Genomic DNA, 57,194 nt, shown 5'->3' with positions numbered 1-57,194 from the left:
CCGGCGCAGTTCCGCCACTTCAGCCTCCAGCTCGCGAACCCTTTCCTCGGCGAATACTTGCGCTGTGACATCGCGCTGGATGCCGATGTAGTAGGTCAGCTGGTCCGCCTCGTTGTGCACCGGTGTGATGGACAACTCGTTCCAGAACAGGCTGCCGTCTTTGCGGTAGTTGCGCAGCACCTGGCAGCAGGGGCGGCCTTCGCGGATCGCTTCGCGGATGGTTGCGATGCCCGGCTGGTCGTGATCCTCGCCCTGAAGAAAACGGCAGTCCTGATAGAGAATATCGTCGGCGCAATAGCCGGTCAGGCGCTCGAAGGCCGGGTTGACGTAGATAAGGATGCTCTCATTGCCTTCCTGCTCGGCGACGACGATGCCATCGTTGGAATGTTCGACCATCAGTTGCAGGAGTTTTGCGTTGATCATGGGGCTCACCTACAGGCATTTCGTATGCGATGTGCGCCAAAGGCTTCCGTGCAGAAGCTTTTGGCGCCGTTTGTTGCATGATGAACCAAGGAGGCTCGCCGCAGAAGGTGCATCTGGGTTTAGAATGTATCACCCTCTGGATGACACCTCGTTATGACCGACGCCACCCCACCCGAATTGCTACCCATGCGCGATGTGGTCAGCCTGACCGGCATCAATCCGGTGACCTTGCGTGCCTGGGAGCGGCGTCATGGGTTGATTCGCCCGCAGCGCACCGAGGGCGGCCATCGCTTGTACACGGCTCAGGATGTGCAGCGAATACGCGACATCTTGCGCTGGACCGCCAACGGCCTGCCCATCAGCAAGGTTGGCGACAGGCTCGCCGGCCAGCCTGAGGCGCCTGTGCAGCAGCCCTCGGCCTTTGACGACTGGCGCGCCGCCGTTGCGCGCGCTTCCAGGGCATTCGATGCGCAGGCGCTGGAAGCGATCCATGGACAGCTGTTCACACTTTTGCCAAAGGCCACGGTGCTGCGGGACGTGCTGATGCCGGTTTGGCATGACCTGGCTTCAGGCACTGCGCCAGGCCAGCGTAGCCAATGGCTGTTTCTCGATACGTTCTTGCGCGCCCGGCTGCTGCTGCGCTTGCAGATGAACCAGGTCGATGCGCCGCGGGTGCTGCTGGCGGGTACCGAGGGTCAAGCCGAATGCCAGGTGTTGTGCGCCGGGCTGCTGTTGAGCAGCGAGCGACAACGCATCGACGTGCTCGGCTGCGGACAGCCGCTGGAAGAGCTCCCGCTGCTGTGTGCAGCGGTGCAGCCTGCGGCACTGGTGATCGCGCTGCAGCCACCGGTTAGCCCTGCCTTGGCCAAGCGCCTGCGCTCGCTGCAGATGGAAATTGATTGTCCGCTGGCCTTGACGGGCGAGGGGCTGGCCGGTGTGCAAGCGGCCTTGCACGGGCTGCCGGTATGCCTGCTGGACGAGCAGGGTGCTGACGTCGCGCGCGTGCTTGACGCCTTGCTCAGGGGGGCGCTGGACCTTTGAGCTTGGTTCTGCGCAATACTCAAAGTGGTTGGGTGCTAAGCGGGTTGGTGATGGGGGTGCTGCTCGGCATGCGTTGGACCCATATCGGCCTCACCGTCTCCAATGTCCTGCTGGCGGTCTGTGGGCCGCTGATCATTGCGCTGACCGGCACCTGAGGCCTCATCGCTCACGCGGTGTTTTCAGGTTTGGACGGGGCCGCGTGCCACTGCTCCTTGGGCACCCATTTGGGTTGCTCGGGGTCGCTCAGGTAGTGAGGCGACATGATTTGCACCCCATACTCGTTGAACACGTCCTGGATATTGGCGTGCAACAGGCTCAGTAGTTGCGCGCGGGGCCTGGGCTCTGACGGAATGGCCTGGGCCACTAATCGGTACTCGGGGTAGAAGTCCGACAGCGCCGTCTGGAATACCTGGGGCGTGGGCGTTTGCAGCACGCCGTCGGTGCGCCGAGCCGCTTCCAGCAACATCGCCTCGACCTGACGCCACGGGGTGTCATAGCCGATGGTCACCACGGTATCGACCACATAGCCTGGCCCTTGCACGATACGTGAGTAGTTCTTGGTCACCGAGCCGGTAATCATCGAGTTGGGGAGTGTCAGCACTTCGCCAAGCCCGGTGCGAATGGTCGTGGTGAACATGCCCACCTCGGTCACCGTGCCCTCGTAATCACCCACACGTACAAATTCACCGGCGCGCAGCGTGCGCGTGTAGGTGAGGATCAGTCCGGCGGCGCCTTGGCCGATGACACTGGTCGCCCCCAGTGAAATCATCAGACCGAGCAACACTGACAACCCCTTGAAGGCATCGGTACCCGAGCCGGGTAGATAGGGGTAGGCCATCACCAGGGCGAATAGCCATATTGCCAGCGACGTCAGGCGCATGGTCGGTTGCAAGGTTTCGGCGGTCAGCCATTTCAACGTGCCCGGGCGTGCCATGCGCCTTAGCACACGCTTGGAGAAGGCGCTGATGCCACGGGCGATGAAGAAGATCGACAGTGCAACGGCCAGGCCGGGCATGGCACGCAAAATACCGCTGATCAGGTAGTTGAGCAGCTCCATCAGGTGGATATTGAGGCTTTCCCCCCAAGACCTCGTGTAGGGGAACTGAGACAGCACGAAGCCCAGCCACTGGTAGCAGAACAACAGCACGACCAACCAGTACAGCAGCCAGAGTGAGCGGTCGATCAGGTAGTACAGGTTTTGCAGGTCGAACAGTTGCGTGTGTCCGACCTTGAGGCGCTCGGAGTGTTTGCCCATCAGTTTGGGCAGCAGCCCCAGGAGCTTGCGTCGACAGTAGCCTGCGGCCTTTACCAGCATGAAAAAGACCACGGTTGCCGCAGCGCTGTAGCCTATCGCGGTGAGCAAAAACCGCAGGCTACGCGCCTGACGGGTTTCCTCGACGACAAGGCGCAGGTTCTCGGCGGCCTGCTCGGCGGCTTCGCCTGTTGTAATGTTGTCGGCCGCAGCATCCAGTGGCGTCACGATGAATGCACGGCGCCCGCCCAGCAGCACCAGGTAGCTGCGCAGGATAGGGTCGACGCGAACCTCCAGGTCGTTCGTTTCCTGGAGCGTTTCCTCGATGACCTTCTTGGCGCGCTGGGCGCGCACCTTGGGTGTTTCGCCCAGAAGCGTCGCACGAAAGACCAGCACCGTGCGGTTGATGACGGTCAGCGGGGCGGGTTCGGCAATCACACCCTCTATCTCTGGCCCGACCTGAGGGGTGTCTGCGTGGAGCAGGGGCGAGAACAGCACGTGGATCAGTAGCATCAGCCAAGCAGCCCGTCCCAACCTGCGCTTCATGCCCATTTAACAGCCCCTGTGCCGACGAGTGGATTGCTACCAGCATAGTCGGCTTCAGCAAGCATTCAGTGGCTTAGTTCGCGGGCACGAGGATCACGAAATTCTTCTTCATGTCTTCCACTACGGTCCATTTGCCCTTGGCGCCCGGTTCGATAATGAACGTGTCGCCAGCGGCCAGTGTGACCGGGGCGCAACCCTCAAGCTCGATGACGCAGCACCCACTCAGGACATGGCAGAACTCCCAGACTTTGTAGTCAATGCGCCACGCCCCGGTGCTGGCTTCCCATTCTCCGGAAATGCGACCTTGCTGTTCATCGTGATAGTACTTGGACGTCAGCGTGTGAGGGGTGCCTTCCAATACTTCTTCAAAGAAGGGCAGGTCGCGCAGCGGTTGGATATCCAGTTCGCGGAACACGGTCAGTTTCTGGTTCATGGCTGTTTCTCGAGCACGTTGTGAGTAGGGCGATACATTAAATAGGCTTCACCGGTGACGCCCAGCATCGGGTGCGGAACGATCTGGCAGGTTTTAACAATTTGAAAACCATGACGTTCGTAGAAGCGGCGTGCACCGTGGTTTTCTTCGTAATCGATCAGGCACAACCCATCAAGGCCCGCGTCGTCAGCGCGCTGCTGGGCGTGGCGAAGAAACTCGGCACCCAGCCCCTGGCTCCGCCAGGCCTCATCCAGTGCCAGGCTGGATATGTACAAGGTATCGGGTATTTCCATGTCGGAATAAGGCGCGAGGACGGGGTCGGTCTCGACTGGCCTGTCAGGCGTTGCGCGCAAGGCATAGCTATGCATCATGCCGATGACGCGCCCTTCAAAAGTGGCCATCAGGCAGTTCTTGTATGAAAAGTCGCCCTGTTCTCTGGCATAGCGAGACGCACCGACACTCAGCAAGGCTTCTCCAGGTGCGGCGAGCTTGCTCCATATGTAATCGGCCATGCCCTCCGATGTCAGTTGAAAGAAGCGCGCAATATCATGCGCGTCCGAGACTCGAGCGGGTCTGAAGTCGATAGGCATGTGCAGTGCTCCCATGGTGCCGGGGTTCAGTTTTCAAGGGATACGCCTTTGGCTGGGGGCAGGGTAGACGGTTATAGCGGTTCCCATGATGCTCTGCGCGAACACCATCAGCATGGCCTGCGACACTGCCCTCATGGCCAAATGGCCCGACGATTTCAGGAGCAGGGACACTCCGCCGGCGCCGCCTGCACCGGGGTCATGCGCCAGTGCCCGGACGGTTGGCAAGCAACTCGGCGACCAAGGCGCTGGTATCGACGATATCCAGTTGCGCCAGGCATCGCACGGGCAGGCGAAAGGGGGCGATGCTGTCGGCCACCAGTACCCGTTCGAACGCGCCACTGTCGAACAGCTCGCCACCGGTGGTGAACAGGCCGTGGGTGGCCGCAGCCAGTATGCGGCTGGCTCTGGCCTGCCGGCAGGCCTGGGCAGCGCGTAGTAGCGTCTGCCCCGTGCTGATCAGGTCGTCGAACACGATGACGGTGCTGCCTGCCACGTTACCGACCAGGTGTTCGCCGCTCAGGCCTGCCTGCTGGCGGTGTTTTTCCATCATGGCCACCGAGACCGGGCGCGCCAGCAGGTGCGCCAGGACCTGGCGAAACTGCTCCGCGCGTTTGACGCCACCGATATCCGGTGACATGACCGTGACCGCCTGCTCACCGAGTAGCGGGGCCAGGCGTTGGGCGAATAGCTGGGTGCATTGCAGGTTCCAGCTCGGGATTCGGTAGGCGTTGTCGAAGGCGCTGGGGTTGTGCACGTCCAGCGCCACAATGCGGTCCACGCCGCAGCTTTCCATCAGCCGAGCCACATGGCGGGTGATGATAGCGTCCTGAAACTCCACCTTGCGGTCCTTGCGACCATAACAGAGGTAAGGCGTGACTGCCGTCACCTGGCGGGCAGCAGCGTCCTTGAGCGCGCCACAGAAGAACAACAACCGGCATAGCTTGTCATGCGCGCTGTGGTGCGCGTCACCATACAGCGAGTGAAAGACGATGACCGATCGACCGTCCACCGATTCGCCAGGCCAGCACTTGTGCTCTCCGTCCTCGTAGTCGCGCTCTTCATGTGCAGACAGTTTCCTGCCCAAGCGTTGCGCCACGGCATTCCCATAGGCCTGGCTGCCTTGCAAGGCGAACAGCAACGGCGGTGTGTCATTCATGCCCTGCGCTCCAGAGGTCGTTCACAGCGACATGAGCTGCATGGCACTGTGCGGTTTGATGAGTATCCAGTCGAGCATAGCCAGCGGGCGATCGTTCAACCGTGAATCGCCAGAATACTGGAGTGAATCTTGTACAGGGTTTGCTCGGTAGTACTGCCGACGACCTTGCTCACCCCCTCGTGGTAGAGCGTGCCCATCACCACCACATCGAAGCCTTGCTGGTTCGCGTATTCGCTGACCACGTTACGGGCAGCACCCCGCACCAGGTGCAGGTGATCTGGCTTGATGCCATAACGGCCGCCGAACGTCGCCATGCGCTCGCGCGCACGACCGGACATTTCCTCGGCCAGTTTGTCTGTCCAGGCAACGGGTGCGGCGGCATAGGCAACGAAGCTGGCGCTGGGTTCGTAGGCCTGCAGCAGATGCAGTTGCGCCTTGCAGCGTTGTGCCAGTGCCTGTGCCGATTGCAGGATGTGGTCGTTGAGCTTGTCGATCACCGGGTCGTGCTCGACCAGATCAACGGCGACCAGTATGCGCGCTGGCAGCGTCGTTTCAGCCTGGGCTACCAGGTGCAGCGGGATCGGGCAGCGGCGTAGCAATTGCCAGTCCAATGGCGTGAGCAGGGCACGGCTCAAGGCGGTTTCGTGCTGGATGTCCTTGATCACCATCCCTATCCGGTGCAGTTGGGCCAGCCGGATCAAGTCCTTGAGCGGGTCTTGATCGTCCAGTGTCTCGGCGTAGGCGGTAATGCCCAGCTCGCCCAGCGCCTTCACCTGGTCAGCGAGCCAAGCCTTTCGATGCTCGGCGTCCTGCTTGCGGGCGTTTTTGCGTAGCACCTGGTCCAGGGTTGCCAGGCGCGAGGGCAATTGACTGAGCGCCACCAGGTGCAAGGTAGCACCTGTCGCACTGCTCAGCGCTTGAGCACGCGTCAGGGCAGGCGAAGGGTGCAGGTCTGGATGGCAGATCAGCAGCAGTCTTGAGTAAGTGTTCATGATGGCCTCCACCGCGGTGGCAGCCTCGATGAAGGCCCACCGGTTCAGGCCAAGCGTGACGCAGTGGGGCTCGATGACCTTGATATTTATCAAGATTGGCTGAATGCGGTGTACTCATGACCGGGTCGCAGAGCTCGGCATGTTTCTCGCTGCGCATCAACACTGTTCGCTGTTGTACAGCTGATCAGCAGTGATGTCGTCCTGCAGGCATTAAAGCTGCTTCGAGTAATCTCTATGTCATTGTAAATAAAGAAAATATTTATTGGCATGGAATGTGTTGATAGAGCATTGAGAGGCGCCGAAACAGGGTGCCGAGCCTATCGATCAGGAGCTCCCATGCCACGTGAAATTCGTTTGAACGCCTTCGAGATGAACTGTGTCGGCCATCAGTCGCCCGGACTCTGGAGGCACCCCAAGGATCGCGCCTGGCAATACAAGGATCTGGAGTACTGGACGGATCTGGCAAAGTTGCTTGAGCGCGGTAAGTTTGACGGCATCTTCATCGCCGACGTGATCGGCATCTACGACGTGCTGGGCGGCAATGGCGATGCGGCCATCCGCCAGGCGACCCAGGTTCCGGTCAATGATCCGCTGGCGCTGATCACCCCGATGGCGCTGGTTACCGAACACCTCGGTTTTGGCCTCACCGCCTCGCTGACGTTCGAGCACCCGTATCCTTTCGCCCGGCGCCTGTCGACCCTGGATCACCTGACCAAGGGGCGCATCGGCTGGAACATCGTTACCTCGTACCTCGACAGCGGCGCGCGCAACCTCGGGCAGAAGGCGCTGAGCGACCACGATGCGCGCTACGACTACGCCGACGAATATCTTGAAGTGCTCTACAAGCTGTTCGAGGGGAGCTGGGAAGAGGGCGCTGTGCTGCGTGATCGCGAGCGCGGTATTTTCAGCGATCCGAGCAAGGTTCATGCGATCCGCCATCAGGGCAAGCACTTCCAGGTGCCCGGCATCCACCTCTGCGAGCCTTCGCCGCAGCGCACGCCGGTGCTCTATCAGGCGGGGGCGTCGAGCCGTGGCAAGGACTTCGCAGCCGGACACGCCGAGTGCGTGTTCGTCGCCGCACCGTCCAAGGTGATCCTGAAGAAAACCGTGGCCGACATCCGCCGTCGCGCTGCCGAGGCCGGGCGTGATCCACGCAAGGTGCTGATCTTCAACCTGCAGACGGTGATCGTCGACGAGACCGACGCCAAGGCTCAGGCCAAGTGGCAGGAGCTCACGTCATATACCAGCTACGAAGGTGCGCTGGCGCTGATCTCGGGATGGACGGGGATCGACTTCGGCCAGTACCGGCCCGACCAGGTGCTCAAGCATATCCATACCAATGCCATTCAGTCGGCAGTGGAAACCTTTTCCACCGCCGACCCCAATAAGCAATGGACGGTGCAGGAACTGGCCGATTGGGTTGGTATTGGCGGCTTCGGCCCGCTGATCGTCGGCAGTGCGCAGACCGTCGCCGACGAGCTGCAGGCCTGGGTCGAGGAAACCGACGTGGACGGCTTCAACCTGGCTTACGTCCTGGCCCACGAAACCTTCCGCGATGTGGTCGAGCTGCTGGTGCCCGAGTTGCAGAAACGCGGTGTGTACAAGACCGAATATCGTTCCGGAACCCTGCGCGAGAAGCTGTTCGGCGATGGCCCGCGACTGCCCGCCAACCATCCTGGCGCCGGCTATCGCGACCTCAGCCAGCAGCGCGAAAACGTCGATGTCAACCTGGCCGAGCCGGCCTGAATCGGCAGAGGAGTCATCGCATGAGCATTCATGAACGCTATCCGCCGTTGCCCGACGTAGTGGCCGACAGCGCGCTGACGGCGCTGCAGCGTTGGGCCAGAGAACGGCCGACACAAATCGCCCTGCGTCATCGCCGTCTTGGTGCGTGGAAGGCCTGGCGCTGGATCGATGTGCAGCACGAGGTCGAGCGGGTTGCCAACGGCTTGCGCCAGCAGGGGTTCGGCCCCGGGCAGCGCCTGGCATTGAGTGGTGCCTTCGAGCCGAGCCTGCTGATTCTGGCGTTGGCTGCCCACCCGCTTGGCGGCCAGAGTCTGGTGATTGGCCGCGACAGCCGTGGCGATGAGCTGCAACGGCAACTGCGCCAGGGGCGTCCGACGTTCGCCTTCGTCCAACGCCGTGAAGACGTGTCGCACTGGTTGGGTAGCGGCCTTGCCGAGCTGTGGCCACTGCGTTTGTTTTCCGCCCAGGCCAATGTCGTGAGCAACGGCTTGTGGCAGGTGCAGCCGCTGTCGACGCTGTTTGTCGGCGAGGCGCCGGTGGCGCAGCGCCAGGGTTGGGCGCAGGTCGCCGAAGATGACGTGCTGTGGGTCGATGAGGGCACCGAATGGCATGAGGGATTGGGGCATTTGCTGAGCCGTTGGTTGCAACATGGCGAAAGTCTAGCCTTCCCGGAAACGAGCGAGTCTGCTGGTCGCGACCGTCGCGAAATCGCCCCGACCGGGTTGTTGTTGTCCGCTGCGGGGGTCGAGGCGCTGGCGGGCGAAATCGATGCCCGCCTGGCGCCACCAGGCAGTTGGCGACGGCGTTTGTGTGACTGGACGCTGGAGAATCCACACCAGGGCTTGCGTCGCTGGCTGAAGCAGCGGGTGCGGCGTCTGCTCGGCTTCCATCGCTTGCGCCGGATCGAGGTGCCAAGTGCGTCTGCCAGCGTGGCGCTACAAGGCCCGGCACGCTTGTCATGGCTGCACGAATATCTGGAGCGCGCGGCATGAGTGCTTTGCTGGAGGTGCGCAACGTGTCGCTGTCGTTCAAGGGCGTGAAGGCGATTTCCGACTTGTCCTTCAGCGTCAGGCGCGGCGAGATCTGCGCCCTGATCGGGCCGAATGGCGCCGGCAAGAGCTCGCTGCTGAACATCCTCAATGGCGTCTACCGGGCCGATGCCGGCCAGCTGTTCTTCGCCACCGAGCCGTTGCGCCGGCCGCACCCGCTGCAGGCGGCGCGGCTGGGGATCGGCCGTACCTTCCAGAACAATGCGCTGTTCAAGAAGATGAGTGTGCTGGACAACCTGCTTACCGGTCTGTCGCGTTTCCAGCGCAGTTTCTTTCTCGAACAGGCGCTGGGCCTGCCACGTGCCCGGCGCGAGGCCCGGGCTTTCGCCGAGCGCGCCGAGCAGGTGCTGGAGTTCCTCGAGCTGCAGCCCTGGCGCGACGTTGCCGTGGGCAGCCTGGCCTATGGCCTGCAGAAACGCGTGGAGCTGGGGCGTGCCCTGATCGCGCAGCCGACCCTGCTGCTACTCGACGAGCCGATGGCGGGGATGAACGCTGAAGAGAAACAGGACATGAGCCGCTTCATCGCCGATATCAACCGTGATCTCGGCACCACGGTGATTCTCATCGAACACGACATTCAGGTGGTCATGGGGCTGTCCAGCCACGTGGTGGTGCTGGACTACGGGCGCAAGGTCGGCGATGGCACACCGGCCGAAGTGCAGGCCAATCCCGATGTGATCGCCGCCTACCTGGGAGCGCCGCACGGATGAACTTCTTCCTGGAAACCTTGATCGGCGGCTTGCTCGCCGGCACCCTGTATTCGCTGGTGGCCATCGGCTTCGTGCTGATCTACAAGGCCAGCGGCGTGTTCAACTTCGCCCAGGGCGCGATGCTGCTGTTTGCTGCGCTGACCTTCGTTAGCCTGCACGAGCAGGGCCTGCCGTTCGCCCTGGCGTTGGCCCTGACCGTACTGGTGATGATCGTCGGCGCGCTGCTGATCGAGCGCCTGGTGCTGCGGCCCCTGGTCAATCGTTCGCAGATCACCCTGTTCATGGCCACCCTCGGCCTGTCGTTCATCATCGAGGGCCTGGCCCAGGGCTTGATGGGCGCCCAGGTGCGCGCGCTGGATCTGGGCATCGAGGACGTCCCGCTGTTCGTCGGCGAACTGATGATCAGCCAGTTCGACCTGGTCGCCTCCGGCGTTTCCGCCTTGTTGGTGGCGGTGCTGGCGCTGCTGTTCAACAAGACCCGCATCGGTGTGGCCTTGCGTGCGGTGGCCGACGATACCCGCGCGGCGCTGTCGCTGGGCATCAACCTCAACCGCATCTGGCAGATCGTCTGGGCCGTGGCCGGAATGGTCGGGCTGGTGGCCGGGCTGCTCTGGGGGGCGCGCCAGGGCGTGCAGTTCTCGCTCTCGCTGGTCGTGCTCAAGGCGCTGCCGGTGCTGATCATCGGCGGCTTCACCTCGATTGGCGGAGCCATCGTCGGCGGGCTGATCGTCGGTGCCGCCGAGAACCTCGCCGAAGCCTACATAGGCCCGCTGATCGGCGGCGGCATCACGCCCTGGTTCGCTTATTTCCTTGCCCTGATCTTCCTCTACATCCGTCCGGCCGGCCTGTTCGGCGACCGGGCCACCGAACGGGTATGACGCGATGACCGCTACCGTTTCACGCCTGGGCGCCGGCTTCGACGAGGCGCCGCTGACCCTGGTGCGCCGTCGCTGGCCAGTGGGCCTGCCGTTGTTGCTGCTGGTGGCCTTCGTCGGCTTGCCCTGGCTGGGCAACGACTACTGGCTCAACGCGATCCTGATTCCCTTCCTGGTGCTGTCGCTGGCCGGGCTGGGGCTGAACTTGCTGACCGGCTACACCGGGCAGACCTCGGTCGGTGCCGCCGGCTTTATGGCGGTGGGCGCCTTCGCCACCTACGGCCTGCTGCTGCGTGTGCCTGGGCTCCCGTTGCCGCTGGCGCTGATCGGCGGCGGGCTGATTGCCGGCCTGGTCGGCTTGCTGTTCGGCATACCCAGTTCGCGGATCAAGGGTTTCTACCTGATGGTCACCACGCTGGCTGCGCAGTTCTTCCTCGAATGGGTGTTCGCCAAGTTTCCCTGGTTCTACAACCATGCCTCGTCCGGCACCATCAGCGCACCGCGCCTGGAGTTGTTCGGCCACAGCCTGGCCTCGCCGGTAGGTCGCTACCTGCTGACCCTGAGCTGCGTGGTGCTGCTGACCTGGGTCGCGGTCAACCTGGTGCGCAGCCAGGTCGGGCGCAACTGGATGGCGATCCGCGACATGGACACCGCCGCCTCGGTGATCGGCATTCCGGTGGAGCGCTACAAACGCCTGGCCTTTGCCGTCAGCTCTTTCTACCTGGGCATCGCCGGGGCGCTCTGGGCCTTCGCCTACCTGGGCACGTCCAGTGCCGGCAGCTTCGATATCAACCGCTCGTTCCAGATCCTCTTCATCATCATCATCGGTGGCATGGGCAGCATCGCCGGCAATTTCATCGGCGCGGCTTTCATCAGCCTCACACCGATTCTGCTCAGCCATGCCGGGCAGTGGCTGTTCGGCGGCAACGTCGATGCCGGGCAATTGCAGAACCTGCAGAAGATCCTCTTCGGCAGCCTGATCATCTGGTTCCTGATCAAGGAGCCGGAAGGCCTGGTACGCCTGCTCGGCGACCTGCGCGAACGCATCAGGGTCTGGCCGCTGCGATTCTGAGCACGACCGCCTCTTTCCATGAACCTTGACCCGACCGCGGGAAAGGAGGTTTTCACCCCAGCACAAGAAGTTCACACCATGCGCAAACCCTTGCATCGTCACCTGCTCGTCAGCCTCTTTGTGCTCGGCGCCCAGGCCCTGTCTCCGGTCGTCACCCAGGCCGCCGACAACCAGCAGTTCATTCCCATGGCCACCTACCGGGTCGGCGCCTATGCCTCCAGCGGGATTCCCTGGTGGGCCGGAGAGATCGACTACTTCCGTTACATCAACGAGGTGGAAGGCGGCATCAACGGCGTCAAGCTGGTCTGGCAGGAGTGCGAGACCGAGTGGAACGTCGACCGTATCGTCGAGTGCTACGAGCGCTACAAAGATGGCAAGGATGGCGCGCCGACGGCGTTCTTCTTCACCCACAGCACTCCGGGCTCCTATGCGCTGATGGAGAAGGGCGCGGCCGACCGCATCCCGCTGATCGATGGTGCCGGCGGGCGCACCGAGTCTACCGACGGCAGCGTGTTCCCCTATGCCTTCCCACTGCTGCTGAACTACTACGGGCAGGCCTCGGTGGGCATCAACTACATCGCCGAGCGCGAGGGCGGCTTCGACAAGCTCAAGGGCAAAAAGATCGTCACCGTCTACCACGACTCGGCGTATGGCCGGGAAACCCAAGCGCCGATGAAGCTGCTGGCGGAAACATACGGCTTCGAGAACATCCAGATCCCGGTGGCCGATCCGGGCAATGAGCAGTCGGCGCAGTGGCGCCAGGTGCGGCAGATCAAGCCAGATTGGGTGTTCCTGCGTACCTGGGGCGTGTCCACTCCGGTTGGCATAAAGACGGCCGCACGCTTCGGCATCCCGGTGGAGCGCATCATCGGCGACGTCTGGGCCGGCTCCGAGGCCGACGTGATCCCAGCCGGCACGGCGGCCAAGGGCTACCAGGCCCTGGCGCCGTTCCCCGGTGGCGACGGTTTCGAGATTCACCAGCGCCTGCGCCAGCACATCCTCGATGTTGGCAAGAGCGACCTGAAGGATAAGCGCTACTTCGGCAAGGTGTACTACAACATCGGCCTGATCAATGCCGCGATTGCCGTCGAGGCGCTGCGCACCGCCCAGGGCAAGTTTGGCAACCGCCCGCTCAATGGTGAGGAAGCGCGCTGGGGCTTCGAGCACCTGAATATCGACGCCGCGCGCCTCAAGGCCAGTGGCTTCGAAGGGCTGCTGCCACCGCTGCAGCTGTCCTGCTCTGATCACGAGGGCGGTGGTGCGGCCCGCGTTCAGCAGTGGGACGGCGAGAAATGGGTGCTGGTGACCGACTGGATCCAGGCCGACCGCACCACCTTGCGTCCGCTGATCGAGGCCAAGTCCGCCGCCTATGCCCAGGAGAAGGGCATCACCCCGCGTAATTGCGCCAACGAGCAATAACCCCCCATGACCTGCGCCCGGCCACCGTCGCGTGGGCTGGGCGCCTGAGGAGAAAGACCATGTATGCAACGCTTAAACGCGGTGTCGCCGCCTTTGGCCTGGCGCTCGCGAGCTACGCCGCGATGCCGTCGGCGGCCCAGGCGGCCAATGAACAATTCTTCCCGCTAGCCACCTACCGAGTCGGTGCCTATGCCTCCAGCGGCATTCCGGTGTGGGCCGGGATGATCGACTACCTGCGCTACATCAACGACGTCGAAGGCGGCATCAATGGCGTCAAGCTGGTCTGGCAGGAGTGTGAGACCGAGTGGACGGCGGAGAAGGGCATCGAGTGCTACGAGCGCTTCAAGAACGGCCTCAATGGCGCTCCGGTAGCGGTCTACCAGCCCAATGGTGCGCCGGCTGCCTATGCCCTGGCGGACAAGGCCGAGGCCGACCGGATCCCGCTGATCACCCTCGGCTATGGTCGTACCGAGGCCACCGATGGCCGCGTCTTTCCCTACAACTTCCCGGTGATGCTGACCTTCTACAGCGAGGCTTCGGCATTCATCAACTACGTGGCCGAGCGCGAGGGTGGGCTGGACAAGCTCAAGGGCAAGAAGATTGCCACCGTCTACCACGACTCCGCCTATGGCCGGGAAACCCAGGGGCCGCTGAAGCTGCTGGCGGAGAAGTACGGCTTCGAGAACATCCAGATTCCCGTCGCCGACCCGGGTAACGAGCAGGCCTCGCAGTGGCGCCAGGTGCGCCAGCTCAAGCCGGACTGGGTATTCCTGCGCACCTGGGGCGTGTCCACCCCGGTGGCGATCAAGACCGCGGCGCGCTTCGGCTTTCCGGTCGATCGCATCATTGGCGACATCTGGGCCAGCTCCAATGAAGATGTGCTGCCGGCCGGCGAGGCGGGCAAGGGTTATCTGGCCCTGACGCCCTATCCGGGCGGTGCCGACTTCGACATCCACCAGCGCATCAAGGAACACATCCTCGACAAGGGCAAGAGCGACCTCAAGGATCCGAAGAGCTTCGGCAGCGTGTACTACAACTCCGGCCTGGTGAATGCCGCCATCGCCGTCGAGGCGATCCGCGCCGCGCAGAAGCACTTCGGACCGCGGCCGCTCAATGGCGAAGAAGGTCGCTGGGGCTTGGAACACCTCGATCTCGACGATGCGCGGCTCAAGGCGATCGGTTTCCTGGGGCTGATGCAGCCGCTGAAGCTGTCGTGCAGCGACCACGAGGGTGGCGGTGCCGTCAAGGTGCAGCAGTGGGATGGCCAGCAGTGGAAGCTGATCACCGATTGGGTGCAGGCCGATCATGTCACCCTGCGCCCCCTGATCGACGCCAAGGCTGCCGAGTACGCGAAAGAGAAAGGCGTGACCCCCCGTGCGTGTGACGCGCCGTGAGCGCTCGCTTTTCACCTGTGGCAGGGGCTTTAGCCGCGACCGGCACGGGCAACGCATTTCAAGGCTTTGGGGCGGCAGGCGCCGCCCGCTGAACGACGACCAGAGGGCAACAATCCATGACCAGTGCGACTCTTCCAGCCGCCGTCAGCAGCGAGCTGCTGGCAGTGGAGGACATCGAAGTGATCTACGACGGCGCGATCCTCGCCGTGGCCGGTGTATCCCTGCAGGTCGGGCAGGGCGATATCGTCGCCTTGCTAGGCGCCAACGGTGCTGGCAAGAGCACCACACTCAAGGCTATTTCCGGCCTGGTGCAGGCCGACCGGGCGCAGGTCAGCCGTGGCCATATCCGCTTCCAGGGGCAGGACACCGCCGGTGTCGCGGCCAACCTGCTGGCACGCCAGGGTATCGTCCATGTGCTGGAAGGACGGCATGTGTTCGCCCACCTGACCATCGAGGAAAACCTGCGCAGTGGCGGCTTCCTGCGTAACCCGACGCGGCGCCAACTGGAGCAGGATCTGGAGCGCATCTATGCCTGGTTCCCGCGCTTGAAGACCAAGCGCAAGACTCAGGCTGGGCTGACTTCCGGCGGTGAGCAGCAGATGCTCGCCATCGGCCGCGCGCTGATGACCAAACCGCGCCTGGTGCTGCTCGACGAACCCTCGATGGGCTTGGCGCCGATCCTCGTCGAGGAGATCTTCGCCATCGTCGCCCAGCTCAATGCGCAGGAGGGCGTGAGCTTTCTGGTGGCCGAGCAGAACATCAACGTTGCCCTGCGCCATGCTAGCCATGCCTACATCCTGGAGAACGGCCGGGTGGTGGGTGAGGGCAGTGCTGCCGAGCTGGCCGCGCGGGAAGATATTCAGCATTTCTACCTGGGCGGCAAGGCTGACTGAGCGGTGGCGACGGCTGTGGAACGCTGTGGTTATACCGCCTTTTACTGAGTAGGTGATGTTCCATTCAACGCGGCCCAGGCCGCGTTTTTTTTCCTGACGAAAGCGCTGTGGCGCCGGCAACAGCAGTTGTGCAGATTGCTCCGCAGACGGTGCATCATATTGTTGAGTAGATTGTTCAACTGATTGAATAACAATGATTTTTTCTGTTGGCATGGTTGTTGGAACAACTGGATTTGCAGCGCCTGGAAAGGCGCCTACCTCGTCATTCCAAGGATCACTGCCATGCGCTCTACCGCTTGCTACAGAACAGCTCTTTCTCTGGCCATCCTGCTGGCCGGCCCCGCGTTTGCCGACAGCGATGATGAAGGCTTCATCGACGGCACGCAGATCCATGTGCTCAACCGCAACTTCTTCTTCAGCCAGGACTATCGCAACGGCGACTTCACCCTCAACCCCAACAATGGTCAGCGGCAGAGCCTGCATCGTGAATGGGGCCACGGCATCATCGCCAATCTGCAATCCGGTTTCACCCGTGGCACTGTCGGCTTCGGCGTGGATGTGCAGGGGCTGGTCGGGCTCAAGCTCGATGGCGGCAATGGGGCAGTCGGCAATGGTGTCGGCGTGCCTGGCATCGTGTCGCGCTCGGGGAGCAACTTCGATGGCGAGCCCAAGGACAGCTACGGCAAGGTTGGCGCCGCGCTCAAGGTGCGCGCCTTCGACACCGAACTGCGCTATGGCGACGTAAGCCCGACCAGCCCGGTGCTGCACGCCAGCGACATTCGCCTGCTGCCGCAGACACTGCGCGGCTTCATCTTCAACAACAACTCGCTGGATGGCCTGAGCCTGCAGGGCGGCAAGCTGGAGTCGAGCAGTGACCGCAACGCCAGCAACCACCGTGGTGATCTCGGCACCGTCTATGCCGGGCGTATCAAGGGCGCCAACGATGTGGTGTACCTGGGTGGCGATTACTCGTTCAACGATCAGCTCACCTTGCGCCTGCACAGCAGCCGCCTCGACGACGTATGGAACCAGTCGTTCTTCAGCGTCGACCATGTGCAGCCGCTGGGTAGCGAGCTGAGCCTGAAGACCGGCCTCAATTATTACCGCACCCGTGACAGCGGCCAGGCGCTGGCCGGCCAGATCGACAACGACTCATGGAGCGTGCATGCCGGTCTGGCTGCCGGCGCTCATGGCTTCAAGCTGTCCTACACACGCATCGATGGCGACACGCCGTTCGACTACGTGTGGAACACCTATGACCTGCAACTGGATGCCGCCTCGCAGGTTTCCGACTTCAACAACCCCAATGAGCGAGCCTGGGAAGCCCGTTACGACTATGACTTCGCCACGCTTGGCGTGCCAGGGCTGAGCCTGACAGCCCGCTACGTGCGCGGTACCGACATCGACGGTACGCGCGCGGGTGGCGCTTACAGCTACTTCAATGGTACCGAGGACGGCCGCCACTGGGAGCGCAACCTGTGGCTGAAGTACGTGCTGCAGAGTGGGCCGGCCAAGGACCTCTCGTTCAACCTGATGCAGGCCACCCACCGCGTCGGTGGCGATCACGTCGCCGAGTCCAACGTCGACGAACTGCGCCTGATCGTCCAGTACCCGCTGGATATCAGCCTCTGAGAACCTGCTCACGATCTCGCGAGGTAACGCCATGCAACACCGATGGCGGCCCCGCAAAAACAGGCGAGGCGCGGTCGGAGTCGCGCTCGACTTCACCCGCTGTAAATGAGCAGTCCGACCACGCTTGCGCTCCAGCCTTTTTTTAACGCAGGAGGGCCGACGCGCAGCAGGTCGTGAACAGGTTCTGAGGCAAGTGTCCGCCCGGCAACAGCCAATCCACAGTTTGCCGCCACAGGTGCTTTTCCAATTATCTGGATTGCGCATCAAGTCATTGAATATTAAGGGTTTTCCAGGTTGGTACGGGCTGTGCAGTAGCCCTGGAGAATCCATCACGCTTGGAGCAACACATGACTCAGTCACAACCCGCCGATCTGCGCGAGCAGTTCAGCTCGGCGCCTCGGCGCCCGGCACAGATCATCCGTAGCGACGCCGAAGCCATCGAGGTGGCGCAGCGCTTGGCCGAGGATTTTGCCCGTGAGGCAGCCTGGCGTGATCGCGAGCGGCGCCTGCCCTGGGAGGAACTGGATCGCTTCTCCGAAAGCGGTCTGTGGGCAATCAGCGTGCCCAAGGCGCACGGCGGCGCCGGGGTATCTTATGTCACCCTCAGCGAGGTGATCGCGACCATCTCCGCCGCCGATTCATCGCTCGGCCAGTTGCCGCAGAACCACTTTGGTGTGCTCAGCAACCTCGGCCTGACCGGCAGCGAGGCGCAGAAGCGCCGCTACTACGCCAAGGTGCTGCAAGGCTACCGTTTCGGTAACGCCTTTTCCGAAGCGCGCAGCCAGTACGTCACCACCTTCCAGACGCAGATCCGCTTCGACGGCGACAGCGCCGTGCTCGATGGCGAGAAGGCCTACTGCACGGGGGCACTGTTCGCCCACATCGTCCCGGTCGCGGGTGTCGACGAGGAGGGCCGCCCGCACATCGCCTTCGTGCCACGCGATGCAGCTGGCCTGACGGTGATCGACAGTTGGGATGGCTTCGGCCAGCGCATCACAGCCAGCGGCCAGGTGCGTATCGAAGGCGTGCGAGTGCCAGCGAGCGAGGTGATACCGGCCTGGAAGGCCTACGACCAGCCAACCGCTGATGGCCCGATCTCGCAGATCATCCAGGCCGCCGTGGACACCGGCATCGCCCGTGGCGCCTTTGCCGAAACCCTGCGCGTGGCGCGTCAGGCACGCCCCTGGGTCGACAGCGGCTTGCAGCACGGCTGGCAGGATCCACTTGGCCAGGCGCTAATCGGCGAGCTGGCCTGGCGCCTGCAGGCGGCCGAGGCGATCTTGCAGCGCGCTGCCGAGGCGGTCGATCGCGCCGTCGCCGAGCCTGGCGAAGAGCTCGTTGCTGAAGCCTCAGTGGTGGTCGGCCAGGCCAAGGTGCTGTCTACCGAGATTTCCCTTGAGGCGTCCAGTCGCCTGCTGGAGCTGGGCGGCACGCGCAGCGTCTCGGCCAGCCAGGGGCTGGACCGCTTCTGGCGCAATGCGCGCACCCACACGCTGCATGACCCGGTGCGCTGGAAGTACCACCTGGTCGGCAATCAACTGCTCAACGGCATCAAGCCGCAACGTCATTCCTGGAACTGAGGTCACGCCATGTCCAACACCCATTCCCAAGGCCGGGGTGACCTGGCCCACGCCCGTCATGTCGAGGCAGCTCTGCTTGACTACCTGCGCGGGCAGAGTGCTCGCCATGAAGCGCTGGTCATCGCTGCAGTCGGCGAGTTGCGCATCCGTATCGACGCCGCCGACGCGTTGCTGGCACGCGCCGACGCCTCGCAGTCGGCCGCCATCGCTTTTCGTTTGGGCGCCGCCGAGGCCGCGCGCCTGGCCGCGCAGACGCATTTCGAACTGGTGGGCAGTAGTCTGCCGCGTCCGCAGCCGGGCAGCGCCGAACCGGCACTGCCCACTCAACGGCGACTGCTCGGCGACCACTACCTCAACGGCGCCGCCTTGGCAGATCAGCAAAGGGTGCAAGCATGAGTCGAATCCTGACGTTGCTCACCGCCCTGGTGCTGGCATTGGCGGGCGGCCTGACACAAGCCGAGGAGGAGGGTGAGGCCGTGCCGTCGCTGGCCGGCAAGCGCATTGCCGTGAGCATGACTGGCACCAGTCATTACTTCGACATCAAGGCGTTCCAGGCGCAGGTCAATGAGATCAAGCGCCTGGGCGGCACGCCGATCACCCTCGACGCCGGGCGCAACGACCGCAATCTGGTCACACAACTGAACACGGTGGTCACGCAAAAGCCCGATGCGGTGATTCAGACCCTCGGCACCCTGAGCGTGATCGACCCCTGGCTCAAGCGCATCCAGGCAGCAGGCATCCCGCTGTTCACCATTGATGTGCCATCGCAGTACAGCCTCAACAACACCACCTCGGACAACGTTGCGGCCGGCCGCGCGTTGGCCGAACAGCTGGTGCGCGACACCGGCGGCAAGGGCCGCATCCTGGTGTTCAACGGCTTCTACGGGGTGCCGGTCTGTGCGATCCGCTACGACGAGTTGAAGAAGGTACTGGCCGATCATCCGCAATTGCAGATCGTCCAGCCGGAGCTGCGTGACGTGATTCCCAACACCGTGCAGGACGCCCGCAGCCAGATCGCCGCGCTCCTGAACAAGTACCCCAAGGGCGATATCGCCGCCATCTGGTCGGCCTGGGACATCCCTCAGCTCGGCGCCAGCCAGGCGCTGATCGACGCCGGGCGCAGTGAGATCCGCACCTATGGTGTGGACGGCACGCCGGAGGTACTGGAGCTGCTCGCCCCTGACAACTCGCCCATCGGCGCGGTGGTTGCGCAGCAGCCCGACCTGATCGGCCGCACCGCCGTGCGCAACGTTGCCCGCTACCTGGCCGGCCAGCGTGATCTGCCGAAGGAAACCCATGTCGCCGCGCTATTGACGACCCGCGACAACCTGGCTCAGGTCAAGCACCTGCGAGGTGACCAATGAGTGACAACGACTGCTCCGGCATTTCCCGGCGCTGCCTGCTCGGCGCGTCTTCGGCGATGCTCGCTCTCGGGCTTGCCGCACCATTGACCCGCACCATGGCGGCTGGAGCCGACAGCGGTGCCGAGGCCAGTGCCACAGTGCCTTCGCTCAAGGGCAAGCGCATCGCCATCAGCACCGTGGGCACCAGCATCTACTTCGACAGCCGGGCCTTCAAGGCGCAGGTCGAGGAGGTACAGCGCCTGGGCGGCACGCCGATCACCCTGGATGCCGGGCGCAACGACAAGGCCATGGTGACCCAGTTGCAGAATCTGGTGACGCAGAAGCCCGATGCAGTGATTCACACCCTCGGCACGCTGAGCATCATCGAGCCCTGGTTCAAGCGCATCAGCGCCGCCGGCATCCCGCTGTTCACCATCGAGGTGCCGTCGCAGTACGCGGTCAATACGATTTCCGCAGACAACTGGAGCACGGGTTTGCTGCTGGCCAAGCAGTTGGTGGCCGATCTGCGCGGCAAGGGCAGGGTGCTGCTGTTCAATGGCTTCTATGGCGTGCCGAGCTGCGGCATTCGCTATGACCAGTTGAAGCTGGTGAGCAAGTTCTACCCGCAGATCGAGTTCATCCAGCCGGAGTTGCGCGACGTGATTCCCAACACCGTGCAGGATGCCCGCAGTCAGGTTGCCGCCTTGCTCAACAAGTACCCCAAGGGTGAGCTCGACGCGATCTGGGCGGCCTGGGATCTGCCGCAGCTCGGTGCCAGCCAGGCGCTGATCGAAGCCGGGCGCAATGAAGTGCGCACCTATGGCGTCGACGGTACGCCCGAGGTGCTGGAACTGCTGCGCCAGCCCGGCAGCCCGGTGGCTGCAGTGGTGGCGCAGCAGCCTGCGTTGATTGGCCGTACGGCGGTGCATAACGTCGCCCGCTACCTGGCCGGCGAGCACGATCTGCCGCCCGAAACCTTCGTCGAGACCCTGCTGACCACGGCGGGCAACGTCGATGACGTCAAACGCATCCGAGGCGACGCATGAGTACGCCGGTGCTGGAGCTGCGTGGCATCGTCAAGACCTTCGGTGCCACCCGGGCGCTCGACGGCGCCAGCCTGCGGGTGGCGGCGGGCAGCGTGCACGGTCTGGTGGGCGAGAACGGCGCCGGCAAGTCTACGCTGATCAAGGTGCTGGCCGGCATCCACCGCCCGGACGCCGGCAGCCTGCTGCTCGACGGCCAGCCGCACGGGCATTTCAGCCCGCGCCAGGTGGAGCGCCTGGGCATTGGCTTCATCCACCAGGAACGCTTGTTGCCGGCCCGTTTCACCGTGGGTGAAGCCTTGTTCTTCGGCCATGAACGGCGATTCGGGCCCTTGCTCGATCGCCGCTCTCAGCAGCGCGAGGCCGCGCGTCTGCTGGACGACTACTTCGGCCTGCGACTGCCGGCGAATGCGCTGATCGGTGAACTGAGCAGTGCCGAGCAACAGATGGTGCAGATCGTCCGCGCGCTGTTGATCAAACCGCGTGTGCTGGTGTTCGACGAACCCAGCGTGGCGCTGGTGCAGCGTGAGGTGGAGCGTTTGCTGCGGATCGTCCAGCGCCTGCGTGACGATGGCCTGGCGATCGTCTACATCTCCCATTACCTGCAGGAAATCGAGGCCCTGTGCGACCGCGTGACGGTACTGCGCAACGGTCGCGATGTCGCTGAAGTCTCCCCGCGCAACACGTCGCTGGAGCAGATCACCCGGCTGATGGTCAACCGCGAAGTCGGCGAGCTGTACCCCAAGGTAGCGGTGCCTGCCGGTGCGCTGTTGCTCGACGTACGCGGGCTGGGTCGGGCACGGGCCTACCAAGGCATCGACCTGCAGGTGCGCCGTGGCGAGATCGTCGGCCTCACCGGGCTGGTGGGCTCGGGCGCCAAGGAGTTGCTACGCAGCCTGTTCGGCCTGGCGCCACCGGACAGCGGCGAGGTGCGCCTGGACGGGCAACCGTTGTCCTTGCGCAGCCCGCGCGAGGCTGTCGCCCAGGGCGTCGCGCTGATGCCCGAGGAGCGCCGTCGGCAAGGCGTGGCGCTCGATCTGAGCGTGCAGGAGAACACCACCCTGGCGGCACTGTCGCGTTTCGTCCGCCTGGGGCTGCTGTCGCCGGCGCGCGAGCGGCATACCACCCTGGAGCTGATCGAGCGCCTAAGGATCAAGGCCCATGGCGCGCATGCCAAGGTGCGTCAGCTCAGCGGCGGCAATCAGCAGAAGGTGGCGCTGGCCAAGTGGTTCGCGCGGTGTTCCAGCCTGTACCTGCTGGACGAGCCCAGCGTTGGCATCGATGTTGGCGCCAAGGTGGAGATCTATCGGCTGATCGGTGAACTGGTGAAGGAGGGCGCCGGGGTGTTGATCCTCTCGTCCGACCTGCCGGAGTTGATCGGCCTCTGCGACCGCATTCATGTCATGCACCGCGGCGCCATCGCCGCACGTTTCGCCGCTGGCGAGGCGAACAGTGACCGCCTGCTGGCGGTGGCTACCGGCGCGCAACGCGCGCAGAACGAGGAACGACCTTTCTATGCCTATGCCATTGCTATTTGATGCCTTCCACCCGCGATTCGCGCATTGGCTGCTGCGCCGTGGCGCCCTGCTGGCCTTCGCCGCGATCCTGTTGGCCTTCGCCCTCAGTGCGCCGAACTTCCTCACCCCGAGCAACCTGGTCAATGTGCTGGCCCAGTCGGCGATCCTCGGCAGCCTTGCCTTCGGCCTGACCACGGTGATCATCGGCGGCGGCTCGAACGTGGTGTCCGGTGGGCTTGATCTGTCGCTGGCGGCCAACCTCGGGTTGTCCGCTGCGGTCTATGCCAGCCTGAACAACGCCGGTTTCGGCGATGTTGTCAGCATCGCCGCGACGCTTGGCACTGGCCTGGCCATCGGCACGCTGAATGCGCTGGTGGTGGTCGGTTTCCGTTTGCCGCCGCTGCTGGCAACCCTGGCCACGATGAACCTGGTGGCCGGGCTGGAACTGGTGCTGACCGAAAACACCGTGCTGCCTAGCTCTTCGCCGTTGCTGGAAGGGCTGGCCTTCGGTAGTTGGCTCGGCGTGCCAGCCCTGGCCTGGGTGCTGCTGGCGGTCGGTGGCGTGCTGATCGTGTTGATGCAGTACACGCCATTCGGCCTGCGTCTGTACGCCATCGGCGAATACCCGGAGGCGGCTAATGCCGCTGGCCTGTCGGTGCGTGGCTACGTGTTCGCCAGCTACCTGATCAGCGGTCTGTGCGGCAGCCTGGCCGCGTTTTGTTCAGCGGCCTGGTTCAGCGGCAGCACCACCGGCTCCGGCGAGATGCTGCTGTCGGTGGTGGCCATCGCTTTTCTTGGGGTGATCTTCTCCCAGCGTCTGCAGCCGAGCATCGGCGGCACGCTGCTGGCAACGATGCTGGTCGGGGTGCTGATCAACGGCTTCCAGCTTCTGAATATTTCCAGCTTCTGGGTCGACGGCGTGCAGGGTGTCCTGATCCTGCTGGTGGTGGCCCTGTCCGGTTTGCGCAACAAGGAGGCCTGAGATGTCCGATTCGTTATCCGCCCCGCAGCCTGCCGGTCTGACCGGGCTCTCTGGCCGGGCGTTGCTGCGCCTGGTCATGCCGACGCTGTTCGCCGCCGTGCTACTGTTCTTCGCGTTGAAGGCACCCGGCTTTCTCACCGTCGGTAACCTGTCCAGCCTGTTATTGAACAATTTCGTGCTGCTGGCCATCGTCGCCATCGGCATGACCTACGCCATTGCCGCGGGTGGCATTGACCTGTCAGTCGGCACTGCGCTGGACTTCTCGGCGCTGACCTTCGTCCTGCTGCTCAATGCCGGCTTCGGGCTCTATGTCGCGATTCCCGGTGGGTTGCTGGCTGGCAGCCTGGCCGGGTTGTTCAATGCCGGGCTGATCGCCGGGCTGCGTATTTCCCCTTTTCTGGCCACCCTTGGCACACTGTTCATTGGCAGCAGCGTGCAAAAGCTGCTTTCCGATGGCGGACAACCGATCTACCTGGAGGCGCAGGTGCGCAGCGGCTTGGCCAGTGAGCGCTTGCTTGGCGTGCCGCTACCCTTGCTGCTGGTGGCACTGTTGGCTCTGGTGTATGGCGTGGTATTGGCGCGTGGCCGCTTAGGCCGGGAGATCATCGTCCTTGGCAGCCAGCCACTGGTGGCGCGTTATTCGGGCCTGGCGCAGCGACGTATCGCTGCCCTGGTGTTCATCGCCAGTGCCTTTGCCAGCGCGCTGGCGGGCATCCTGCTGCCGGCCACGGTGAACGCCTACGCGCCGATGTCCGGCAATGCCTTCCTGATGAATGCCATCGGTGCGGTCTTCATCGGTGCCACGCTGAGCCTGCACAACCGGGTCAACGTACCCGGTACACTGCTCGGTGTGCTATTTCTCAACGTCACGGCCAACGGTCTGCTGCTGATCGGCTGGAATTTCTTCTGGCAGCAGGTGGCCACCGGCGTTCTGATTCTCTCGGTTCTGCTGTTCAGTTTTGCCAGTCGGCGACTCGGCGCTGGATAGTTCTGGCGTTCCGGGCGAAACGCCAGTGCCGTGACGAGGCCTGGGGGTGTGCCCCAGGCCATGCTTTCAGGACTGCTTGGCACCGCCACCGATCTGCCAGACATAGGGCGGTTCACTGCCATTGACGTGCCAGTCGCCGATGATGCGTTCCTTGTAGATCACCGGGTTGTGCGAGGCGGCAGTACGGGCGTTGCGCCAGTGGCGATCGAGCTGTTTGGTGGTGCTGGTACCGGAGGCGCCGAGGGTGTTGAACAGGTCGCTGGTGGCACGCAGCACCCATTCGATGGCCGCCACCTGGGCCTGGGCCGATTCCAGTTCGGCGGCGATGTTGGCCTTGCGCTCGGCGTTCTCGTCATTGCCGAAACGCGCCAGGTAGGCTTGCTGCGCGGCCTCGCTGGCGCGCAGGGTGCCTGCCTCGGCGGCGTAGATCAGCCCGGAGGCCTTGCCGATAACCTGCAATACCTGTGGATCCTCGCTTACCGCTGCACCATTGCCATGGCTGAACACGCGCGTGCGCTTGCTGGTTTCCTGGCTGAAGTCACGCACGGCGGCGCGGCCGGAACCGACGATGACGGCGAGCAGCACCAGTTGGTAGAAGGCCGTCTGGTATTTGAAGCGGGTGGCGAAGTCGATGATGTTCTCTTCCTCGACCACCGCGTTCTCGAACACCGAGGTGCCGCTGCCGGTGGTGCGCTGGCCAAAACCATCCCAGTCGTCGCTCTGGGTGATGCCGGGTTGGCGGGTACGGATCGCTGCGATCACGTCGCCACCGGTGTCGTCTCGGCGGGCGAACAGGTCGATCCAGTCGGAGAAGAGGCTGCCGGTGCTGTAGTACTTGGTGCCATTGACCACCCACTGATCACCCTGGCGCGACACCCGGGTGCTGACGTCGCCGATCTTCACTGCGCCCACCTCCGTCCAGGCGCAGCCCACCAGATCGCCGTCGACGAAGCGTTTGAACCAGACGTCCTGTGGTGTGCTGGCATGGGCGTTGAGGCGGTCCTCGACGAAAGCAAAATGCCCGCGCAGTGCCTGCGGCACATTGGAGTCGGCTTCGGCCAGTTCGATCAGCAGCTGGAACAACTGTGGCAGGGAAGCGCCGGCACCGCCCTGTTCGACCGGTACACGCACGGCGCCGAAGCCGGCGTCCTTGAGCCACTGGATGGGCTCATGGGGCAGGGTGCGGTTGCGCTCGCGTTCCACGCTGGATTCGGCGATGCGGGCAAAGATGGGGCGGAAGCGGGCGGCAAGGGATTCGTACTGGGTTCCGGTAGACAGGTGGGGCAGATGGGCTTGGGCGGTCATCGCAGTTCTCCTCGATTGATGCGATTGCTGACGGCGATGCTTTCGCAAACTTCGTGCCTTGCAGTGAATGCCTTTTAAATCAATGGGTTGTGATCTTTCTGGCAGGACGGGCTGTTCGCTCGCCGACAACTTGCTGAATGACTGTTGGTGGGCGGTCAATTGCGTTTTCCGGGGCAACTGTTGGCCGAGGGTCAGTGGTTCAACAGCTTGTTGGCCAAAAGACAGTTCAGGCTGTTAGAGCTAGCGTTCAAGTATTTGAATTTAATGGTTTTTATTGGTTGGCACGGTTGCTGCTGAAGCTCCCTCAGGTAATGCCCGCTGGGCAAGGAGGGATCAGCATGGACGCACGTGTTATCAGGGTCGTGGTGGTGTCCGGCAGCCTGCGGGCTCCATCACGCACCCATGGTCTGCTGCAGGCCCTGGTGGAGCGGCTGCCGGCCGTATTGCCGAAGCTGGAGGTGCACTGGGTGCGCATCGCCGAGCTGTCCGCCAGCCTGGCCGGTTCGCTGGAGCGCGATAGCGCCTCGGCTGACCTGCAGCCGCATTTGCAGGCCATCGAGCAGGCCGACCTGCTACTGGTCGGCAGCCCGGTGTATCGCGCGTCCTACACCGGTTTGTTCAAGCACCTGTTCGACCTGGTCGATTACCAGTCGCTCAAGGGCGTGCCCGTGGTGCTTGCCGCCACCGGTGGTAGCGAGCGACATGCCTTGATGATCGATCACCAGTTGCGCCCGCTATTCGCTTTCTTCCAGGCCCACACCCTGCCGTACGGCCTGTACGCCAGTGTCGAGTCTTTCGACGATCAGCGCCTGGCTGACCCTGCGCAGTTCGAACGGATCGAGCGGGTACTCGATACCGTCGGCGCCTTCTTTCATATCCCGGTCGCCCGCGCGGCCTGACTTTCCGAGTTACAGGAGACATCGCCATGAGCCAACCGATCAAATTCGCCTACTGGGTTCCTAACGTCAGCGGTGGCCTCGTAGTCAGCAAGATCGAACAACGCACCAGTTGGGACATCGATTACAACCGCAAGCTGGCGCAGATTGCCGAGCGTTCCGGGTTCGAGTACGCGCTTTCGCAGATCCGCTTCACCGCCGGCTATGGCGCTGACAACCAGCACGAGTCGGTAACCATCAGCCACGCGCTGCTGGCCGCCACCGAAAAACTCAAGGTGATCGCCGCGATCCTGCCCGGACCCTGGACGCCGGTATTGGCAGCCAAGCAATTGGCAAGCATCGACCAGTTCACCGCGGGCCGCATCGCCATCAACGTGGTGTCCGGCTGGTTCAAGGGCGAGTTTCGCGCCATCGGCGAGCCATGGCTGGACCATGATGAGCGCTATCGCCGATCCGAGGAGTTCATTCGTGCCCTGAAGGGCATCTGGACCCAGGACAATTTCAGCTTCCACGGCGATTTCTACCGTTTCAACGACTACACCCTCAAGCCCAAGCCGCTGCAGCAACCGCACCCGGAAATCTTCCAGGGCGGGAGCTCACGGGCCGCGCGCGACATGGCCTCGAGGGTCTCCGACTGGTACTTCACCAATGGCAACAGTGTCGAGGGTATCAAGACCCAGGTCGACGATATCCGCACCAAGGCAGCGGCCAACGGGCATTCGGTGAAGGTCGGCGTGAACGCCTTCATCATCGCCCGCGACACCGAGGAAGAGGCCCGCGCGGTGCTGGCGGAGATCATCGCCAAGGCCGACCCGGAGGCGGTCAACGGCTTCGGCAGTGAAGTGAAGAACGCCGGTGCGGCCAGCCCGGAAGGCGAGGGCAACTGGGCCAAGTCGACCTTCGAAGACCTGGTGCAGTACAACGACGGCTTCAAGACCAACCTGATCGGTACACCACGGCAGATCGCCGAGCGCATCGTCGCGCTCAAGGCGGTCGGCGTCGACCTGATCCTCTCCGGCTTCCTGCACTTCCAGGAAGAGGTCGAATACTTCGGCAAGCATGTCTTGCCGCTGGTGCGCGAACTGGAGCAGGAGAAGCGTGCCTCCCTCGCTGTGGCCTGAGGTGCGCGGCCATGCATGAGGCGTTCGCGGACAACCTGCCGGCCAGCTTGCTGGCCCGCGCACATCAACGTGGGGCGGACGTTGCGTTGCGCCACAAGCGTCTAGGCCTGTGGCAGGCGCGCAGCTGGGCGCAACTGCTGGCCGAGGTGCAGGGGCTGGCCACCGGGCTGCGCGAGGCCGGCTTCGCGGCCGGTGACAGTCTGCTGATCGTCAGCCGTCCGCGACCTGAGGCGCTGCTCGCAAGCCTGGCGGCGCAGTGGCTGGGCGGCGTCGCGGCACTGATCGATCCGCTGATGCCTGACGCGGAGCAACTGACGCTGTTGCGTGAACTGCAGGCCGATTTCGTCTTTGCCGAAGGTCAGGAGGAGGTCGAGCGGGTGCTGGCGAGCGGTCATGTACCGGCATTGCTGTTCTACGCCGATGGCCGTGGCCTGGCGGATTCCGGGGTGCCGAATTACGCTAGCCTGGCCGCGCAGTTGCCCGATCCTGCCTTGGCGGTCCAGGCGCAGAGCGAGCGCCCAGCGTTCAGCTTTCACCGGCTGGATGCCGATGGCCAGGTTCAGCAGCACGGGCTCAGCCATGCCGAGGTGCTGGGCGAGGGGCGTCGGCTGGTCGAACAGGAGCGCCTGACGGCGGCCGAGGAAGCCTTGGCCTCCCGCAACTTCGCCACCAGCGGCCAGGCCCGCTACCTGCTGGCGCCTTGGCTGCTGGCAGGCTTTCGGATGAATTTTCCGGAGAGCCTGGCGACCCGTGACACAGACCGCCGTGAACTCGGCCCGACTCTGGTTCTCGGCACCCACGACAGCTACGGCCGCCTGTATGCACTGGCGCAGCAGCGTCTACCGCTGCCGGGCAGCCTGCTGCGGTGCTGGCTGGACTGGGCGCTTGACGCGCGCGGTGGGTTGCTGCGCAACAGCCTTGGCCACGTGTTGCTGCGTCGGCCGTTGCGCGATGTGCTGGGCCTGAGCCGCACCCGGGTACCGCTGCTGGTCGGTGAGGTCCTGCCGGGCGAGGTGCAGGCGTTCTTCGCCGCCCTTGGGGTGGCGCCGCGTATCTGGCTGGAGACGCCCCGCTGGCAGGCCGTGCGCAGTCCTCGTTCATCCCTCGCTGCTCGGTCGCAAGGCCGGGTTCAGCCCGTCTGAGGAGCGTTCATGTCGAATTCCCCGTTGCTGGAACTGGAGGGCATCAGCCTGTCGTTCAAGGGTGTGAAGGCCATTAGCGACATTGGCTTCAGTGTCGCCGAAGGCGAGATCTGTGCGCTGATCGGGCCCAATGGCGCGGGCAAGAGCTCGCTGCTGAACATCATCAATGGCGTCTACCGGGCGCAGCAGGGGCGTATTCGTTTGGCCGGGCAGCAGCGTCGGGTGATGCACCCACATGCAGCGGCACGCGACGGCATCGCTCGCACCTTCCAGAACATCGCGCTGTTCAAGGGCATGAGCGTGCTCGACAACGTGCTCACCGGGCGCAACCTCAAGCGCCGCAGTTCCTGGCTGGAGCAGGCGTTGCGCATCGGCCGCGCGCCGGGCGAGGACGATCGCCAACGCGCCGCCGCCGAGCGGGTCATCGAGTTTCTGCGCATCCAGCCGTGGCGTGACGAAATCGTTGGCACCTTGCCCTATGGCCTGCAGAAGCGGGTCGAGCTGGCCCGTGCGCTGGCCGCCGAGCCTCGCTTGCTGCTGCTCGACGAGCCGATGGCCGGGATGAATGCCGAGGAGAAGCGCGAAATGAGCCGCTTCATCGTCGAGATCAACCGCGAGTTCGGCACGACGGTGGTGCTGATCGAGCACGACATCGGCGTGGTCATGGGCATTTCCCACCATGTGGTGGTGCTCGATTACGGCCGCAAGATCGGCGACGGCTCCCCCGAGCAGGTTCGCCGCAACCCCGACGTGATCGCGGCCTATCTGGGTGTCCGCCCGGCGGCGGCTTCGGGGCTGTTCCCACACAGGAGCGCGACATGGCATTCTTTTTCGAAGTGCTGATCGGTGGCCTGCTGGCCGGGGTGATGTACTCCCTGGTGGCCATCGGTTTCGTACTGATCTACAAAGCCAGCGGTGTGTTCAACTTCGCCCAGGGGGCGATGGTACTGTTCGCCGCGCTGACCTTCGTCAGCCTGCTGGAGCGCGGCGTGCCGTTCTGGCTGTCCTTTCTCGTCACCCTGGCGACGATGATCGCCCTGGCGCTGCTGATCGAACGGGCGGTACTGCGGCCATTGGTCGGGCGTTCGCCGATTACCCTGTTCATGGCCACGCTCGGCCTGGCCTACATCATCGAGGGCGCCGCCCAGGCCTTGTGGGGTGCTCAGGTTCACGGCCTGGAGCTGGCCATCAGCGACGCGCCGCTGGCGCTGGGTGGCCTGCTGCTGTCGCAGTTCGACCTGTTCGCCGCCGCAACGGCAGCGGCCCTGGTGGTGCTACTGTCCTTGCTGTTCAACCGCACGCGCATCGGCCTGGCGCTGCGTGCGGTGGCCGACGATCCCCGCGCGGCGATGAGCGTCGGTATCCGCCTGCCGAGGGTGTGGGCGGTGGTCTGGGCGGTGGCCGGGTTCGTCGGGCTGGTCGCCGGGCTGCTCTGGGGCGCGCGCCTGGGGGTGCAGTTCTCGCTCTCGCTGGTGGTGCTCAAGGCCCTGCCGGTGCTGATCATCGGCGGCTTCACCTCGATCAGCGGGGCGATCGTCGGCGGCCTGATCATCGGCGCTTCGGAGAAGCTCGCCGAGGTGTACCTCGGGCCGCTCATCGGCGGCGGCATCGAAAACTGGTTTCCCTATGTGCTGGCCCTGCTGTTCCTGCTGGTGCGTCCGGCTGGGCTGTTCGGCGAGCGCGCCATCGAGCGAGTCTGAGGAGCGTCGATCATGCTGTATCGAGAAGCGGGTCAGTTCAGCGTGCGTTACGCCGACGACCGACGATTCTTCCGCCTGCGCCAGGATCGGCTGGGTCTGGCGGCCTTGGTCCTGTTCGCCTTCATCGGCGTGCCACTGCTGGGCAACGATTACTGGTTCAGTGCCATCCTGATCCCATTTCTACTGCTGTCGCTGGCCGGCCTAGGGCTGAACCTGCTGACCGGTTATGCCGGGCAACTGTCCCTGGGTTCGGCGGCGTTCATGGCAGCAGGTGCCTTCGCGGCCTATAATTTCGAGCTGCGCGTGGCGTGGCTGCCGCTGCTGGCCAGCCTGCTGCTCGGCGGCCTGGTGGCGGCGCTGGTGGCCGTGGTGTTCGGCCTGCCAAGCCTGCGCATCAAGGGCTTCTATCTGCTGGTGTCGACACTGGCGGCGCAGTTCTTCGTGCCATGGGCGCTGACCCGCTTCAGTTGGTTCAGCAACGACAGTGCCTCGGGGGTGATCAGCGCGCCGCCGCTGCTGATGGCCGGGTATGACTTTTCGTCGCCGGCCGGGCGCTACCTGCTGACCCTGGCGGTGGTCAGCGCGCTGTTCTGGCTGGGCGCCAACCTGGTGCGCAGCGAACTGGGGCGCAACTGGATGGCGGTGCGCGACATGGACACCGCCGCCGCAGTGATCGGCATCCCCCTGTTGAAGACCAAACTGCTGGCTTTCGCCATCAGCGGCTTCTACCTCGGCGTGGCCGGTTCGCTCTGGGCCTTCACCTACCTGGGCACGGTGGAGCCACACGGCTTCGACCTGAACCGCTCGTTCCAGATCCTGTTCATCATCATTATCGGCGGCCTGGGCAGCATCCTCGGGAACTTCCTCGGCGCCGCCTTCATTGTGCTGTTCCCGGTGCTGCTGTCGAACCTGGCCGGGTTGCTGCCGACCGGGCTGATCGATGCCGGACAGATAGAGAACCTGCAGAAGATGGCCTTCGGCACGCTGATCATCATCTTCCTGATCAAGGAACCGGAGGGCCTGGCGCGCCTCTGGCAACGCTTTCGCGAGCGCACTCGGCGTTGGCCGTTGCGCCACTGAGCGAACCTTCGCACCGGGCTTCGCCCGCCTTATGTCACTGCCCACTGATTTGTAAAGGATAACCACGATGTCGACCCGATCCGTCCTCGGCCGCCTGGCGCTGGCCGTGAGCCTGGCGGCCGGTGCACTCAACGTGCACGCGGCCAACGAACAGTATTTCCCCCTGCAGAGCTACCGCGTTGGCCCCTATGCCGCAGGTGGCACCGGTTTCTTCGGTGGTTTTATCGATTACCTCAAGTACGTCAACGCCCAAGGCGGCGTGAATGGTGTCAAGCTGACCTGGAGCGAGTGCGAGACTGAATACGTCGTGGAGAAGGGGGTGGAGTGCTACGAGCGCCTCAAGGGTGGGCTCAACGGCGCACCGGCTGCCGCCACCAATCCGCTGTCGGTGGGTATCGCGTATGCCACCCTGGAACGCTCCACGGCCGACAAGCTGCCGCTGATCACCATCAACCATGGGCGTACCGACTCCACCGATGGCAGCGTGTTCCCTTACGTCTTCCCGCTGCAGCTCAATCCCTATTCCGAGGTATCGGCCATCGTCAACTGGATCGCTCAGCAGGCAGGCGGCGAGCAGGGCCTCAAGGGCAAGAAGATCGTCACGCTCTTTCACGGTTCGCCCTATGGCAAGGAAACCAACGAGGTGCTGCAGGCCCTGGCGGACAAGTACGGTTTCGAGTTGACCCTGCTGGAGGTGCCGCACCCCGGCAACGAGCAACAATCGCAGTGGCTGAACATCCGCCGCCTGAAGCCGGACTGGGTCATCCTGCGCGGCTGGGGCGTGATGAACCCGGTGGCGCTGAAGACCGCGCAAAAGGTCGGTTTCCCTGCCGACCGCATCATCGGCAATATCTGGAGCAATTCCGAGGAAGACGCGGCGCCTGCCGGTGCCGCGGCCAAGGGCTTCATCGCCATCACCACGCATCCGTCCGGTACCGAGTTCCCGGTGCTGCAGGGCATCGAACAGGCGGTGGTGGACAAGGGCCAAGGCGACCTGGCCGATCCGAAGCGCTTTGGCACCGTGTACTACAACCTCGGCGTGGTCAACGGCATCCTCAACGTCGAGGCATTGCGTCTGGCTCAGGAGAAGTTCGGCAGGCAACCGCTGAGTGGCGAGCAGGTGCGTTGGGGCTTCGAACACCTGAACCTGGACGATACCCGCCTGCAGGCACTCGGTGCCAAGGGGCTGGTGCAGCCGCTTAAACTGTCCTGCTCCGACCATGAAGGCGGTGGCGCGGTGCGCTTCCAGCAGTGGGACGGGCAGAAGTGGAAACTGATCAGCGACTGGGTACAGGCCGACCGCGCGTTTTTGCGGCCGATCATCGAGGCCTCGTCGCATCAATATGCCAAAGAGAAGGGTATCACCCCGCGTGATTGCAGCCAGGAAGGCTGATCGCGCGGGCAGGGCCGGTGGCGTCCCCCCGGCCTGTCTTCAGCCCTGCGCAGTTCGGGCGCCGCCGCGCACCAGGCCCACACCGGCTCAAAGGTTGGGGGGCGCTTCCAGTCTGTTGCGATTGCCGCCATTTGGCGCGGCCATGCGCTTCTGTCCTTCGCAACCCTCTTGGCGCAGTTGGCAAGGGGGCAATCGTTCGTGGCGGCCTCTCAGATTGATAGTTGTATCGCCCGCTCAGGGCGCATCTGGGGCTCTGGCCGGCGCCGATTGACCACCAGTTCGCCGATGGCAATCAGTCGGGCGCGGGTGATGTTGCGGCTCAGACCCAGCAGGCTGGCCGTGTGCACCTGGTTGCAGTGGCAGAAACGATAGGCACTGCGTAGCAGGGAGTCCTCGACCTTCTCGTGCAGGCTGCCGGCCTGCTCCTCGAACAGGCGCTGAAAGGCACGCAGCAACTGCTCTTCGGCGCTTTCGGCGGTGCTCACCGGCGACTTGTCCTGGCGCTCGATACGCAGGTGCGACAGGCGCAGGTCGTCGTCCTGCACCAGGCCATTGCGGCACACCAGCAGGGTGTGGTGGATGACGTTTTCCAGCTCGCGGATGTTGCCGGGCCAGTCGTAGCTCACCAGCTTGCGTTCGGCCTCGGGGGACAGGCGCACTTCGCCGTAACCCAGGCGGTTGCAGTAGGTCTTGATGAAGTGTCGGGTCAGCGGCAGGATGTCGCCCGGGCGTTCTCGCAGCGGGTAGAGTTGCAGGCTGACCACGTTTAGGCGGTAGTACAGGTCTTCGCGGAAGTTGCCGGCAGCGATGGCCTTGTCCAGTTGCACGTTGGTGGCGGCGACCACGCGCACGTCGATGGGGATGCTCTTGCGCGAGCCCAGGCGCACCACTTCACGCTCTTGCAGCACGCGCAACAGCTTGACCTGGATGGCCATGGGCAGGTCGCCGATTTCGTCGAGGAACAGTGTGCCGCCGTTGCCCTCCTCGAACCAGCCGGCCTTGGCCGCCAGGGCGCCGGTGAAGGCGCCTTTCTCGTGGCCGAACAGCTCGGCTTCCACCAGCGACTCCGAAAAGGCGCCACAGTTCACCGCGACGAAGGGGCCGTTGCGCCGTCCGCTGAGGTTGTGTATGTGGCGTGCGACCAGCTCCTTGCCCGTGCCGGTCTCGCCGATGATCAGGACGCTGGCCTCGCTGGGGGCGACCTGTTGCAGGTGGGCGAGCAGCGCCTGCGATCTAGCGTCTTCGAAGACCTGTGCGGTTGCCCGGATCGAGGTGGCCAATGACGGCGAAGGGGGGAGGGTCAGCAACTGCATGGCGATTCCTATGAGTAGAAAGATGGGGTGGGTCGCGTCTGACTCAGTGCCCACTCACCCAGCTCGTGGAGTTTGTAGTCCAGCGGGTCGTGCAGGCTCTGGGTACGCAGGTTGCGCCAGTAGCGATCGAGGCGTAGCGAGGCGTGGGTCGCGCGTGCGCCAGTGACCTCGAACAGGCGGTTGCAGATGTCCAGGCCAGTGCGTGCCGCCGCCACTTTGGCCGTGGCGATGGCCAGCGCCAGTTGCGCACGCTCTTCGGCGCCGAGCGCGTGCTCCTTGTGCCAGGCCGCGTCGAGTTGCGTCGCGGCGCGCTCCACCAGCAGGCGCACGCCTTCCAGACCGACCCAGAACTCGCCGTAGTGGCGCAGGATGTAAGGGTCTTCGCTGACATGTCGGGCTTTGGAGCGGAACCACGGGCGGCCTTCCTTCAACGTGTAATGGCGGGCCTCTTCCAGAGCGCCTTCGGTGATACCAAGGAATACGTTGGCGAAATGCAACTGGGCGATCAGCGGGCGCAGGCTGGCGAAGGGTGTGCTCAGCGGGCCAGGGTCGAGAAGCATCTCGTTCTCTTCGACGCGCACGCGCTCGAAAGTTGCGCTGCCGCTGTCGGTCTGGCGCTGGCCCATGTTGTTCCAGTCATCATGCAGTGTGATACCGGTCCGGCCGCTGGGGATGGCAGCGATCAGCAGCTTGCCGCCAGCACTTTCATCGACTGCCGAGGCAATCAGCATTTCCGAGTCGCTGGCGCCTGAGCAGAAACTCTTCTTGCCGGAAAACTCGTACCAACCGTCGAAGCGTGTGAGCACGGTGCGGCTGTCCAGAGGGTTGAGCGCATTGCCCCAGAACCAGTTCTTGCGCGCGGTCTGCTCGAACCAGGGTTGCCACTGATCGCGACGGGAGAACAGGCGCACGGTAGCCAGCATCAAGTGCTGAAAGCCGAAGACGTGGGCGATGGAACTGTCGACCCGGGCGAATTCGCGCACCACCTCCAGGGTTTCGCTCCAGCTAGCGCCGAGGCCGCCGAACTGGGTGGGTATGCTCAGCGCCAACAAGCCGCTCTGGCGGATAGCGTCGCGCTGGGCCTTGGGTGTGCCGCCGGCCTCGTCGCGCTCGACGGCGGTTTCGGCGAACGCCGTCGCTAGGCGACGTGCAGTCTGCAAGGGGCTAAGCACGGCAGGTCGTAGAGGGGTTGTCACTCGGCATTCCTCGCTGGCTGGTGGGATGGCGGATAGGGGGGCATTTCATAGCGGCGCCTCAGACAATTTGCTCAGCACATGCGCTTGGCGATGGAAGAGGGCTGCGGTGCGTTCTGCGGCTAGCGGGATGCGGGCCTGCAGAGGCTGGAAGAAACTGAACAGCGGGTGCAGCTGCAACAGCACCTGGGATTGGCCGGAGGTAGGCAATGACGTTGGCATCAGAAACTTCAACTCTCCAACACGGTTACCCCGATCCATCGCGGGTCTGATGAAAGTATAAAAGTCGATTCATATCTCTAAAAATAATAATAAATAATATTTATATTCCCGTATGGAATATTTATTTATTGCAAATGCAATGGCCTCACAAGGCTGCCAATGCTTTCGTTCAACTAAGACCGCAGGCGTGTTCCTCGCTGTTTCCCACACAACAGCAGCCATGCAATGTTGCTGCCTCTTCAACACCGTGCCGTCATGACAAAAACCCATCTCGCGCTTGAGTACGCGGGGTTTGGCCGATTGGCATGGAGTCTGCTTCGTCGCCCTGGAATCCATTGAATCCCAGGGGGCGACGTGATCGCTGATAAATATCCACTGATTGCCAACGACCCTTTGGAAACCCCTGCGCGGGTCAGCGCAGACTCCCTTGGCTCTGCATCGATTCATGCTATCGCGCTGGAATTTCGCGCGGTCACCAAACGTTACGAGGGGAGCCGGTCGGACTCCAGCAACGCGGTTGAGCAAGTGAACCTCGCGGTGCGGCGGGGCGAAGTGCTTTGTTTGATGGGTACATCCGGCAGCGGCAAGTCGACTTTGCTGCGCCACGTCAATCGGTTGATAGAACCGAGCAGCGGCGAGGTGCTCATCGACGGTGAGGTTCTGAGCGACTTGACGCAGCCTGCGCTGCGCCAACTGCGGTCGCAGCGCATCGGCATGGTGTTCCAGCATTTCGGCTTGCTGCCGCATCGAAGCGTGCTCGACAACGTGGCCTTGCCCCTGGAATTGCGCGGTGAGCCGGAGAGTACGCGGCGCGCAGCGGCACAACGGCAGTTGCAGGCGGTGGGGCTGAAAGAGTGGGGCGAGCGTTTGCCCCACGAGTTGTCTGGTGGCATGCAGCAACGTGTCGGGCTTGCGCGAGCACTGGTCACCGAGCCTGACATTCTGCTGATGGACGAACCCTTCAGTGCACTGGACCCCACCATCCGCCGTGATTTGCAGGGGCGCTTCCTGCAACTGGTGCGCGAACGGGGAATCACGACGCTGCTGGTGACCCACGATCCGGGTGAGGCGTTACGTCTGGCAGATCGTATCGCCGTCTTGCGGGGTGGTCGGCTGATTCAGGTTGGCACCCCTGGTGAATTGCTTGAACAGCCGGCGGACGAGGGGGTGGCGGATTTCTTCGACGATCGGCCGCATATCGGCCCGAGCATTCCCTCGCCTAGTGACGAGGTGCTCAGCGAGCCACCGTCGGTCGAAGTGCAAGCGCGCTCGACAAACCATTGGATTCGCCAAAGCGTGTTGGGCCCGGCAGCGCTCGCTGACGCCGGACGAGGTGGCCTGTTCTGGCTGGCGCTGCTGCTGGAGTTGACGGCCCTGGCCGTGCTTGCTGGCGCGTGGCGCGAGGGGGCGGGGTGGCTATCGGCCGCAGCACTGGCAGTGCTGCTGGTCAATCGCTTGGGTTGTGCTTGGGTGAGCCTGCACGGCCACGGCCGTGACTCCCTGGGCGTCGCTTTACCCTTGGCGCTGCTGCTGGTGAGTCAGGTACTGACCGTATGGCGCGCCCTGACGCCGGATGCTGCCGGGGCACTGGTGCAGTTTCCCGCCGATCGCGACAGTATGCTGGCAGTTGCTGGTGCCATCGACACGTTGATTGGCTGGTCTCAGGTCACGTTCGAGAGCGTATTCGTCGGGGTGATCGTGGCGGTGCGCACCGTCATTGATGGCGTTGAAGGTGCGCTGGGCTGGATTCCGTGGCCGGTACCGGCGCTTGCATTGGTCTACCTGGCCTGGCGCTCTGCCGGCGCGATCCTGGCCCTGACGACTGCGTTAGCCCTGGGTTATATCGGCCTGTTCGGTTTCTGGGAGCGTACGATTTCCACCATCGCCCTGGTCGGCGCTTCGGTGCTGCTGTCGCTGCTGATCGGCATTCCCACCGGCATTCTTCTGGCCAAGCGGGCGCTGGCTCGGCGCTTGGTCACGCCGCTGTTGGATGTCATGCAGACCTTACCGACCTTCGTTTACCTGATTCCAGCAGTGGCCTTCTTCTCGGTCGGGAAGACGCCGGCGGTGATCGCCACGGTGATTTTCGCCCTGGCGCCGATGATCCGTCTCACCGCCCTGGGTATTCAGGAGGTGCCCAAGGCCGCGGTGGAGGCTGCGGTCGCCCATGGCGCAACGCCCTGGCAGACGCTCACCCGGGTCGAGTTGCCATTGGCCTCCGGCTCTCTGTTGCTGGGGGTGAACCAGACCATCGTGATGAGCCTGTCCATGGTCGTCGTGGCAGCACTGATTGGTGCCGGAGGCCTTGGCTACGACGTCATGACCGCCTTGCGCAACATCAAGGGTGGTGAGGGCGTCCTGGCCGGTATTGCCATTGTTTTTTGTGCCCTGGTGCCCGACCGGATCATTCAGGCATCCCTTCGCAAACGTCATCATTCTACGCAGGAGTAACAGGTTCCATGACTCGATTCCTTTCCCGCGGGCTTGCCGGGTTCGCTCTGCTGGCCGCGCTGGTGCCAGCGACAGCAAGCTTTGCCAAGGACAAGATCGTTATTGGCGAGCAGAACTGGACCGGCGCCATCGCCATCCAGTACATCCTCGGCGACATCATTTCCAATCGCCTTGACGGCGATGTTTCCTACCTGGCCGGTGATCTGCCGGTACTGTTCGCCGCCGCTGCCAAGGGTGACGGCTCGGTGGACGTGCTGACCGACATCTGGCTGCCGAACCAATCAGCAGCCTTCGCCAAGTACGTGACCGGCGGTACCCGTTCGCTGATCCCCAACAAGCAACCCTATGTCGGTGTGCAGGGTTTCTACATTCCGGGCTACATCCAGGATCGGTACAACGTGAAGTCGGTGTATGACCTGAAGAAGCCAGAGATCGCCAGGTTGTTCGCTCCGCTGGGAGGTGGCAAGTCCCAGCTATTGGTCGGGCCGGCAGGCTGGGAGTCGACCTACATCGGTCAGATCAAAGCCAAGGATTACGGTTTCGACGGCAACTTCGAGTCGGTCTCCACGGAGGCCTCGGTGACTTACGCCAAGCTTGATGCTGCCTACAAAGCCGAGCGTGGTGTGATTTTCTACGCCTACACACCGGACTGGATCTTCTCCGCCTATGACCTGCGCCGTCTTGATGAACCGCCATTCGATGGCTATGCCCAGGACAACAAGAAGGGCGACCCGCTGTACAAGGCTGACGGCTGCTGGAAATTCATCAGCCCGACCGTGGATGCCGACTGGCTCAACAAGAGCAGCATCACCTGCGCGTATCCCGATGCGAAGGTGCACATCCTCGCGTCTTCGGCGCTACGCCAGCGTGCACCGCGGATTTCCGCCTTTCTGGAAAACGTGAGTATCGATCCGGCATCCCTCAACGACCTGATCCTCAAGATCGAGCGTGAGAAGCAGCCGGCGGATGCGGCGGCCAAAGCCTGGGTCGCCGCCAATCAGGCGACCGTCGATCGTTGGTTGAGTGCCACTGGCACCCAGGTGGCTGCCCAATGACTCGACGTGCCTGGACGCTGCTCGATGGTGGGATGGGACGAGAACTCAAGCGGATCGGCGCACCCTTCCGGCAGCCGGAATGGTCGGCACTGGCGCTGTTCGAAGCGCCCGAATACGTGACGCAGGTCCACCGAGCGTTCATTGCCGCCGGGGCCAGGGTGATCACCACCAACAGCTATGCGGTGGTGCCGTTTCACATTGGCGAGGAACGCTTTGCCCGCTCCGGGCGGGCGCTGGCTGAACTGTCCGGGCGGCTTGCCCGTGGCGCTGCCGAGGAGGCGGGGGCTTTGGTGCAGGTCGCCGGTTCGCTGCCGCCGGCGTTGGGGTCGTATCGCCCGGACCTGTTTGATCCAGTCCGTTCCCAGGCCATCCACCGTGAATTGATCCGCGGCCTGGCGTCCCATGTGGATTTCTGGTTGGCGGAAACCCAGAGCTCCCTGGCCGAAGCGCGCGCCGTGCACGCGGCCCTGGACGGCGATGGCAAGCCGCTCTGGCTGTCCTTCACGTTACTCGATCCCGACACAGAGCACGCGGTGCCTTTGCTGCGCTCGGGTGAAAGCGTGCAGCAGGCAGTTCTGCTGGCCCTGGAACTGGGGGCCAGCGCCTTGCTATTCAATTGCAGCCAACCGCAGAGCATGGGCGCAGCGTTGCGCAGTGCCAGACAGGTGCTGAAGCAGGAAGCTCGCGAGTTAGCGCTGGGTGTCTATGCCAATGCCTTTGCGCCAGTACGTGAAGATGCCCAGGCCAACGAGACGCTGCTCGATATTCGTGCCGACCTAGGGCCTGAGGCGTACCTGCAGTGGGCGCAGCAGTGGGTCGAGGAGGGGGCGGGTATTGTGGGCGGCTGCTGCGGCATCGGTCCGGAGCACATCGCCCGACTTGACGAGCATCTGCAAGCCTGCAAGCAGGGGATGGAATGAGCGAAACAGAGGAGGCCGCGCTTGGCGAAGGCTGTTTCTGGCGGCTGGAGCGGGCGTTGCGCGAGCTTGGCGGTGTGATCGACAGCCGCGTCGGGTGAGGCAGACGGGCAGCGAAGTGCGCCTCGCCGTGAGCAGGCAGGCGAGCACCTCGCGATGCTCGCCTGTCTCGAGCCAAGTGATCGTCTTGCGGCCGCTGACCCTATGCGTAAGCACCTGGAACAAGCTCGCCGTCGTAAACTCGCAGTGGCGTTCTTCGAGGCGGTTGAGCTGCCTGTCAGGGCGTTTGTCCTGGCGGCCCTCGATAAGCATTGACCAGGGCTGCTACCCAAGTATCAAACAACCCTATCAGCTGTTTACGTCTACAATCATTCGACCCCGGTTTTTACCATCCATCAGATCATTAGCAGCGGCAATTGCGCCCTCAAGGCTAATTTCTCTGGTCATCAACGACAGTGTGTCGAGATTCAGCTGATCGGACAGCCTTTCCCAAGCCTCGACGCGCCGCTCGAAGGGCTGAGTGACGCTGTTGATGCCGAGCAGGCTCACCCCTCGAAGGATGAAAGGAGCAACGGTTGCCGGGAAATCCATTCCCTGGGCCAATCCACATGCAGCTACCAAGCCTTCAGACATTGTGCTTGCGCATGCATTGGCCAGGGTATGGCTGCCGACCGAGTCGATAACGGCTGCCCATTTTTCTTTCGCCAATGGACGCCCTGGGGCTGAAAGCTCGGCCCGATCGATGATGGTCGTTGCTCCCAGGCTTTTCAGATAAGCCTCTTCGCTGGCTTTACCTGTGGCTGCAGTGACGGTATACCCGGCACCGGCGAGAAGGCTAATGGCAAAGCTACCGACGCCGCCGGTGGCGCCTGTGACCAGCACCGGCCCATCGGAGGGTTTCAGCCCATGGCGTTCCAAAGCCATCAAGCACAGCATGGCGGTGTATCCAGCGGTGCCGATGGCCATGGCTTGGCGTTCGTTCAAGCGCTCAGGGTGGGGAATCAGCCAGTCGCCGTTCAACCTCGCCTTTTGAGCAAGTCCGCCCCAATGGCTTTCACCCACCCCCCAGCCATTGAGCAATACGCGATCGCCAGGTTTGTATCGAGGATCGTCACTCGCTTCGACAGTGCCCGCGAGGTCGATACCCGGCACCATCGGAAACTGCCGAACGACCGGCCCCCTGCCGGTGATTGCGAGCGCATCCTTGTAGTTCAAGGTGCTGTAGGCCACCTGCACCGTCACGTTTCCGCTGGGTAGCTGATCATCCTGCAGCTCGGTGAGTCGGGCCGAGTACTTGTCTTGCAGCTTCTCAATCAGAATGGCTTTGAACATGCTTTATCCTTATTTAGACCGACTGTCTTTAAATTGCCCGAAAGGAATCAACGAGTGATTCCCGTCAGAAAACCTTGGAAAAAAATGTCCAGGGGGCGGACATGCTGCGTCAGTCGTGCCCGAAGCACGGCACCCTCCCAGCCAACCCAGAAATAGGCCGCGAGGGCTTTGCAGTCATGTTCGCAAGACACCTCGCCCTGCTTGACCGCCTCCTCCAGGCAGGCTGACAAGCGCGCCTCCCAGTCCTGAAGCGTCAGTTCCAGTTGTTCACGGAAGCTGGCGGGCAGCACCAACACCTCCTGGCCAAGGTTACCGACCAGGCAGCCTCTGCGGAACTGGTACTTGGCCATCCCGACCTTCGCTTCTTCAACGAAGTTGGAAAGCCTTCGCAGCGGTGACACGCTCAGGTCGCTGAAGCAGCGATCGAGTTTTCGAGCGAAGTAATCGGCATAGCGCTGCAGTACCGCTTGGCCGAATGCTTCTTTGCTGTTGAAGTAGTGATAGAACGAGCCCTTGGGCACCTGGATACGTTTGAGCACGGTGTCGATGCCGGTGGCAGCGAAGCCTTGCTCGGTGAGGATTTCCATGCCGCAGCGCAACAAGAGCTCGAGCGTTTCGCCATGCTCACGCGCGATCTTGGGCGGTCGGCCCCTTCGAGGGACAGGTTTGGCGCTATTCATGCGTTGTAATTTAGACTGTTCGTCTCTAATGTCAACCGCAGAGCGATTCGATTCCCGATGAGCCTAGTGTTGGATGCGTTATGAAAAAGCGTTTGCCGCCCCTGAACTGGCTTCGAGCTTTTGAGGTTTCTGCCCGGCTATTGAATTTCACCCATGCTGCTGAGGAACTCAATCTCACGCAAGCCGCGATCAGTCAGCAGGTCAAAGCTTTGGAGTCGCAGTTAGGCCAAGCGCTTTTCAAGCGTCTTCCGCGGGGACTTGAGCTGACGGAGGCAGGCAAGTCCTACTTCCCGGTGGTCAGAGAGTCGGTTGAGCGCCTCGCTGCCTCGACGGATGAGATCTTTGGGCTGGGGCATCGAAGCGTGCTCAGCATCCGCAGCAGTCTGGTGTTCTTCACACATTGGATAGCCCCCCGATTACCCCGATTTGGAGCAAGACATCCGGATGTGAGCATTCGAGTTGCAAGTAACATCTGGGTAGATGAAACAGAGTTCGATGCCGATCTGGAAATCCGGTACGGGCAAGGGCGCTGGCCTGGCATGAAGGCTGAGCGCCTGACGTGGGACACGCTTGTGCCCGTGTGTTCACCTGCATTGATCACCGAGGAGCGCCCGTTGCAACGCCCTCAGGATCTTGCGCTGCACCCCTTGCTGCATGTGCTGGGCTACGAGGAAGGCTGGGGTTATTGGCTCAAGAAGAATAATGCAGAGAGCGTTGATTCGTCTCAGGGGATGCAGTTCGATACCCTTATTTCGGCATTGACGATCGCTGAGCTTGGCCAAGGCGTCGCTTTGGCGCGGTCTTCCCTGGTCAAGCATCTCCTGGACGAGGGCCGCCTTGTCGCCCCCCTTGGACGGCATGTACCGACCAAAGAAGCGTTCTACCTGGTTTATTCAGCTCACAGCATGGTCAATCCCGATGCGGCGGCTTTTGCCCAGTGGCTGTGCGAAGAGGCCCAGTCTTTCAAGGAGGCGTCCAGTGCTGAAGAGGACGGACATCCCCAGCAATAAGCAAAGCACCCGTGCAATAAAAAAAATGGCCCCTTAGGGCCATTTTTTATTGCTTTCGCGTTGCCTGCGAATTTCTGAAAGTAGCAAGCACATCGCAAGCCCTTGGAGGGTGCAGTCGTCCAGGGTCCGGTCAGTACGAGGTCTCAATAACAACAATAACCGCGCCGGCGAATATCGGCGGCCCGGGCTACCTAGGGTTATCCTCATGCAGCAAACCAACCAATTGCCTTTGCAAGGCGTCAATGTCATCGATTTCGGGCAGTACATCGCAGGCCCTGCGGTCGCGATGATCCTCGCTGATCTTGGGGCCACAGTCGTCCATATCGACCCCCCGGATGGGCCCCTATGGGACAGCCCGGCAAATGCCACGCTCAACCGCAACAAGCTGTGCATGCGCCTGGATCTGAAGGCGCCAGAGGGGCTGCAGCAAGCTCGCGAACTCATCTCCCGTGCCGATATCGTGATCGAAAATTTCCGGCCGGGGGTCATGTCCAGATTGGGCCTCGATTTCGCAGAGCTGCGACGTACTCGCCCTGAGTTGATCACCTTGTCGATTCCAGGGTTTGCCAGCGATGACGAGTTGCGCGCGCAATGGCGTGCTACCGAGTCGGTGATCGCTTCGGCCTCTGGTGTATTCACCGATATGGGCCAAAACCGCGTGCTGATGGGCATCAACCCTAGTTTCTCGCCACTTCCCCTGGCGTCAGCGTACGGCACCATGCTGGCTGTGTCGTCTGTGGTACTTGCTTTGCAGGCGCGTGAAAAGAACGGTGTTGGCGATCAGATCGAAGTGCCCTTGGCATCTGCGGTGATGGAAGGCCTGTCGTACAACTCGATCAAGATCGATGGTTACCCGCTGCGCTACAAGACCCTGCGTGAGAAGGAGAGCGAGCGTCGTCGGGCAGAGAACCTGCCGATGAACCTGAGCTACCAGGATTTGCAGGAGTACCTCGACCCGTTCTACCGGACCTATGAATGTGCCGATGGCCGTAAATTCTACGCCGTTTGCCCATCGCATCGGGAGCATGCCAAGCGCTGTTTGCAGGCTATGGGCATCTACGAAGAAATGGTTGCCGCCGGCTTGCCGAAGGTTGATGACCCCTACCTGCCGATTGATCAATGGGAAGGGAATGCATCCCTGGGCGTTTATCCTTTGCCTGCCGATTGGGCTGCACGTATCTCGGCTCGGATGAAGGACGTGTTCTTGACTAAAACCGCGGCCGAGTGGGAAGTCATCTTCGGTGAAGGGCGTTTCCCCGGCGCGCCGCACAGGTCTACCCAGGAGTGGCTCCATGACGAGCACTCGAATACTGCTGGTTTGATTGTCGAGGTCAATGATCGCGAGTTCGGCGTCATGAAGCAGCCTGGCCCAATTGCCTGGTTGGAAGGTTGTTCAGAACCCATGCTGAAGCCTGTTTCGCGTCGCGATGTGCGCTTCGAGGAAGCGATGGCAACGCTGTCTGAACGCCCTGTACGTGCATTGCCGCCTGCCAAGCTCGACAAGCCTGCCGGTTGGCTGGAAGGTGTCAAGATCCTCGACCTAACGAACGTGATCGCAGGGCCGCACTCGACATCGTTCCTGGGCCGCTTCGGGGCAGACGTCATCAAGCTCGACCCTGTCGTGCCCAATTATGATCCGTGGAATACCGTGGTCTTCGGCATGTCGTCGGCACGTGGCAAGGAAAGTGTTCTGGTTGATCTGAACAAGCCCGAAGGGCGGGACGTTTTCAATCGTCTGGTGCGGGAGGTCGACGTGATCGTCATGAACGCGCCTGATCGCCAACTGGCACCGCTGGGCCTGGATGAGGCGAGCCTGCAGGCGGTGAACCCTGGTGTGATCTTCTGTCAGCTTGACTGTTTCGGCGGCCCACGTCGCGGCCCTCGTACAGATTATCTGGGGTATGACGACCTGATCCAGGCCACCACCGGCATCATGCTGCGCTTTGGTGGCGGCATGGAAACGCCGGAAGAACATGCTCACGTTGGCACGATCGATGTGATGTGCGGGTTTGCTGCTGCGCTGGGCGTGGCAACAGCGCTTTATCGCAAGCATCACTCCGGGCAAGCTTACCGTGCTCGCACTTCACTGGCATCACTGGGCAATCTGGTACAGATCCCGTTCTGCTACGACTATTCAGGCCGGGCGCCCTTCAATGAGCCGTCCGGGCGGGACGTGGTTGGCTACAGCGACCTTTCCCGGTTCTACAAGACGGCGGATGGCTGGATCTACCTGGATGCCTGCGAACAGGAGTTGCACAAGTTCGCGGCAATCGATGAGCTCAGCGGGCTGGCGGCGGCCACTGATCGTGTTGCCTACCTGAAATCCGTCATCGGCCGCATGAGCAGTTCGGGTCTTCAAGCGCGTTTGCAGGCTGCCAACATAGCTGCTGCGGTACCGGACAACATCGATCACCTGCGCAGCCAGTACAGCCGTACCGCTGATGGCCTGCCGGGTACTGAGAATGGCAGCTACTCCTTCAGCATCTACAGCGACCATCCGAGCGGTCATCGGGTTACGCAGCTGGATCCTTATGCCATTCGCCCGCGGGTAGCGCGAATTCGAGCGCTGCCACCCGCTGAAAAGTTTGGCGCTTCGACTCGCAAGGTATTGGGCCGCTACGGCTATACCGAGGCGCAGATTCAGTCGCTCCTGGACGCCGGCGCAATCGGTGATTCCTGGAGTGAGGAATATCTGCCCAGCTGACTCCTGAAGGCTGGTCAAGGGGCGCGCCTTCGAGAGGTCCCCCTGGCTTGTCGACTTACCGTGCAAGCGAACACGAGCCAAAGGCTGCTCGCGGGCGCGTTCATGCCCAAGAAATGAGATAGAGCCATGACTTACAACAGCATCCTCCCACGTATCCTGCAAACCGGTGCCGGTGCCAGCCAGCAAATCCACCAGGTCCTGGCCAGCCTCGGCTGCCATAAGCCACTCATCATCACTGACCGAATGATGGTTGAGTTAGGTTATGCCGGTCGTATCAGCGCCGTTCTGGCAGAGCACGCAATAGACGTCGACGTGTTCTCCGACACGGTCCCCGAGCCTACTGTCGCTTCGATTCAAGCCGGCGTAGCAACCGCCAGGGAGGGAGGCTATGACAGCATCATCGCACTGGGCGGCGGAAGCCCGATCGACAGCGCCAAAGCGATTGGCATCCTGGCCAAGTTCGGCGGGGTCATGCGCGATTACAAGTTCCCGCGCAATGTCACCGAAATGGGTTTGCCGATCATTGCCATTCCAACGACTGCCGGCACTGGCTCCGAAGTCACCCGTTTCACCATCATCACCGATGAGTCGACTGACGAAAAAATGCTGTGCGTCGGCGCCGGCTTCATGCCTGTCGCAGCACTGGTCGACTATGAGCTCACGCTCTCGTTGCCGCCTCGCGTGACGGCGGACACCGGTATCGATGCGCTGACGCATGCCATCGAGGCTTACGTCAGCAAAAAAGCGAATCTGTTCAGCGATGCCCAGGCACTGGCCGCCATGCGCCTGATCGGGCCAAACCTTCGCAAGGTCTACCACGACGGGGCCGACCGTGTTGCGCGAGAGGCGGTCATGCTGGGGTCGACCCTTGCAGGTCTTGCTTTCTCGTCTGCGTCGGTTGCTTTGGTGCATGGCATGAGTCGTCCCATCGGTGCCGCATTCCATGTGCCTCATGGCTTGTCGAACGCCATGCTGCTCCCCGAGGTGACGGCCTTTTCAATCCCCGCTGCACGTGACCGGTACGCGGATTGCGCGCGTGCAATGGGCGTCGCTACTGAAAGCGATACGGATCAATCCGCAGTTGAAAAACTGCTGGAAGAGTTGGTGGCTATCAACGACGAGCTGAATGTTCCCACCCCGGCACAATTCGGAATTGATCGCGAAAAGTTCTTTGAACTGATGCCAACCATGGCCGCTCAGGCGCTGGCTTCCGGTTCACCTGGCAATAACCCGCGTGTGCCTACCGAGGCTGAGATGGTCGAGCTTTACCGCAGCCTTTGGTAGTCGAACAGCAACGCAATACTTGAATAACAAAAAGTGGAGTTTCACATGAATACTGTCGGTCATCTGATCAACGGCGAAGCCGTTCTCGAATCCAAGCGCACCCAGGATGTTTTCAACCCCGCCACCGGCCAAGTGGCTCGCCAGGTTGCGTTGGCATCAAGCCACACGGTAGAGCACGCCATCGCTACTGCCGAAGCCGCTTTTCCAGCCTGGCGCGACACGCCCCCTATCAAGCGGGCCCGCATCATGTTCCGCTTCAAAGAGCTCCTGGAACAGAACGCTGATGAGATCTGCAAGCTGATTGGTGAAGAGCACGGAAAAATTTCTCATGATGCGGCGGGCGAACTGCAGCGAGGGATTGAGAACGTCGAGTACGCCTGCGGGATCGCCGAACTTCTGAAAGGCGAACACAGCAAGAATGTCGGCCCGAACATCGATGCCTGGAGCGAGTTCCAGCCGCTGGGCGTGGTAGCAGGCATCACGCCGTTCAACTTCCCCGTGATGGTACCCCTGTGGATGATTCCAGTGGCTATTGCGGCGGGGAACTGCTTCATTCTCAAGCCTTCTGAGCGCGACCCAAGCTCTACGTTGTTCATTGCCCAATTGCTGCAGGAAGCAGGTTTGCCCAAGGGTGTGCTGAATGTGGTGAACGGCGACAAGGAAGCGGTCGACATCCTGCTGCGCGACGCGCGCATTCAGGCAGTCAGCTTCGTGGGGTCGACGCCGGTTGCCGAGTATATCTACGCCACCGCCACGGCCCACGGCAAGCGTTGCCAGGCACTGGGTGGGGCCAAGAACCACGCGATCATCATGCCAGATGCCGATATCGACAATGCGGTTAACCAGCTCCTGGGCGCTGCATTTGGCTCGTCCGGTGAGCGCTGCATGGCGCTGTCAGTCGCCGTTGCCGTGGGTGACGCGGCAGCTGATGCGTTGATCGCCAAAATGAAAGAAGCCATGAAAAACCTGAAGGTGGGCGCTTACACCGACAGCAAGAATGATTTCGGCCCGGTGATCACCCGGCAGCACCAGCAAAAAGTGGTCGGCTACATCAACAGTGCTGAAGAGCAGGGTGCCACGGTGGTTGTCGATGGACGTGAGCCAAGGGTCGCAGGCTACGAGGAAGGCTTCTTCGTCGGTGGCACGTTAATCGATCACGTTACCCCAGACATGCAAAGCTACAAGGAGGAGATCTTCGGCCCGGTTCTGCAGGTCATGCGTGTCAACAGCATGAAGGAAGCCATGGCGCTGATCGACACACACGAGTACGGCAATGGAACGTGCATCTTCACCCGAGACGGCGAAGCAGCTCGCTACTTCTCCGACAACATCAAGGTGGGCATGGTCGGCATCAACGTTCCTCTGCCTGTGCCCGTCGCTTACCACAGCTTCGGCGGTTGGAAGCGCTCGTTGTTCGGTGACTTGCATGCCTACGGGCCGGATGGCGTCCGGTTCTACACCCGACGCAAGACCGTCACCCAGCGCTGGCCGTCGTCAGGTGTTCGGGAGGGCGTTGAGTTCTCCATGCCGACGATGAAGTAAAGGCGGGACAAGATGTGTGCCTGACTGCCGTCGGGCACACATCTTTGTGTGGTGTTAAGGCTCACGCGTAGTCGTGCTGCCAGGGTTGTCATGTGCGGTTTTAGGTTTGTTTGGCTGTGCCGCTGAAATAATAATTAAATAAAATTAGAGGCGAATATGAATAATAAGCACAATATATGTTCGGGGAAGGCTGGCGGCCTTTCATTTCTCCAAGGGACTCGATCCGTTCGGGCAGGGGTTGCAATTCGTGCTTGACGTATTGGTATTCAACAGATGCTTGTTGTTGAGTCGAACGTTCTGAGGAGATATGCCAAATGAGTAAGTTAAAAGAGGGTGCCTCATTGGATGGTCGTGTATTTTGGCCATCGATTGCAGTGATACTCGGCGTCACGATTCCACTTATCGCATTTCCTGAGGCTGGGAATGCGGTGATAAATCAGATGTTTGCGTTTGCGACCGGGAAGTTTGGCTGGCTCTACCTGGTTTCCGGTTTGATGACTGTCGTCTTCCTGTTGTGGATGGCGTTCGGGCGCTACGGAAATATACGGCTTGGGCGAAAGAGTGATGCGCCAGAGTTTTCCTACTTTAGCTGGGTCGCGATGATTTTTTGTGGCGGTATCGGCATAGCCATTGTCAACTGGGCCTGGGTTGAGCCGATTTATTACTTTAATGGGCCTCCTTTGAATGTGGCTGCACACAGTCGTGAAGCGGCAGAGTGGGCGTTGACGTATGGGCAGTTCCACTGGGGGTTGACCCCGTGGGCATTTTACTGCTTGCCGGCATTGCCCATCGCCTATTCGATGTATGTACGCCGACAGCCTGGCGTAAGATTGTCGGTTGCTGCACGTGGCGTCTTGGGCGAGAAGTCGAATGGGTGGTTGGGAATCACACTTGATACGGTGGTGGTTTTCGGGATTGTTGGCGGTGTGGGAACATCCCTAGGGTTGGCCGTCCCGCTGGTCTCAACCCTGGCCAGCGACATTTTTGGAATACAGCAGTCCTTCGCATTTGACATGTGCGTTTTGGCGCTCTGGACATTGATGTTCGGCATGAGTGTCTGGTTTGGGCTGAGCAAAGGGATAAAGATACTTAGCGATATAAACGTCTATTTGGCTTTTCTGTTGCTTTTGTTCGCTGCCGTTGTCGGCCCAACCTTGTTGCTCATCAACGGTTGGGCAAACAGCCTGGGCCTGATGCTCAACAACTTCATCCACATGAGCCTGTGGACTGACCCTGTTGCGAAAGGTACGTTCCCTCAGGATTGGACCATTTTTTATTGGGCCTGGTGGATTGCTTATGCGCCCATGATGGGGTTGTTTGTTGCGCGTATTTCTCGAGGGCGCACAATCAAAGAGCTTACTTTGGCTGAGCTTGTGTGGGGAAGCCTGGGGTGCTGGGTTTTCTTTGCGGTCTGGGGAGGCTACTCGCTGAATCTTCAGCTCACAGGCGAGCTGGACGTCAGTGCGATTTTGTCACAGCAGGGTATACCGGCGGCTGTACTCGCCATTTTAAAAACAATGCCATTTTCAAGTCTTGTTATTGGCGCTTTCGTTCTGCTTTGCTTTGTGTTCCTGGCGACAACGCTTGATTCGGCAGCTTATGTGCTGGCGTCAGTGACATCGCGTGAGCTCAGCGGCTATGAAGAACCTCAACGCTGGCTACGGATTGTATGGGCGCTGTTACTGGCGGTGATTGGCATCGGTCTTCTCAAAGTAGGCGGGCTGAAAGCTGTTCAAACGTCTACCATTGTCGTTGCGCTGCCTTTGATACCTGTGCTTGGCGTATTGACCTGGTCGCTACTGCGCATGATTCGTGCCGACCTCACGCATGAACTGGCGTCCAGAGAAATTGTCCTGGAAGACGCGGTGACACTTGCCGATCTGCCGGAGGTTGATGTTTCGCGGGCGGTTGAAGCTGTTTTGGTTTCGACTCATCCTGAACCTAAATATTAAAGATTGACCTCGTGCTCTATTCGCAAAGGCCTAGGGTTTCCTAGGTCTTTGGTTTTCTCGCCGTCGCGCGGGTGAAGAGCGATCGAGTGTTCCCACTCAGGGCGATGCAAGCCTGTGTGGAGGGCAATGTCATGCGGCGGAGCCATAAGCAAAACAAACCCTTTGGGGTGTTTATTCTGATTTTTAGATGGTGGGGCGAGTGAGTATATTGATGGGTTTTTTCTGTGGTGTAGAGCGTTGTTTGTGTCGCAAAATGCTTTGTAATGTCGCTGGCGATCAACTGGTCTTTTGTGATGTGTCTTATGTTTTCGCAAACCGTTATCTACGTTGTAGGCAACGAGCTTTTCACTTATTTCGATAAGCGGGCTGCGAGAGAACGCCTGGTTTTAGCAACTCCCAGCCCGAGAACGTTCGTTCAGCCTACTGCCCGTATGCTGATGTGGTTGCCAGATTTGCACGGGCCCATGCCTCAGCGGTCGTGACCTGAATCGACTGCTGCGCATTGAAAGTGCCGGCTTTAGGCCATGCCACGCCTCTGCCTTGGGCGAAGACAGCGCGGTACTTCTTGATGTGATGCGTTGGGTCTTCCTCCAACTCTTGGAGCAAGTACGGCACAGTCCACACGTTGCGTTTGAACGGGCGGCCCAGTACACGTTCGAGGAGGCTCGCAACCTCTCCGTACGTCACGGTGTCGCCCGAGAGGTAGACAATCTGATTGCGGAAGCGAGGTTCGAAGAAAACGATCTCCGCTGTCAACGCGCCAATGTCATCTGGCGTCGTGAGCGTCACGCTGGTCTCAAGACTGCCTAGCGCGTTCACCGTATCGTTTTCGAAGTCAACCACCTCGAATACTGGCTCGAACAGAAAGCTGGTGAACATGCCCGTCGAGATGATTACCCATTCAGTTTTATCCTGGGCTCGAAGCAATTCGCGGACATCAAGCTGAGCATCGAACAAATCCTGAGGGCTGCCCCGACCGATTACCTCGAAGTCGACACCAAACTGCCACGGGAAGTAGCGCTTCACACCAGCCTTCAGGGCGGCGGTGGCCAGCTTCATTGGGGTTTCCCGGCCTGCAACCATGCCTGCACAGCCTATTACGGTATCGAAACGTGCGAATACTTCAGCCAGCTGATCGATTGAGTCATTCACGAGATCGGCAGCCACCATCTGGATCCCGAGGCCCCGAAGCTCATCGATTTTGACCTTTTTCTCGGGCACTTGCGTGTTGATGGTCGAATCTCTGAGCAGGACGCTGATTGTGGAACCGGGCGCGCGTTTTGCTAGTCGCGCAAGATTGCGCAGCACCGGCAGCCCAAGCTCACCGGCGCCTAGAACGAGGATGGATTGGGGGGGAAGCTGGGTCACTTCGGTCATGATTTCTCCTGAGAACTGTTGCCTGTAAGATGAACAAATGCTTGCACGATTAGGCAACGTTCGTAAGAAGGCACACCTGTGATACTTGAGAAAGCAATGACTGATCAGGAGGCGCTAAGCCAGGCAGAGACGATTTGCCGAACGCTTAGAGAAGACGATGATGGCGTCAGGCGAGAAGTGCTCGCTCACGCAGGCAGTCGCTGGTCGTTAGGTATTCTGCATGCCCTGGGGGTATACGGCACGATGCGCCATGCCGAAATAAAAAGGCAGATGACGGGGGTGACTCAGCGGATGTTAACCAAGACGCTGCGCTCCATGGAGCGGGATGGCCTGGTGCTTCGGCGGGAGTTCGGAGAGATTCCGCCACGTGTCGAGTATGAGCTCACGCCACTGGGTATGGGGCTGTTGATCCGCATGTCACCTGTCTGGACTTGGGTTGTCGAGAACGTTGAGGACTTCCGCAAGGCGCGGCGTATTTTCGACAGTCAGGATGACAAGAAGCCAGCGTGGCAAATACCTGCATCAACACCATTCCATTCAGACGCGGATGACTGAATGTAGCTCACAGGGGGTGAGAAGCCCTGTGCCCGTTCATGCATGCCAATTGAATCACAGGTCGAAGACCTTGCGATGAGCATGGGCCATGCAGCCGATTTTGATGATGCGCCCTCCCAAGCCGGCCATGTAGCCTGCGAAGTGATCGCAGACCAGGTTGCCGTTCCAGGTGCCCTGGAAGTTGCGCCCATGTTCGTCAGGACGGCTCGGGCTGAAGTGGATGACGTTGGCGTTGACGTCGTGGCTGATGGCGACGCTCCAAACCGTGGCGCCAGGCTGGAGGCATTCCTGCACTTTACCTTTATCTGTGCCAAAGCTTGATACTCAATGAGCCGCCGACCTTGCTGAATGGGAGATGCCTTTGATGGAGTTACGCCAGCTTCGTTACTTTCTGAGTGTGCTGGAGTGTGGCAGCCTCGGCAGAGCCGCGCTCGAAACGGGCGTTGGGGTATCTGCGTTGAGCCAGCAACTCACGAAGCTCGAAAGTGAGTTGAGTACCCGCCTGCTGACACGCTCTAGCGTTGGCGTCACGCCTACCGCGGCAGGTTTGGCATTTGAATACCATGCGCGCCTGACGCTGCGCCAGGCCGACTACGCCATGCTGGCTGCACGCAGTGGGCGTATGAGTGGGTACGCCAGCGTCGGTATGGCACCCACCACGGCTTCGGTGTTGGGGCTGGCGCTGATCGCCAGGATGCGCGAGCGCTACCCTGATATACGTCTTCATTTGGTGGAAATGCTGTCGGGCTACCTGGTGAACCAGCTCAATACTCGGCACCTGGACTTGGCGGTGTTGTTCCAGCTGGAGGCTGGCATGCGGCTGGATGCGCGGCCGCTGCTGGAGGAGCGGCTGTTCGCATTGGTTCCGGTAGCCTTGGTCAAGGCTGACTGGGGGACGTCGCTGACGTTGCAGCAGATCGCCTCGCTGCCCTTGGTGATGCCCAGCGCCCAGCATGGTCTTCGCGCCACGTTACGCGTCATCCTTGAGCGCGTCGGATTGGACGCGAATATCGTCATGGAGGTTGATGGCCTGTCGCTTCTCATGGATTGCGTCAGCGCAGGTCACGCCGCGACGATTCAACCCGGCGCCACTGTGGCCCGGGCCATGCAGGCAGGCCTGCGGGTGTTTTCAATCGACGATCCGCAAGCTCAGCGTCGCAACTTGGTGGTGAGCCTGGTCGATGATGAACTCTCGCCTGCTGCACTTGCCACGCGAATCGTGCTGCATGAAGTGTCCCGCGAATTGGTGCAGCAGGATCGCTGGCCAGGGGCGCGTTTGCTGTGAGCGCCTGCGAACGACCGTCCCTTTAGAAAAACTGAAGACCTCCCCCCTGCAATCGTGTTTCGCCCAAGGTACGCGACCCTCTAGAGTCCGGGGTCCGCGAGGAGCTGCCCAACCCTGGCTTCTCGCTCCCTGGAGGCGACATGATCGATGTACTTGTCATTGGCGGCGGCAATGCTGCCCTCTGCGCCGCGCTGATGGCGCGCGAGGCCGGCGCCAGCGTGATGCTGGTGGAAGCCGCGCCCCGCGCCTGGCGAGGCGGCAATTCCCAACACACCCGTAACCTTCGATGCATGCACGATGCCCCGCAGGACGTGCTGGTGGAGGCTTACCCCGAAGAAGAGTTCTGGCAGGATCTGCTGAAGGTTACTGATGGCCAGACCAACGAGGCCCTGGCGCGTCTGGTGATTCGTGCCTCGTCCGACTGCCGCGGCTGGATGCGCCGCCACGGCGTGCACTTCCAGCCCTCGTTGTCGGGTGCGCTGCACACTGCGCGGACCAACGCGTTCTTCATGGGCGGGGGCAAGGCCCTGGTCAATGCTTATTACCGCAGCGCCCAGCGGCTTGGTGTGCAGGTGCGCTACGACAGCCCGGTGTGCGATCTGGAGTTGCGCGATGGACGCTTCATCGCTGCCCACCTGGCGGCCCGCGACGTCGACGGGCGGCGCCTGCCCGCCGAGCGCATCGAGGCGCGCAGTTGCGTGCTGGCGGCCGGCGGCTTCGAGTCCAATCGCCAATGGCTGCGCGAGGCCTGGGGGCAGAATAATCGCGGCGAGTGGCCGGCGGACAACTTCCTTGTGCGGGGCACGCGCTTCAACGACGGCGCGCTGCTGCGGCGCATGATCGACCTAGGTGCCGACACCATTGGCGACCCGACCCAGGCCCACATGGTCGCCATCGATGCCCGCGCACCGCTGTACGACGGCGGTATCTGCACGCGCATCGACTGCGTGTCGCTTGGCGTGGTGGTGAACCGCGACGGCCAGCGATTCTACGACGAAGGCGAGGATTTCTGGCCCAAGCGCTATGCCATCTGGGGGCGCCTGGTGGCCCAGCAGCCTGGCCAGGTGGGGTTCTCGATCATCGACCAGAAGGCCCTGGGCCGCTTCATGCCACCGGTCTTCCCTGGCAGCCGCGCCGACAGCCTCGAGGCCTTGGCTGTAGCCCTCGGACTGCCGGTGCCTGCGTTTCTCGAGACCCTGCGCGCCTACAACCAGGCATGCCGCCCCGGCACGTTCGACCACACCCAGCTGGACGATTGCCGTACCGACGGCGTGCAACCGGTCAAGAGCCATTGGGCCTTGCCGATCGATAAGCCGCCGTTCTTCGGTTACCCGCTACGTCCGGGGGTGACCTTCACCTACCTCGGCCTGCGCACCGATGCCACGGCCGCCGTGCATTTCGCTGGGCGGCCCAGTCCCAACCTGTTCGTCGCCGGCGAGATGATGGCCGGCAACGTGCTGGGCAAGGGCTACACCGCCGGTGTCGGCATGTCCATCGGTACCGCGTTTGGCCGCATCGCCGGCACGCAGGCGGCGGCTGCCGCCGGCCATTGTATTTCCCCCCTGGAGGCCCAGCATGACTGTGCAAATGCCTGATCCCCACGTGTTCGAACCCGCCCCGCCACAGGCCGAGCTGATCCCGCTGCTGAACCTGGACGAGCAGGAGGTGGACCGGCAGATGCGCATCTGCAACGCCTGCCGTTATTGCGAGGGGTTCTGTGCCGTGTTCCCGGCGATGACCCGTCGACTCGACTTCGGCAAGGCCGACATCCACTACCTGGCCAACCTCTGCCACAACTGTGGCGCCTGCTTGCACGCTTGTCAGTACGCTGCACCGCATGCGTTCGCGGTGAACGTGCCGCAGGCCATGGCCAAGGTGCGCGGGCAGACCTACGCTGAGTACGCCTGGCCGGCCCGTTTCGGGCAGCTCTACCGGCGCAATGGCACCTTCGTCGCCGTGGCGTTGGCACTGGCGCTGTCGCTGTTCTTGCTGCTGGCCTTGCAGGTCAACGGCACTTTGCTGCCTGGGCGGCTGGCCGGAGATTTCTACGCTGTGTTCCCGCACAACACCTTGGCGCTCTTGTTCGGTGGCGTGTTCAGCGCTGCCGGGGTGGCGCTGGGCGTGGCGTTGAGGCGCTTCTGGCGCACGGTGTCGCCCACCCAAGCGCGGCAACCGGCCAACGGTGCGCTGCCGGAGGCGGCGAGCGCAGTGCTGACGCTCAAGTATCTGGATGGCGGCCATGGCCAAGGCTGCAACAACGCCGACGATCGCTACACGCTGTGGCGTCGACGCTACCATCACTTGACCTTCTACGGCTTCATGCTGTGCTTTGCCGCCACCGTGGTCGCCACCGGATATCACTACCTGCTGGGCCTGCATGCGCCATACCCGCTGCTGAGCCTGCCGGTAGTCCTCGGCACCCTCGGCGGTATCGGCCTGATCGTCGGGCCAGCGGGCCTGCTGGCGTTGAACCTGCGCCGCGCGCCAGAGCATGGCGACGCCGCGCAGCGCCCCATGGACCGTGCGTTCATCCTGCTTCTGCTGTTGGTCAGCACGACCGGTATGGCGTTGCTGGCCCTGCGTGACACCGAGGTGATGGCGATCCTGCTGGCCGTGCACCTGGGCACCGTCATGGCACTGTTCGTGACCTTGCCCTATGGCAAGTTCGCCCATGGCCTGTTCCGCAGTGCCGCGCTGCTGAAGTTTGCGATCGAAAAGCGCCGGCCCGACCCTCACAGCTTGGGCGGGGACTGAACCCTGCCGGGGATGCGATGCGACACCGTGTGTTCGGCCTGGCGAGCAACGCAGTGGCCACCGTGCTGATCTCGCTGTCCGAGGGTGCCTGAGAACGCGAAACCCTGCTGCGTCGCCTGAAGGGTCCGCCGAACCTCATCGCCACGGCCGACCGAACCGTACACCCCGCATTGACACAAACGCCTACCTGGCATCAAGCGATGCCGGGTGGGGAAGGGGGCCGTCTACCCGTCGGGCGGCCACATAGACAATAAG

50 protein-coding genes and 1 pseudogene (1 of these 51 running past the window's edge) are annotated in these 57,194 nt (G+C 62.3%); 38 read left to right on the top strand and 13 right to left on the bottom strand.

The features are described from left to right. On the bottom strand, positions 1–423 hold the 5' portion of the coding sequence (locus tag V7787_RS10645) for a PAS domain-containing protein (protein WP_064493318.1). It extends 24 nt beyond the left edge of the window; only the first 423 of its 447 coding nucleotides appear in the window; its start codon is at positions 421–423; the stop codon falls past the left edge of the window. A 153-nt stretch (positions 424–576) separates the two neighbouring features. Here V7787_RS10645 and V7787_RS10640 point away from each other — a divergent pair, with 153 nt between their 5' ends. Together V7787_RS10640 and V7787_RS10635 are read left to right on the top strand one after the other, a co-directional pair. Further along, a complete protein-coding gene (locus V7787_RS10640; RefSeq protein ID WP_010953653.1) occupies positions 577–1,464 on the top strand; it encodes a MerR family transcriptional regulator in 888 nt (295 codons plus the stop codon). Continuing rightward, positions 1,461–1,619 (top strand): hypothetical protein, encoded by a 159-nt coding sequence (locus V7787_RS10635; protein WP_198747249.1) that lies wholly within the window; start codon positions 1,461–1,463, stop codon positions 1,617–1,619. Before V7787_RS10640 ends, V7787_RS10635 begins: the two co-directional genes overlap by 4 nt. 11 nt (positions 1,620–1,630) lie before the next feature. On the opposite strand, the gene V7787_RS10630 is transcribed toward V7787_RS10635, so the two are convergent. From V7787_RS10630 to V7787_RS10610, 5 genes are all read right to left on the bottom strand, one after another. Continuing rightward, on the bottom strand, positions 1,631–3,268 hold the full coding sequence (locus V7787_RS10630) for a mechanosensitive ion channel family protein (RefSeq protein ID WP_064493317.1): 1,638 nt from the start codon (positions 3,266–3,268) through the stop codon (positions 1,631–1,633). Between the two features lie 67 nt (positions 3,269–3,335). Next, on the bottom strand, positions 3,336–3,695 hold the full coding sequence (locus tag V7787_RS10625) for a cupin domain-containing protein (protein WP_003253997.1): 360 nt from the start codon (positions 3,693–3,695) through the stop codon (positions 3,336–3,338). Next, on the bottom strand, positions 3,692–4,285 hold the full coding sequence (locus tag V7787_RS10620) for a GNAT family N-acetyltransferase (protein WP_232968616.1): 594 nt from the start codon (positions 4,283–4,285) through the stop codon (positions 3,692–3,694). Before V7787_RS10620 ends, V7787_RS10625 begins: the two co-directional genes overlap by 4 nt. 196 nt (positions 4,286–4,481) lie before the next feature. Continuing rightward, entirely contained in the window at positions 4,482–5,441 is a 960-nt protein-coding gene (locus V7787_RS10615; RefSeq protein ID WP_336087916.1) for a ribose-phosphate diphosphokinase, read from the bottom strand. Positions 5,442–5,536: 95 nt separating this feature from the next. Further along, positions 5,537–6,526, bottom strand: coding sequence for a universal stress protein (locus V7787_RS10610; protein WP_336087914.1), 990 nt, complete (start codon positions 6,524–6,526; stop codon positions 5,537–5,539). A 243-nt stretch (positions 6,527–6,769) separates the two neighbouring features. Between V7787_RS10610 and V7787_RS10605 the strand changes: the two genes are divergently transcribed. From V7787_RS10605 to V7787_RS10530, 16 genes are all read left to right on the top strand, one after another. Then, entirely contained in the window at positions 6,770–8,179 is a 1,410-nt protein-coding gene (locus V7787_RS10605; RefSeq protein ID WP_064493313.1) for an LLM class flavin-dependent oxidoreductase, read from the top strand. Positions 8,180–8,199: 20 nt separating this feature from the next. After that, positions 8,200–9,171 (top strand): AMP-binding protein, encoded by a 972-nt coding sequence (locus V7787_RS10600; RefSeq protein ID WP_064493312.1) that lies wholly within the window; start codon positions 8,200–8,202, stop codon positions 9,169–9,171. Then, complete coding sequence (locus V7787_RS10595; protein WP_003253991.1) at positions 9,168–9,938, top strand: ABC transporter ATP-binding protein; 771 nt, start codon at positions 9,168–9,170, stop codon at positions 9,936–9,938. Before V7787_RS10600 ends, V7787_RS10595 begins: the two co-directional genes overlap by 4 nt. After that, positions 9,935–10,816, top strand: a complete 882-nt coding sequence (locus V7787_RS10590; protein ID WP_003253990.1) for a branched-chain amino acid ABC transporter permease — start codon at positions 9,935–9,937, stop codon at positions 10,814–10,816. Before V7787_RS10595 ends, V7787_RS10590 begins: the two co-directional genes overlap by 4 nt. Positions 10,817–10,820: 4 nt before the next feature. Continuing rightward, a complete protein-coding gene (locus tag V7787_RS10585; RefSeq protein WP_003253989.1) occupies positions 10,821–11,885 on the top strand; it encodes a branched-chain amino acid ABC transporter permease in 1,065 nt (354 codons plus the stop codon). A 78-nt stretch (positions 11,886–11,963) separates the two neighbouring features. Next, entirely contained in the window at positions 11,964–13,304 is a 1,341-nt protein-coding gene (locus V7787_RS10580) for an ABC transporter substrate-binding protein (protein WP_336087907.1), read from the top strand. 59 nt (positions 13,305–13,363) lie between these two features. After that, the gene (locus V7787_RS10575) at positions 13,364–14,698 is read left to right on the top strand and encodes an ABC transporter substrate-binding protein (protein WP_064493310.1); all 1,335 of its coding nucleotides are present in this window, start codon (positions 13,364–13,366) and stop codon (positions 14,696–14,698) included. 116 nt (positions 14,699–14,814) lie between these two features. Continuing rightward, positions 14,815–15,591 carry an ABC transporter ATP-binding protein gene (locus V7787_RS10570; protein ID WP_064493309.1) on the top strand — a complete coding sequence of 259 codons (777 nt, stop codon included), beginning with the start codon at positions 14,815–14,817 and terminating at the stop codon, positions 15,589–15,591. A gap of 282 nt (positions 15,592–15,873) precedes the next feature. Continuing rightward, complete coding sequence (locus V7787_RS10565) at positions 15,874–17,223, top strand: OprD family porin (protein ID WP_064493308.1); 1,350 nt, start codon at positions 15,874–15,876, stop codon at positions 17,221–17,223. A 347-nt stretch (positions 17,224–17,570) separates the two neighbouring features. Continuing rightward, positions 17,571–18,803 carry an SfnB family sulfur acquisition oxidoreductase gene (locus V7787_RS10560; protein ID WP_012052705.1) on the top strand — a complete coding sequence of 411 codons (1,233 nt, stop codon included), beginning with the start codon at positions 17,571–17,573 and terminating at the stop codon, positions 18,801–18,803. A gap of 9 nt (positions 18,804–18,812) precedes the next feature. Continuing rightward, positions 18,813–19,199: a hypothetical protein gene (locus V7787_RS10555; RefSeq protein WP_003253982.1), complete on the top strand. Its 387-nt coding sequence runs from the start codon at positions 18,813–18,815 to the stop codon at positions 19,197–19,199. Then, positions 19,196–20,167 (top strand): sugar ABC transporter substrate-binding protein, encoded by a 972-nt coding sequence (locus V7787_RS10550; RefSeq protein ID WP_003253981.1) that lies wholly within the window; start codon positions 19,196–19,198, stop codon positions 20,165–20,167. Before V7787_RS10555 ends, V7787_RS10550 begins: the two co-directional genes overlap by 4 nt. After that, positions 20,164–21,192, top strand: a complete 1,029-nt coding sequence (locus V7787_RS10545; RefSeq protein WP_012052704.1) for a sugar ABC transporter substrate-binding protein — start codon at positions 20,164–20,166, stop codon at positions 21,190–21,192. The genes V7787_RS10550 and V7787_RS10545 overlap by 4 nt, the downstream gene beginning before the upstream one ends. Continuing rightward, positions 21,189–22,727, top strand: coding sequence for a sugar ABC transporter ATP-binding protein (locus tag V7787_RS10540; RefSeq protein WP_010953671.1), 1,539 nt, complete (start codon positions 21,189–21,191; stop codon positions 22,725–22,727). Before V7787_RS10545 ends, V7787_RS10540 begins: the two co-directional genes overlap by 4 nt. Then, positions 22,711–23,688, top strand: a complete 978-nt coding sequence (locus tag V7787_RS10535) for an ABC transporter permease (RefSeq protein ID WP_041168451.1) — start codon at positions 22,711–22,713, stop codon at positions 23,686–23,688. The genes V7787_RS10540 and V7787_RS10535 overlap by 17 nt, the downstream gene beginning before the upstream one ends. Before the next feature lies 1 nt (position 23,689). After that, complete coding sequence (locus V7787_RS10530; protein ID WP_003253977.1) at positions 23,690–24,676, top strand: ABC transporter permease; 987 nt, start codon at positions 23,690–23,692, stop codon at positions 24,674–24,676. Positions 24,677–24,742: 66 nt separating this feature from the next. On the opposite strand, the gene V7787_RS10525 is transcribed toward V7787_RS10530, so the two are convergent. Further along, a complete protein-coding gene (locus V7787_RS10525; protein ID WP_064493307.1) occupies positions 24,743–25,981 on the bottom strand; it encodes an acyl-CoA dehydrogenase family protein in 1,239 nt (412 codons plus the stop codon). 338 nt (positions 25,982–26,319) lie between these two features. On the opposite strand from V7787_RS10525, the gene msuE reads away from it, so the two are divergent. From msuE to V7787_RS10490, 7 genes are all read left to right on the top strand, one after another. Continuing rightward, entirely contained in the window at positions 26,320–26,880 is a 561-nt protein-coding gene (gene msuE, locus V7787_RS10520) for an FMN reductase (protein ID WP_336087891.1), read from the top strand. A gap of 26 nt (positions 26,881–26,906) precedes the next feature. Then, positions 26,907–27,998 (top strand): dimethylsulfone monooxygenase SfnG, encoded by a 1,092-nt coding sequence (gene sfnG / locus V7787_RS10515; protein WP_064493306.1) that lies wholly within the window; start codon positions 26,907–26,909, stop codon positions 27,996–27,998. Positions 27,999–28,009: 11 nt separating this feature from the next. Continuing rightward, complete coding sequence (locus V7787_RS10510) at positions 28,010–29,140, top strand: AMP-binding protein (RefSeq protein ID WP_064493305.1); 1,131 nt, start codon at positions 28,010–28,012, stop codon at positions 29,138–29,140. A gap of 9 nt (positions 29,141–29,149) precedes the next feature. Further along, entirely contained in the window at positions 29,150–29,983 is an 834-nt protein-coding gene (locus V7787_RS10505; protein ID WP_336087887.1) for an ABC transporter ATP-binding protein, read from the top strand. Then, positions 29,959–30,840 carry a branched-chain amino acid ABC transporter permease gene (locus V7787_RS10500; protein ID WP_060538302.1) on the top strand — a complete coding sequence of 294 codons (882 nt, stop codon included), beginning with the start codon at positions 29,959–29,961 and terminating at the stop codon, positions 30,838–30,840. The genes V7787_RS10505 and V7787_RS10500 overlap by 25 nt, the downstream gene beginning before the upstream one ends. A gap of 12 nt (positions 30,841–30,852) precedes the next feature. Continuing rightward, complete coding sequence (locus V7787_RS10495; protein ID WP_070095532.1) at positions 30,853–31,920, top strand: branched-chain amino acid ABC transporter permease; 1,068 nt, start codon at positions 30,853–30,855, stop codon at positions 31,918–31,920. Positions 31,921–31,987: 67 nt separating this feature from the next. Beyond that, positions 31,988–33,313: an ABC transporter substrate-binding protein gene (locus V7787_RS10490; RefSeq protein WP_003253969.1), complete on the top strand. Its 1,326-nt coding sequence runs from the start codon at positions 31,988–31,990 to the stop codon at positions 33,311–33,313. Between the two features lie 209 nt (positions 33,314–33,522). Here V7787_RS10490 and V7787_RS10485 read toward each other — a convergent pair whose 3' ends face one another. Both V7787_RS10485 and V7787_RS10480 read right to left on the bottom strand, forming a co-directional pair. Then, a complete protein-coding gene (locus tag V7787_RS10485) occupies positions 33,523–34,626 on the bottom strand; it encodes a sigma-54 interaction domain-containing protein (protein WP_064493302.1) in 1,104 nt (367 codons plus the stop codon). Positions 34,627–34,634: 8 nt separating this feature from the next. Next, positions 34,635–35,822 (bottom strand): acyl-CoA dehydrogenase family protein, encoded by a 1,188-nt coding sequence (locus V7787_RS10480; protein WP_004576530.1) that lies wholly within the window; start codon positions 35,820–35,822, stop codon positions 34,635–34,637. A 573-nt stretch (positions 35,823–36,395) separates the two neighbouring features. Between V7787_RS10480 and V7787_RS10475 the strand changes: the two genes are divergently transcribed. Genes V7787_RS10475 through V7787_RS10460 form a run of 4 tightly spaced genes read left to right on the top strand, consistent with a single transcriptional unit; the run spans position 36,396 to position 40,565 of the window. Beyond that, entirely contained in the window at positions 36,396–38,492 is a 2,097-nt protein-coding gene (locus tag V7787_RS10475) for an ATP-binding cassette domain-containing protein (RefSeq protein WP_198747256.1), read from the top strand. An 8-nt stretch (positions 38,493–38,500) separates the two neighbouring features. Next, positions 38,501–39,547 carry an ABC transporter substrate-binding protein gene (locus V7787_RS10470; RefSeq protein ID WP_198747257.1) on the top strand — a complete coding sequence of 349 codons (1,047 nt, stop codon included), beginning with the start codon at positions 38,501–38,503 and terminating at the stop codon, positions 39,545–39,547. Next, a complete protein-coding gene (locus V7787_RS10465) occupies positions 39,544–40,467 on the top strand; it encodes a homocysteine S-methyltransferase family protein (protein WP_198747258.1) in 924 nt (307 codons plus the stop codon). The genes V7787_RS10470 and V7787_RS10465 overlap by 4 nt, the downstream gene beginning before the upstream one ends. Beyond that, positions 40,464–40,565 carry a peptide-methionine (S)-S-oxide reductase gene (locus V7787_RS10460; protein WP_177410021.1) on the top strand — a complete coding sequence of 34 codons (102 nt, stop codon included), beginning with the start codon at positions 40,464–40,466 and terminating at the stop codon, positions 40,563–40,565. The genes V7787_RS10465 and V7787_RS10460 overlap by 4 nt, the downstream gene beginning before the upstream one ends. A 247-nt stretch (positions 40,566–40,812) precedes the next feature. Here V7787_RS10460 and acuI read toward each other — a convergent pair whose 3' ends face one another. Further along, positions 40,813–41,796, bottom strand: coding sequence for an acrylyl-CoA reductase (NADPH) (acuI, locus tag V7787_RS10455; RefSeq protein ID WP_064493299.1), 984 nt, complete (start codon positions 41,794–41,796; stop codon positions 40,813–40,815). A 47-nt stretch (positions 41,797–41,843) separates the two neighbouring features. Beyond that, entirely contained in the window at positions 41,844–42,476 is a 633-nt protein-coding gene (acuR, locus tag V7787_RS10450) for an acrylate utilization transcriptional regulator AcuR (protein ID WP_196766241.1), read from the bottom strand. 80 nt (positions 42,477–42,556) lie between these two features. Here acuR and gcvA point away from each other — a divergent pair, with 80 nt between their 5' ends. From gcvA to V7787_RS10425, 5 genes are all read left to right on the top strand, one after another. Further along, entirely contained in the window at positions 42,557–43,486 is a 930-nt protein-coding gene (gene gcvA, locus V7787_RS10445) for a transcriptional regulator GcvA (protein WP_064493297.1), read from the top strand. A gap of 205 nt (positions 43,487–43,691) precedes the next feature. Next, the gene (locus tag V7787_RS10440; RefSeq protein WP_064493296.1) at positions 43,692–46,190 is read left to right on the top strand and encodes a CoA transferase; all 2,499 of its coding nucleotides are present in this window, start codon (positions 43,692–43,694) and stop codon (positions 46,188–46,190) included. 126 nt (positions 46,191–46,316) lie between these two features. Then, positions 46,317–47,474, top strand: a complete 1,158-nt coding sequence (locus tag V7787_RS10435; protein ID WP_020191699.1) for an iron-containing alcohol dehydrogenase — start codon at positions 46,317–46,319, stop codon at positions 47,472–47,474. 45 nt (positions 47,475–47,519) lie between these two features. Further along, the gene (locus V7787_RS10430; protein WP_064493295.1) at positions 47,520–49,016 is read left to right on the top strand and encodes a CoA-acylating methylmalonate-semialdehyde dehydrogenase; all 1,497 of its coding nucleotides are present in this window, start codon (positions 47,520–47,522) and stop codon (positions 49,014–49,016) included. A 314-nt stretch (positions 49,017–49,330) separates the two neighbouring features. Further along, on the top strand, positions 49,331–50,968 hold the full coding sequence (locus V7787_RS10425) for a BCCT family transporter (RefSeq protein ID WP_336087869.1): 1,638 nt from the start codon (positions 49,331–49,333) through the stop codon (positions 50,966–50,968). 420 nt (positions 50,969–51,388) lie between these two features. On the opposite strand, the gene V7787_RS10420 is transcribed toward V7787_RS10425, so the two are convergent. Continuing rightward, complete coding sequence (locus tag V7787_RS10420; RefSeq protein WP_064493293.1) at positions 51,389–52,345, bottom strand: aromatic alcohol reductase; 957 nt, start codon at positions 52,343–52,345, stop codon at positions 51,389–51,391. A 96-nt stretch (positions 52,346–52,441) separates the two neighbouring features. On the opposite strand from V7787_RS10420, the gene V7787_RS10415 reads away from it, so the two are divergent. After that, positions 52,442–52,900, top strand: a complete 459-nt coding sequence (locus tag V7787_RS10415) for a winged helix-turn-helix transcriptional regulator (RefSeq protein WP_020191703.1) — start codon at positions 52,442–52,444, stop codon at positions 52,898–52,900. Between the two features lie 57 nt (positions 52,901–52,957). Here the strand turns inward: V7787_RS10415 and V7787_RS10410 are convergent. After that, positions 52,958–53,170, bottom strand: a pseudogene (locus V7787_RS10410) (IS66 family transposase); the annotation flags it as partial. A gap of 94 nt (positions 53,171–53,264) precedes the next feature. On the opposite strand from V7787_RS10410, the gene V7787_RS10405 reads away from it, so the two are divergent. From V7787_RS10405 to tcuB, 3 genes are all read left to right on the top strand, one after another. After that, complete coding sequence (locus V7787_RS10405) at positions 53,265–54,185, top strand: LysR substrate-binding domain-containing protein (RefSeq protein WP_020191705.1); 921 nt, start codon at positions 53,265–53,267, stop codon at positions 54,183–54,185. Positions 54,186–54,325: 140 nt separating this feature from the next. Then, positions 54,326–55,780 carry an FAD-dependent tricarballylate dehydrogenase TcuA gene (gene tcuA / locus V7787_RS10400; RefSeq protein WP_064493291.1) on the top strand — a complete coding sequence of 485 codons (1,455 nt, stop codon included), beginning with the start codon at positions 54,326–54,328 and terminating at the stop codon, positions 55,778–55,780. Then, positions 55,761–56,939: a tricarballylate utilization 4Fe-4S protein TcuB gene (gene tcuB, locus V7787_RS10395; RefSeq protein WP_104887484.1), complete on the top strand. Its 1,179-nt coding sequence runs from the start codon at positions 55,761–55,763 to the stop codon at positions 56,937–56,939. Before tcuA ends, tcuB begins: the two co-directional genes overlap by 20 nt. Positions 56,940–57,194 lie beyond the last annotated feature (255 nt).

The organism is Pseudomonas sp. CGJS7 (assembly GCF_036961695.1).
The sequence above is the reverse complement of the archived record's forward strand: the minus strand, read 5'-3'. Positions and strand labels throughout refer to the sequence as shown.

Bases quoted from the DNA above. Each gene is read 5' to 3' on its own strand.
- V7787_RS10605 (WP_064493313.1), top strand. From the start codon at position 6,770: ATGCCACGTGAAATTCGTTTGAACGCCTTCGAGATGAACTGTGTCGGC.
- V7787_RS10525 (WP_064493307.1), bottom strand. From the start codon at position 25,981: ATGACCGCCCAAGCCCATCTGCCCCACCTGTCTACCGGAACCCAGTAC.
- V7787_RS10510 (WP_064493305.1), top strand. From the start codon at position 28,010: ATGCATGAGGCGTTCGCGGACAACCTGCCGGCCAGCTTGCTGGCCCGC.
- V7787_RS10500 (WP_060538302.1), top strand. From the start codon at position 29,959: ATGGCATTCTTTTTCGAAGTGCTGATCGGTGGCCTGCTGGCCGGGGTG.
- V7787_RS10435 (WP_020191699.1), top strand. From the start codon at position 46,317: ATGACTTACAACAGCATCCTCCCACGTATCCTGCAAACCGGTGCCGGT.
- V7787_RS10495 (WP_070095532.1), top strand. From the start codon at position 30,853: ATGCTGTATCGAGAAGCGGGTCAGTTCAGCGTGCGTTACGCCGACGAC.
- V7787_RS10540 (WP_010953671.1), top strand. From the start codon at position 21,189: ATGAGTACGCCGGTGCTGGAGCTGCGTGGCATCGTCAAGACCTTCGGT.
- V7787_RS10440 (WP_064493296.1), top strand. From the start codon at position 43,692: ATGCAGCAAACCAACCAATTGCCTTTGCAAGGCGTCAATGTCATCGAT.
- V7787_RS10565 (WP_064493308.1), top strand. From the start codon at position 15,874: ATGCGCTCTACCGCTTGCTACAGAACAGCTCTTTCTCTGGCCATCCTG.
- msuE (WP_336087891.1), top strand. From the start codon at position 26,320: ATGGACGCACGTGTTATCAGGGTCGTGGTGGTGTCCGGCAGCCTGCGG.
- V7787_RS10590 (WP_003253990.1), top strand. From the start codon at position 9,935: ATGAACTTCTTCCTGGAAACCTTGATCGGCGGCTTGCTCGCCGGCACC.
- V7787_RS10490 (WP_003253969.1), top strand. From the start codon at position 31,988: ATGTCGACCCGATCCGTCCTCGGCCGCCTGGCGCTGGCCGTGAGCCTG.
- V7787_RS10415 (WP_020191703.1), top strand. From the start codon at position 52,442: ATGACTGATCAGGAGGCGCTAAGCCAGGCAGAGACGATTTGCCGAACG.
- tcuB (WP_104887484.1), top strand. From the start codon at position 55,761: ATGACTGTGCAAATGCCTGATCCCCACGTGTTCGAACCCGCCCCGCCA.
- V7787_RS10470 (WP_198747257.1), top strand. From the start codon at position 38,501: ATGACTCGATTCCTTTCCCGCGGGCTTGCCGGGTTCGCTCTGCTGGCC.
- sfnG (WP_064493306.1), top strand. From the start codon at position 26,907: ATGAGCCAACCGATCAAATTCGCCTACTGGGTTCCTAACGTCAGCGGT.
- gcvA (WP_064493297.1), top strand. From the start codon at position 42,557: ATGAAAAAGCGTTTGCCGCCCCTGAACTGGCTTCGAGCTTTTGAGGTT.
- V7787_RS10485 (WP_064493302.1), bottom strand. From the start codon at position 34,626: ATGCAGTTGCTGACCCTCCCCCCTTCGCCGTCATTGGCCACCTCGATC.
- V7787_RS10555 (WP_003253982.1), top strand. From the start codon at position 18,813: ATGTCCAACACCCATTCCCAAGGCCGGGGTGACCTGGCCCACGCCCGT.
- V7787_RS10550 (WP_003253981.1), top strand. From the start codon at position 19,196: ATGAGTCGAATCCTGACGTTGCTCACCGCCCTGGTGCTGGCATTGGCG.
- V7787_RS10460 (WP_177410021.1), top strand. From the start codon at position 40,464: ATGAGCGAAACAGAGGAGGCCGCGCTTGGCGAAGGCTGTTTCTGGCGG.
- V7787_RS10640 (WP_010953653.1), top strand. From the start codon at position 577: ATGACCGACGCCACCCCACCCGAATTGCTACCCATGCGCGATGTGGTC.
- V7787_RS10535 (WP_041168451.1), top strand. From the start codon at position 22,711: ATGCCATTGCTATTTGATGCCTTCCACCCGCGATTCGCGCATTGGCTG.
- V7787_RS10545 (WP_012052704.1), top strand. From the start codon at position 20,164: ATGAGTGACAACGACTGCTCCGGCATTTCCCGGCGCTGCCTGCTCGGC.
- V7787_RS10430 (WP_064493295.1), top strand. From the start codon at position 47,520: ATGAATACTGTCGGTCATCTGATCAACGGCGAAGCCGTTCTCGAATCC.
- V7787_RS10405 (WP_020191705.1), top strand. From the start codon at position 53,265: ATGGAGTTACGCCAGCTTCGTTACTTTCTGAGTGTGCTGGAGTGTGGC.
- V7787_RS10505 (WP_336087887.1), top strand. From the start codon at position 29,150: ATGTCGAATTCCCCGTTGCTGGAACTGGAGGGCATCAGCCTGTCGTTC.
- V7787_RS10620 (WP_232968616.1), bottom strand. From the start codon at position 4,285: ATGCCTATCGACTTCAGACCCGCTCGAGTCTCGGACGCGCATGATATT.
- V7787_RS10575 (WP_064493310.1), top strand. From the start codon at position 13,364: ATGTATGCAACGCTTAAACGCGGTGTCGCCGCCTTTGGCCTGGCGCTC.
- acuI (WP_064493299.1), bottom strand. From the start codon at position 41,796: ATGTTCAAAGCCATTCTGATTGAGAAGCTGCAAGACAAGTACTCGGCC.
- V7787_RS10530 (WP_003253977.1), top strand. From the start codon at position 23,690: ATGTCCGATTCGTTATCCGCCCCGCAGCCTGCCGGTCTGACCGGGCTC.
- V7787_RS10600 (WP_064493312.1), top strand. From the start codon at position 8,200: ATGAGCATTCATGAACGCTATCCGCCGTTGCCCGACGTAGTGGCCGAC.
- V7787_RS10425 (WP_336087869.1), top strand. From the start codon at position 49,331: ATGAGTAAGTTAAAAGAGGGTGCCTCATTGGATGGTCGTGTATTTTGG.
- V7787_RS10570 (WP_064493309.1), top strand. From the start codon at position 14,815: ATGACCAGTGCGACTCTTCCAGCCGCCGTCAGCAGCGAGCTGCTGGCA.
- V7787_RS10560 (WP_012052705.1), top strand. From the start codon at position 17,571: ATGACTCAGTCACAACCCGCCGATCTGCGCGAGCAGTTCAGCTCGGCG.
- V7787_RS10630 (WP_064493317.1), bottom strand. From the start codon at position 3,268: ATGGGCATGAAGCGCAGGTTGGGACGGGCTGCTTGGCTGATGCTACTG.
- V7787_RS10585 (WP_003253989.1), top strand. From the start codon at position 10,821: ATGACCGCTACCGTTTCACGCCTGGGCGCCGGCTTCGACGAGGCGCCG.
- V7787_RS10580 (WP_336087907.1), top strand. From the start codon at position 11,964: ATGCGCAAACCCTTGCATCGTCACCTGCTCGTCAGCCTCTTTGTGCTC.
- tcuA (WP_064493291.1), top strand. From the start codon at position 54,326: ATGATCGATGTACTTGTCATTGGCGGCGGCAATGCTGCCCTCTGCGCC.
- V7787_RS10625 (WP_003253997.1), bottom strand. From the start codon at position 3,695: ATGAACCAGAAACTGACCGTGTTCCGCGAACTGGATATCCAACCGCTG.
- V7787_RS10420 (WP_064493293.1), bottom strand. From the start codon at position 52,345: ATGACCGAAGTGACCCAGCTTCCCCCCCAATCCATCCTCGTTCTAGGC.
- V7787_RS10595 (WP_003253991.1), top strand. From the start codon at position 9,168: ATGAGTGCTTTGCTGGAGGTGCGCAACGTGTCGCTGTCGTTCAAGGGC.
- V7787_RS10465 (WP_198747258.1), top strand. From the start codon at position 39,544: ATGACTCGACGTGCCTGGACGCTGCTCGATGGTGGGATGGGACGAGAA.
- V7787_RS10615 (WP_336087916.1), bottom strand. From the start codon at position 5,441: ATGAATGACACACCGCCGTTGCTGTTCGCCTTGCAAGGCAGCCAGGCC.
- acuR (WP_196766241.1), bottom strand. From the start codon at position 42,476: ATGAATAGCGCCAAACCTGTCCCTCGAAGGGGCCGACCGCCCAAGATC.